Raw genomic sequence first — 54,801 nt, forward strand, 5'->3', positions numbered from 1 at the left:
AAGAGTACGCTGGTCAAGGCGCTGGCGGGGCTGATCGATGCCGATACCGGGCATGTCCGGCTGGGCAACCGCCAGATCGGGCGCATCCCGCCGCGCGAGCGGGCACAGGCGATCGGCTATCTGCCGCAGGACCCGGTGGTGCATTGGAACCTGGCCGTGCGCGATCTGGTCGCACTCGGGCGGCTGCCGCATCGCAGCCCCTTTGCGGGGGCTTCGGACGATGATCGCGCGGCGGTGGAGGCGGCGCTGGCGGCGACGGGCACCGTGCATCTGGCGGAGCGCGGCGCCGATGCGCTGTCGGGGGGCGAGCGCGCGCGGGTGCTGCTGGCGCGGGTGATCGCGGGGGCGCCGCGCTGGCTGCTCGCGGACGAGCCGCTCGCCAGCCTCGACCCCGTCCACCAGCTCGACATGCTGGAGCAGCTCCGCACGCTGGCGGCGCAGGGGACCGGGGTGGTGATCGTCCTCCACGACCTGATCCAGGCCGCGCGCGCCGCCGACGACGTGCTGCTGCTCAATCAAGGCCGCGTCGTCCGCTTCGGCACCGCCGCCGAGGCGCTGGGCCACCAGCCGCTGCGCGAGGCGTTCGGCGTGGAGGTGATGGTGATCGCCGACGAACAGGGCCGCCTCCTCCCCGTACCGATTGGCCGCACCAAGGGCTGACAGCCGGAGCGCGCTGTGGCATTGCGCAATAAAATTACAGCAGGCGAGTCGAGTATCGGGCCGCCGCGGGAGAGCTTTGGATGCGCAGGATCGACCGTCTCATCATTGGCCAATCGGACGACGCCTTCCTCTGGACGATCGGGTGAGGCGCATGCGCCGGCTGATTCTCCTGCTGGTCGCGGCGCTGGCGCTTGCGGTGCCCGCGCAGGCGCAGAAGCGCATCGCGCTGACCTTTGACGATGTGCCGCGCAGCCGGGGCGCGTTCCTGACGCCCGAGGAACGGACGCGGCGGCTGATCGCGACGTTCCGCAAGGCGCGGGTGAAGGTCGCGCTGTTCGTCAATCCGGGCCAGATCGGCGTCGACGACGGCGTCGGCGGGGCCGAGCGGATCGCGCGCTATGTCCGCGCGGGGCATGTCATCGCCAATCACGGCTATAGCCATTTGTCGCTGTCGGCGACGCCGGTGGACGCCTATCTCGCCGATCTCGACCGGGCGGAGGCATGGCTCAAGCCGCAGCCGGGTTATCGCCCCTGGTATCGCTTCCCCTATCTGGACGAGGGCCGGGGCGACAAGGTCAAGCGCGACGCGCTGCGGGCGGCGCTGAAGGCACGGGGCCTGCAGAACGGCTATGTGACGGTCGACGGGTCGGACTGGAACCTGGAGGCGAACACGATCGCCGCGGTGAAGGCCGGCAAGGCGATCGACCGCAAGGCGCTGCGCGACCTCTATGTCGAGACGATGGTCGAGGCCGCCGAATATGGCGACGGGCTCGCGATCAAGGCACTGGGCCGCCAGCCCGCGCAGGTCTTCCTGATGCACGAGACCGATCTGGCGGCGCTCTATATCGGCGACGTGATCCGTGAGCTGCGGCGGCGGGGGTGGCAGGTCGTGTCGCCCGACGAAGCCTATGCCGATCCGCTCCGCGAGGCGATGCCCGACGTGCCCTCGGCACAGGGCACGCTGCTGGAGTCGATCGCGTGGGAAAAGGGGTTACCGGCGCCGCGCTGGTACGCGCGGAATAACGTGAAACTCGCGAATGCGCTGTTTGCGCAGCGCGTGTTGCACGAGGTGGCGGAGTGATGGCCGCCCACCTTCGTCATCCCAGCGAAAGCTGGGATCCATTCGCCTCTCCGGTTGCGAAGGAACCGCAGCGGAGGCCCCAATGGATCCTGACTTTCGTCAGGATGACGGGATTTGGGGGTGTCGCCTCCTACCCCAGCGGCGGGAAACCGAGTCCGATCGCCAAATCCTCCCAGCATGGGTTGTCCTGCTCGATCAGCGCCACCTTCCAGTCGCGACGCCACGCCTTGAGCTGCTTCTCGCGCAGGATCGCCCCGGCCATGTCGCCGCCGGTTTGGTACCAGACGAGTCGCTTCACGCCATGCCGCTTGGTAAACCCGCCCAGCGAGCCGCTGCGATGCTGATGCACACGCGCCATCAGGTCCGCCGTTACGCCGACATACAGTGTGCCGTGGCGCCCGCTCGCGAACATGTACACGCAGGGCAGCTTGTCCATCGTCCCCACACCCCCTCGTCGTTCCAGCGAGAGCTGGGATCCGTTCGCCACTCCGTTTGCGAAAGAACCGCAGCGGAGACCCCAATGGATCCTGACTTTCGTCAGGATGACGGCTTGAGATCAGGCCCGCAATGACCCAGCAATTCGACCTCACCGACGACCAGCGTGCGATCCAGGACATGGCGCGCAAGTTCACCGCCGATGCGATCACGCCGTTTGCCGGCGAATGGGACGAGAAGCATATCTTCCCCCGCGACGCGATCCGGGCGGCGGCGGCGCAGGGGTTTGCGGCGATCTATGTGTCCGAGGAGAGCGGCGGCATCGGGCTTGGACGGCTCGAATCGGCGCTGATCATGGAGGCGATGGCCTATGGCTGTCCGTCGACCAGCGCGTTCATCTCGATCCACAACATGGCCGCGTGGATGATCGACCGGTTCGGGTCGCAGGACCTGAAGGACCGGTATCTGCCCGATCTCGTCGCGATGGACCGCATCGCCAGCTATTGCCTGACCGAGCCGGGCTCGGGCTCCGACGCCGCCGCGCTCAAGACGCGGGCGGTAAGGGACGGCGATCACTATGTGGTGACCGGCACCAAGCAGTTCATCTCCGGCGCGGGCGCGAACGACGTGTACCTCGTCATGGTCCGCACCGGCGAGGAGGGGCCGAAGGGCATTTCGTGCCTGCTCATCGAAAAGGACATGCCCGGCGTCAGCTTCGGCGCGAACGAGCGCAAGCTGGGATGGCATTCGCAGCCGACCGCGCAGGTGATCCTGGAGGAGGTCCGCGTCCCCGTCGCCAATCTGGTCGGCGCCGAGGGCGAGGGATTCCGGATCGCGATGATGGGGCTCGACGGCGGGCGGCTCAATATCGGCGCCTGCTCGCTGGGGGGGGCGCAGCGCTGCCTCGACGAGGCGGTTCGCTACACGCGCGAGCGCAAGCAGTTCGGCAAGGCGATCGCCGATTTCCAGAACACCCAGTTCATGCTGGCCGACATGGCGACCGAGCTGGAGGCGGCGCGCGCATTGCTCTATCTCGCCGCCGCCAAGGTGACCGCGAACGCCCCCGACAAGACCAAATTCGCGGCAATGGCCAAGCGCTTCGCCACCGACACCGGCAGCAGCGTCGTCGACCGCGCGCTCCAGCTCCATGGCGGCTATGGCTATCTGATGGACTATCCGATCGAACGCTTCTGGCGCGATTTGCGGGTGCATTCGATCCTGGAGGGGACGAACCAGGTGATGCGGATGATCATCGGGCGCGAGCTGGTGCGCGAGTGAGCTGGCTTCCTGATCCTCCCCGGCACGGGGAGGGGGACCGCGCCCGCAGGGCGTGGTGGAGGGGGCCATCCACGCGCGGCCCGCTTGCGGCCCTCCCCCTCCACCAGCCTGCGGCTGGTCCCCCTCCCCGTGCCGGGGAGGATCTGATGTCGCGTTTTTGCACACGAAGCCACGAAGCCGCGAAGAAGAAGGGGTGTCTTTCGCCACGCACGCACTGCGGCGAAGCCGCTTTCCTCGCGCTTCGCGCCTTTGTGCCTTTGTGCCTTTGTGTGAGACCCCCTTCTTCTCTGCGCCTCCGCGCCTCTGCGCGAACCCCTAATTTCTGTTTCCCCTCCGCGCCTTTGCGCCTTCGCGTGAGACCCAAATGACCGACGTCCGCATCTCCACCGAAGGCCGGCTCGGCCGCATCCGGCTCAACCGGCCCAGGGCGCTCCACGCGCTCAACACCGCGATGTGCGCGGCGATGCTCGATGCGCTGGAGGCGTGGCGCGCCGATCCGGCGATCGAGGGCGTGATCCTCGACCATGCCGAGGGCCGCGGCTTTTGCGCCGGGGGCGACATTCGCATGATAGGCGAAAGCGGCGCGGGCGACGGGGCGGCGGCGCGCGACTTCTTCCGCATCGAGTACCAGCTCAACCATCGCCTGTTCACCTATGCCAAGCCGATCGTCGCGTTCATGGACGGGGTGACGATGGGCGGCGGCGTCGGCATTTCGCAGCCCGCGCAGCTCCGCATCGCGACCGAGAACACCAAATTCGCGATGCCGGAAACGGGCATCGGGCTGTTCCCCGATGTCGGCGGCGGCTGGTATCTGTCGCGGCTGCCCGGGCATATCGGCGAATATCTCGCGCTGACCGGCGCGCGGCTCGACGGCGGCGAATGCCTCGCGGTGGGGCTGGCGACGCATTTCCTCCCCGCCGAGCGGCTGGACCATGCCAAGATCGCGATCCAGGCCGATCCGGTGTTTGCCGAGGACGCATTGGAGGCCTTTTCCGCCCCCGCGCCCGAGGCCCGCATCCTAAGTCACCGTGCGGAGATCGACCGGCTGTTCGCGGGCGACACGGTGGAGGACATCGTCGCGGCGCTGGCGGCCGATGGCGGCGACTGGGCGATCGCGCAGGCGGCGACGCTCGCGACCAAATCGCCCCAGGCGCTCAAGGTCTCGCTCAAGCTGGTCCGCGACGGGCGCTATATGCCCACCTTCGAGGACGAGATGCGCCAGGAATATGCCGTGGCGACGCGCGTCGTGCAGCGCCCGGACTTCGCAGAGGGCGTGCGGGCGGCTATCGTCGACAAGGACAATGCCCCCCGCTGGCACCCCGCCACGCTGGACGGCGTCACCGATCATGTGATCGACCAGATTTTCGCCCCCCTGCCCGAGGCCGAAGCCTGGGCACCGGCCTGAGGAACTTTAGATGGTGTACGAAACCCTGCTCGTCGAACAACGCGGCGCCGTGACGCTGATCACGCTCAACCGCCCCCAGGCGCTCAATGCGCTCAATTCGCAGGTGCTGGCCGAGCTGATCGCCGCGCTCGAGGCGTATGACGCCGATGAGTCGCAAGGCTGCGCAGTGCTGACCGGCAGCGAAAAGGCCTTTGCGGCGGGGGCGGACATCAAGGAGATGGCGTCGAAGGGCTTTGCCGACATGTATGGCGGCAATTTCTTCGCGGGCTATGACCGGGTGACAGCGACGCGCAAGCCGGTGATCGCCGCGGTATCGGGCTATGCGCTGGGCGGCGGGTGCGAGCTGGCGATGATGTGCGACTTCATCCTGGCGTCGGACACCGCCAAGTTCGGCCAGCCCGAGATCAAGCTCGCGGTCTCCCCCGGCATGGGCGGGTCGCAGCGGCTGGCACGCGCAGTGGGCAAGGCCAAGGCGATGGAAATGTGCCTGACGGGCCGGATGATGGACGCCGACGAGGCCGAACGCGCGGGCCTTGTCAGCCGCATCCTCCCCGCCGCCGAGCTGGTCGACGAAGCGGTGAAGACCGCAGCGCTGATCGCGGGCATGGCGCCGCTCGCGATCAAGGCGAACAAGGAAATGGTCAACGCGGCGTATGAAACGACGCTGGCCCAGGGCGTCCAGTTCGAGCGCCGCCTGTTCCACGCGCTGTTCGGCACCGCGGACCAGAAGGAAGGCATGGCGGCGTTTGTGGAGAAGCGCCCGGGGAACTGGACGGGGAAGTAGGGGGCTTCTGACTCCCCCGCCCGCTTGCGGGAGGGGGCTGGGGGGTGGGCCCCCGCCATCCGCATATGCACCGCTTGCCGGGAGCGAGGGCCCACCCCCGCCCCTCCCGCAAGCGGGAGGGGAGAAGCTAAATGGCACGCATCGCATTCATCGGACTGGGCAATATGGGCGGCGGGATGGCCGCGAACCTGGCGAAGGCGGGGCATGACGTCCGCGCGTTCGACCTGTCGCCCGAAGCGCTCGATCGCGCGAAAAAGGCCGGGTGCCTGCCAATGGCGAGCGCCGCGGAGACCGTCGACGGCGCCGAGGCCATCGTCACCATGCTGCCCGCAGGGAGCCATGTCGAAAGCGTCTATGCCGAGACGGTGTTCGATGCCGCGGAGCCGGGCGCGATCCTGATCGATTGCTCGACGATCGACGTCGATACCGCCCGGCGCGTGGCGGAGGCGGCGCAGGCGCGCGGGCTGAGCGCGGTCGACGCCCCCGTATCGGGCGGGATCGCGGCGGCCACTGCGGGGACGCTCACCTTCATGGTCGGCGGCAGCCAGACCGCGTTCGACCGCGCCGAGCCCTATCTGTCCGACATGGGCAAGACCGTGATCCATGCCGGGGGAAGCGGCGCGGGCCAGGCGGCGAAGATCTGCAACAACATGCTGCTCGGCGCCGAGATGGTCGCGACGTGCGAGGCATTCGTGCTGGCGGAAAAGCTGGGGCTCGACCTCCAGCGCTTCTACGACATCGCCTCGGTCAGCTCGGGCCAGAGCTGGTCGATGACCAGCTATTGCCCGGTCCCCGGCGTCGGGCCCGAGACGCCGGCGGATCGCGACTATCAAGGGGGTTTCGCCGCCCCGCTGATGCTCAAGGACCTGCGGCTGGCGATGGCGGCGGCGGCAAGCGTCGGCGCGAACACCCCGATGGGCGCGCGGGCGGCGGAGCTCTACGAGGCGTTCGTCGCGGGCGAGGGTGCGGGGCTGGACTTTTCGGGCATTATCAAGACGCTGCGGTAAAGCGCTGATCCTCCCCCGGAGGGCAGGGCAATTGCATATACATTGTCGTCACCCTCACCCTTCCGCGCCTCCGGCGCTCCCTCCCTCTCCCAGCGGGAGAGGAGTACCGGGTCGGCCATGCCCCCGGCATGGCCTGAACAGCGCGGGGCGCTGTTCACCCGATACTGGGCCCGCCGCCGAAGGCGGTGGGAAGGGTGAGGGTGACGCGATTCCAGATGCGATTACCCTGCCCTCCGGGGGAGGATTGTACTCCGTTAACGCACTGTTTTCCCTCCCCTGCGCACACTCCCGCCCATGCGCCCCCTGATCCTGCTCCTCGCCCTCGCCACCCCCGCCGCCGCGCAGCAGCAGCGCGCGCCCTTCACGATCGCCGAGACCGGCCAGGGCTTCCAGCATCTCGACGCCGCGGTGACCGCGGTACGCGACGGCACTGCGACCATCCTGATCGCCCCCGGCACCTATCGCGAATGCACCGTCCAGACCGGCGGCAAGATCACCTTTAGGGCAGTGAAACCCGGCACCGCGATCTTCGAGCGCGAAGTGTGCGAGGACAAGGCGGCGTTCGTGCTGCGCGGGCGCGGGTCGGTGGTCGATGGGATCGTGTTCCGGGGCTATGCGGTGCCCGACGGCAATGGCGCGGGCATCCGCATCGAGATGGGCGACCTGACCGTCACCAACGCGATGTTCCTCGACAGCCAGGAAGGCATATTGGGTGGCGGGCACGCGACCGTGCGCCACATCACGATCGACCGCTCGACCTTTTCCGGGCTCGGCCAGTGCGAGACCGAGAATTGCAGCCATGCGCTCTATCTCGCGGTCGACGGGCTGGTCACGATCACCCGCTCGCGCTTCGAACGCGGCACCGGGGGGCATTATGTCAAGCTGCGCGCGCGGCAGGTGGCGATCACCGGCAACAGCTTCGATGACAGCCAGGGGCAGAAGACCAATTACATGATCGACCTGTCCGAAGGCGGCACGGGGATCATCGCCGGAAACACCTTTGTCCAGGGGCGCGGCAAGGAGAACAGCTCGGCGCTGATCGCCGTCGCCGCGGAGGGGCGGACCTATCCCGCGGCGGGGTTGCGGATCGAGGGCAACCGCGCGACGCTGGCCCCCGGCGCACCGGGCAACCCGGCCTTTGTCGCAGACCTGAGCGGCGAGCGGCTGGCACTGGGGGAGAACCAGCTTGGGCCGGGCATCCGCGCGTTCGAGCGGCGGCGGTAGGGCGGTTCTCCTGAAAGCACTGTTCCCCTGCGCAAGCAGGGGTCCAGGATCGCGGGCGGTTCGCTTGAGGCTCTGGACCCCTGCTTTCGCAGGGGAACCGTTTTACTTACACGTCGTCCCCGGCCCCGCGTCCAGATCGAGGCAACGCCCGTCGATCGTCCCCTGCACCGGCACCCCGATCAGCGCCGCCAGCGTCGGGGCGATGTCGACCGTTTCGACCGACAGCGGCTGTTCGAAGCCCGTCATCCCCTTGCGCCAGAACAGCATCGGCACGCGGCGGTCATAGTCCCAGAAGCTGCCATGCGTCGCCACGCTGCCCTTCGGCACCGCGATCGGCGTGATCCGCGGCTGGAGCGCGACTACGAAATCGCCCGACCGGCCCTTGCTGTACGAGGCGTGCGCGCGTTCGAGCATCGTCCAGGTCTCGGGCGGCCCCTTGGGCGCGGGCGCTGCCGCGATCTCGGCGGCGGTGTAGACGCCGTACACCTGCGGGTGCGCGCGATAGAGGCGGATCGCCTCGGCCTGCACCGCGGCGCGCTTGGCCGCAGGCACTGACGGATCGATATAGACGTCGCCGAACGAACCGCCGACCAGCACCGGCCCGGCAATGCCGAGCTTCGCAGCCACCTGCTTGCCGATCGCCGTCGCGTTGAGCGCCGGATCGACGCGCGCGGCCATCGGCGCGGCATGGTCCTGGTTGCGCTCGGGCAAATCGTGCCCGCCATGATCGGCGGTGAGCGCGACGGCGTAATCGACGCCGAACGTGTCGAGCACCGCGAACAGCTTGCCCAGGCTCTGGTCGAGCGACAGCATCTGGAGGCACATCTCGCTGCCCTCGGTACCCAGCGTGTGTCCGACATAGTCGGTGGCGGAGGCGCCGACGATTAGCAGGTCGGTATGCCCGCCCTGCCCCAGTTTCATGTCGCGCGCGAGCCCGGCGCCGAGCGCGAGGATCGCCTCGTCGAACTCGGGCGAGGCGCGGAAGGCGGCGACATTGCCTGCGTCGCGCGCAAAGCGCCCGTCGCCCACGGTGCGCCCGCCGGGGAGCGGGATCGCGCGGGCACGCGCCTTGCAAAAGGCGGGAAGGTCGAGCGGCGGCTGCGCCTCAGCGATGCGTTCGGTGACGCCGGCGTTCATCCGCGTCACCACCGGCGGCGGGGTGCGCCCGGCATAGGAGACGAAGCCCTTGCCGTCCCACCACCAAAGCTCGTCGACCTGATGCCCGCCCATCATCACCGCGGCGCGATCCTTGCCCGCGACCGATACGACGCGCGATGCGGGGTCGGCGGCCTTCATCCATTCGCCGAGCGTCGGCACCTTCAGATGCTTGTCCGACACGGTGTAGCTGCTGGACGTGCTGCCGGGGACGCTCTCGTCCTCGGCGCAATAGACGGTCTTGTCGGCGCGCGGCGCGCTGAAATCGGTCCAGTCGTTCGCGACGATGCCGGTGCGCGCGGGATGGGCGCCGGTGAGGATCGTCGAATGGCCGGGACAGGTCTCGGTCGCGGCGTGGCTCTGGTATCCCGCCGGGAACACCGCCCCCGACATCAGCCGCGCGAACCCGCCGGTGAATTGCGCGCGATATTCGGCAAAGAGATCGGCGGAGAACTGGTCGACCGAGACGACGACGAGCAGCTTGGGCAGCGTGGCCGGCGCGGGCGCGGCGGGGGCCGGCGCTGGGGCATCCTGCGCGACAAGCGGAGCGGCGGCGAACAGCCCCAGCGCGAGGGCGGCGGAACGTAGGACCTTCATGGCGGGCAAGCTCCAGTAGCGACTCCGGGACCCGCCGCAGCGAGCGCGCGCACCTAGCCGCTGCGGCAGGGCGGACGCAATCGGGTATCGGACACACTTCGTCACCCCGGCCTTGTGCCGGGGCCCACCGGGCGGCAGCGGAGACGCTCTAAGCCGCTTGCTTTCACCGTTGCTGCACGGTGGGCCCCGGCACAAGGCCGGGGTGACGGCAAGGGGGTGCGAAACAACGATCCGAGGGAGTGACCTTCCCAACCTACCGTCACCCCGGACTTGTTCCGGGGCCCACCGGGCTGCGGGGGCTGACGCAAGAGCGAGAGGGGATTCCCGTGCGGCTGGGTGGGCCCCGGCACAGGGCCGGGGTGACGAGCAGTGGTAGCGCCGGGAACCCCCTCCGGGATTGCCAACCCGCCGCCACGGTCGCAAGGAACGGGCATGATCCGCTGGCTCGCTGCGCTCCCGATGCTCCTGGTGGCACTCGCCGCCCCCGCCGCCGCGCAGCCGGTGCGCGAGCAGCATGTCCGCATGGCGCTGGTCGCCGAAACCGCCACCCCCGCCCCCGGCGGCGAGGTCACGCTGGCGATCGACGCCACCCCCCAGCCCGGCTGGCACGCTTATTGGGAGAATCCGGGCGATGCGGGCCTCCCCGCCCGCGCCGACTGGACGCTGCCGCCGGGCGTCACCGCCGGGCCGCTACGCTATCCGGTGCCGCAGCGGCTGACGATCGCGGGGCTGATGAACTATGTGTTCGAGGGTCCCTATGCGCTGCTGGTGACGCTCAAGCTGCCCGATGCCGCACCCGGCACCCGGCTGCCGATCGCGCTGACGCTCGATTACCTTGTCTGCACCGATTCGCTGTGCGTCCCCGAAAAGGCGAATCTGACGACCGAGCTGCGCATCGGCACCCCCGGCGCAGAGCGCCGCGCGGACTTTGATCGCTGGCGCACCGCGCTGCCCCGCCCGCTCGATGCCGCGGCGGCGTTCCAGGTCGAGGGCGGGCGCGTGCGGATCGCGGTGCCCTATCCCGCCGACGCGCCGCTCGCCGACGCCTATTTCTACCCCCGCACGCAGGGCGCGATCGACTATGCCGCGCCGCAGAGCGTGAGCCGCGACGGCGACCGGATCGTGATCGAGACCGCCGCCAAGGACAATCCCGCCGCGATCGAGGGGATGCTCGCGATCGGCAAGCAGGGCCTCGACCTGCGCGCAGTCCCCGGCGCCGTCCCCCCGCCCGCCGCGCCGCAATCGTTGTGGCTGGCGACGCTGGTCGCGTTCCTCGGCGCGGTGCTGGGCGGGCTGATCCTCAACATCATGCCGTGCGTCTTCCCGATCCTGAGCCTCAAGGCGCTGAGCCTTGCCAAGGCCAATCACGCCGAGGGCAATCCGCGCGGCGAGGCGCTGGCCTATACCGCGGGCGTGGTGCTGGTGTGCCTCGCGCTCGGCGCGATCTTGCTCGCGGTGCGCGCGGGCGGGGCCAGCGTCGGCTGGGCGTTCCAGCTCCAGGACCCGCGCGTGATTCTGATCCTGTTGCTGCTGGTCGTGGCGATCGCCTTCAACCTGGCCGGGCTGTTCGAAGTCGGCGCGCCGCGCTTCGTCAATCGCGCGGCGGCGAAGGGCGCCGGCGGGGCCTTCGCCACCGGCGCGCTGGCGGCGTTCGTCGCGACGCCGTGCGCGGGGCCGTTCATGGCATCGGCGCTGGGCGCGGCGCTGATCCTGCCCTGGGGCGCGGCGATGGCGGTGTTCGGCGGGCTGGGGCTCGGCATCGCGCTGCCCTTCCTGCTGCTCGGCTTCGTCCCCGCATTTCGCCGCGTGCTGCCCAAGCCCGGCGCGTGGATGGCGACGCTGCGCCGGATCCTGTCGATCCCGATGTTCCTGACCGCGCTCGCGCTCGCCTGGGTGCTGGGCAAGCAGGCCGGAGTCGATGGCATGGCGATCGGGCTGGGCGCGGCGCTGCTCGCGACGCTGGGGCTGTGGTGGGCCGGGCGGCGCCAGTTGCGCGGGGTCAGCCATGCATGGCTGCCCGCGCTGCCGCTGTTCCTCGCCGCGATCGCCGCCGCCGCCTGGGTCCACCCCGCCCCCGCCGGCGCCGCATCGGCGAGCGTAGCGGGCGCCGAACCCTTCAGCGAGGCGCGGCTGGCCGAACTCACCGCGCAGGGCCGCCCGGTCTTCGCCTATTTCACCGCCGACTGGTGCCTGACGTGCAAGGTCAACGAGAAGGGCGCGATCGAGACCGCCCCCGTCACCCGCGCGCTGGCGCAGGGCAAGGTCGCGGTGCTGGTCGGCGACTGGACCAAGGGCGATCCCGCGCTGGGCCGCTTCATCGAACGCCACAACCGCGCGGGCGTGCCGCTGTATCTGTGGTACAAGCCGGGCGAGGCGGCGCCGCGCGTGCTGCCGCAGATACTGACGCAGCAGGCGCTGATCGATCTGGCGAAGGGCGGGTAGCAGTCCATCCTTCTTTCCCGTCATGCTGAACTTGGTTTAGCATCCATGGTGCCACAAGCTGCGGAGACGCAAACTGAGGGTTGGATGCTGAAACAAGTTCAGCGACTGTCTTTGGCGTCAAGCGGCGAGCCATGGGGATTTGCTCCTCAGGATGGCGTTTGCGAAGGTGAGCAGGCGGCGGGCGAGGGCGATCAGGGCGACCTTTTTGGGTTTTCCGCTGGCGATGAGGCGCTGATAGAGCGCCTGGAGCACGGGATTGTAGCGACTGGCGACGAGTGCGGCCATGAAGAGGGCCGAGCGGACGGTGGGGCGTCCTCCGCCGATCATGGCCTTTCCGCGCCATTGGCCGGACTGGCGGGTCCAGGGCGCGACGCCGGCGAGCGCGCTGATCTGGCGGCGTCCGAGCTGGCCGAGTTCGGGCAGTTCGGCAAGCAGCGTGCGGGCGGTGGTCGGGCCGACGCCTGGGATCGAGGTCAGCAGCGCCTCCTGATCGCGCCACAAGGGCGAGCCCCGCACGGCCTCGTCGATCGTCCGTTCAAGGTCGGACAGTTCCTTTTGCAGCGCAGCCAGCAGGCGCTCGATGCTTTTGCGCAGCGGCAGAAGCGTTGCGCGCCGCAGCCGCTGGCGCTCGCTCACCATCATCGCGATGATCTGCCGGCGCCGCGCCACCAGGTCGGCCAGCGCGCGCGTCTCGGTATCCGCCAGTGCGCGCGGCGGCGGGCGCGTTGCCTCGACAAAGCGCGCAATCACCGCGGCATCGATCGGGTCGGTCTTGGCGCGCTTGCCCAATGCGCGCGCAAAATGGCGGATCTGCGCGGGATTGATCACCGCCACCGGCAAGCCTGCTGCCCCCAGCGCGGCAGCCACCACCGTCTCATAGCCCCCGGTCGCCTCCAGCCCGATGCACAACGGGGCCGATACGCCCAGTCGCGCGACCAGCGCCTCCAGACCCTCGGCATCGCGCCCGACCGTCCAGGCCTCGCCCGCGGGCGAGACATGGACGTCCAGGCGATCCTTCGAAACATCGATACCCACATACGTCATGGTCATCGTCTCCCGGGCTTGCGCAATCGGGCTTGCCTTGCAGAGGCCCAAGCGACTGTTCGGGTTCAATGACCTTACAGCGGGCTGTTCACGCTGAACTACGGGCTCTGCAACCCTTGCATGATTCGAACTTCCCGCCGAAGCCGCACCGCATTCTTCATGCAATGCTGCAGTTGGCAAGTTACAAGCATGACGGCCAAGAATAGGGGGCCAGCCGCCCATTAGCCAGGAGGCTGCCAACAAAATCCCCCCCTTGTGCGCCGCAATAAAGCGTTGCAGCATGGAACCCGCCGGGTCCTCCGGCGCTTGGGAGCCTTGATGGGATCTGACGGGGCGTTCGACGAAATCTGGGGAGAAGGCGGGCCGGATGCGCCGCGCTCCGAATTCGCGGCTTTGGCGCAATGGGTCGCCGATACGCCGGCATCCGAGCTGCAACGCCGCCAGCAATCGGCCGAGGCCGCGTTCCGGCAATTGGGCATCACCTTCGCGGTCTATGGCGACAGCGACGCGGCGGAGCGGATCATTCCGTTCGACATCGTGCCCCGCGTCTTCCTGCAACGCGAATGGGAAAAGCTGAGCGAGGGGTTGGTCCAGCGAGTCGAGGCGATCAACGCCTTTCTCGAGGACATTTATGGCGAACGCCGCATCCTTGCCGAAGGGATCATCCCGCCCGAGCTGATCTACAACAACGAACAATTCCGCCCCGAAGTCGCCGGCATCCGCCCGCCGCACGGGGTGTGGGCGCATATCTGCGGGATCGACCTGGTCCGCACCGGCCCCGACGAATTCTTCGTGCTCGAGGACAATGCCCGCACCCCCTCCGGCGTTTCGTACATGCTGGAGAATCGCGAGGCGATGATCCGGCTATGCCCCGAGCTGTTCCGCGATTTCCACGTCGCGCCGGTCGACAGCTATCCCGACATGCTGCTCGCGACGATGCGGTCGGTGGCGCCGGGCAATAATCCCAAGCCGATGTGCGTCGTGCTGACGCCGGGGCATTTCAATTCGGCCTATTACGAGCATAGCTTCCTCGCCGATTCGATGGGCGTCGAGCTGGTCGAGGCGGCGGACCTTGTGGTCGATGACGACATCGTCTGGGTCCAGACGATCGCGGGCCGCGTTAAGGTCGACGTGATCTATCGCCGGATCGACGACGAGTATCTCGACCCCCTCACCTTCCGCCCCGATTCGCTGCTCGGCGTGCCGGGCCTGATCGCCGCCTATCGCGCGGGCAATGTCGCGCTGATCAACGCGCCGGGCAACGGCATCGCCGACGACAAGGCGATCTATAGCTATATGCCCGAAATCGTCCGCTTCTATTCGGGCGGCGAGGCGAAGCTGCCCAATGTCGAGACCTTCCGCTGCCGCGAGCCCGACGCGCTTCGCTATGTGCTCGATCATTTGCCCGAGCTGGTGGTCAAGCTGGTCGATGGGTCGGGGGGCTACGGGATGCTGGTCGGCCCGACCGCGAGCAAGGGCCAGATCGAGGATTTCCGCGCCGCGCTGATCGCCGAGCCGCATCGCTATATCGCGCAGCCGACGCTGGCGCTGTCGACCGTGCCGACGCTCACCGACAATGGCCTCGCGCCGCGCCATGTCGATTTCCGCCCGTTCGTGCTGACCGGCAGCGACGGGGTGCGCGTGGTGCCCGGCGGGCTGACGCGCGTCGCGCTGCGCGAGGGGTCGCTGGTGGTCAATTCCAGCCAGGGCGGCGGGACCAAGGACAGTTTCGTGCTGATGGACGCCAATGGCGGGGCGATGCAGTCTCAGTTTGCGGCACAGTTCCAGTCGCAGCGGCAGGGGGGCTGATCCGATGCTGATGCTCTCACGCACCGCCTCTGCGCTCTACTGGCTTGGCCGCTATCTGGAACGCGCCGATTTTATCGCGCGGCTGGTCGAGGCGACAGTGCGGCTCGATGCGCTGTCGGCGCGGCCTGCGGGCGAGGCGGCGTGGGTCAGCGCGCTCACCGTCAGCTATACCGATGAGGGGTTCGCCGCGACCGGGCTGGCCACCAACCAGGCCAATGTCGCGCGCTATCTGACGCTCGACGCGACCAATCCCGGCTCGATCGTCTCGTGCCTCGAAAAGGCGCGCAACAACGCCCGCGCCGTCCGCACCGCGCTGACCCGCGAATCCTGGACCGCGATCAACCGGGCGTGGTGGCTCTTCCAGAACCGCGCCTCGACCGGCGGCGCGACCCAGACGCTGAGCCTCGTCGAGCAGGTCAAGGGCGAGACGCGCGGCTTCGAAGGCGCGATTCACCGGATGATGCGCAACGAGGCGACCTTGCTCATCCAACTCGGCGCCGCGGTGGAGCGTGCCGACAACACCGCGCGGCTGGTCGATGTGAAATACCATCTGCTGCTGCCCGCGGGCGAGAGCGTCGGCGGCGTGGTCGATCGCGACCAGTGGACGACGATCCTCCAGACCGTCTCCGCGGTCACCGCCTATCGCTGGCTCTACAGCGAGGGGCTCCAGCCCGCGAACGTCATCGACCTGCTGATCAGCCGCTTCGAACTGCCGCGCAGCCTGGCGGCGTGTGTCGAGGAGACGGTGGGGCTGCTCAGCCAGCTTGCCAAGCGCACCGGGTTGCAGGGCGAGGCCGATCGCATGGCGCGCACCCGGATGGCGCGGATGCAGAAGACCAAGACGCAGGACGTGATCGTCAGCGGGCTGCACGAATATCTGGAGGCGTTCATCGAGGAGAATGCCATGCTCGACGCGGCCATCGCCCGGCAGTTCCGGTTCATCTGATGCGGATCGCGATCGACCACCGCACCCGCTATCGCTTCACCGAGCCACAGGCGCGGATCGTCCAGCTTATGCGGCTGACCCCCAACGACACGCAGGACCAGACCGTGGTGAGCTGGATGGTCGGGGTGGATTGCGACGCGCGGCTGCGCGACGGCGTCGACGGGTTCGGCAATGCGATCACGATGCTGTATGCCGAGGGGCCGATCGACGCGATCGACGTGACGGTGACCGGCGAAGTGCTGACCAACGACAGCAGCGGGATCGTGCGCGGCGCGCCCGAGCCGCTGCCGCCGATGCTGTACCTGCGCCCGACACCGCGCACGATGCCGGGCGCGGCGCTGATCGCCTTCGCGGCGGACAGCGCCGGGGCGACCGACGATATGCTGGAGCGTGTCCACCGGCTCAACGCGGCGCTGCACGCCCGCTTCCCCTGCCTGCCCGATGCGCCCGATACGGGCACGTCGGCGGCCGAGGCCTTTGCCGGCGAGGCGGCGACGTCGCGCGACGTGGCGCAGATGTTCATCGCCGGTGCGCGCAGCCTGTCGGTCCCCGCCCGCTATGTCTCGGGCTATCAGATCGACGACGGCGCGCACATCGCGCCGCATGCCTGGGCCGAGGCCTATGTCGATCGGATCGGCTGGATCGGGTTCGATCCGGTCACCGGCCTGTCCCCCGATGCGGGCTATGTCCGCGTCGCGGTGGGGCTCGATGCGGCGGGCGCGGCGTCGATCGCGGGGACGCGGATCGGCTATGGCGAGGAGGAACTCGACGTCGACCTGCATGTCGACCGGCTGGGCGGCGAGGAATAGCCTCCGCTCAGCGGCACACGCATTTGCAGCAAGCGGGCTTCGGCCGCGGCTTGTGGCGCACCGGCGCGCGGCGGATCACCCGGCGGGGGCGGCGCGGACATAGGAGGTGGTCGTCACTTCCTCGACGATTTCCTCGGTCACGACCGTCGTGGTGACGACCGGCGCCGGGGTGATGATCACCGTGGTCGCGGCGCCGGCGGCATAGCCATAGCCGCCGCCATAATAGCTGCCGCCCTGCACCTGATACCCGCCGCCCTGATAGCCGCCGCACGCCTGGACGCACGGCGCGGGATAGACCTGCTGCACCACGCGGAGCGCAGGCGCCACCGGCGGGGCATATGTGTCCGGATACGGCGCGGGATAGGGGATCGGCGCGTCATAGCCATCGGACTGCGCGTAATAGGCATTGGGATCGACCGGCTGGATCGGCTGCGGCTGCACATAGCCGGCCCCGGCATAGCTCTCGGAACTGCTCTGCGCCGACGCATAGCCCCCGCTCCAGCCGATGCCGCCGATCGTGTCCCACACCTGCCCGCGTCCGTCGACGAGGACGGCATCGTCATAATAGCGCACCCAGAAATAGCCCTGGGGCGGCGCGCCCAGCCCATAGCGCAGATAATCGGGCACGCGGAAATCGGGGCGCATCCAATAGCCGGGCAGCGCCGCGCCGCGCCCCAGCCGGCGATAGGCGTTCCACCCGCCCGGTGCGCGCGTGCCGCCGTCCCAGCGCCCGTTGACCGGCGTCCCCCAACGCTGCGGATCGGGGCGCAGGTCGCGCGGCGCGGTCCGATGCGGCATCACGACCCAGCGCCCGTCCTGCCACACGCGCTGCGCCGCAGCCGGCGTCGCGGCGGCAGTGCCTGCCAGCGCTGCGGCTGCGATCAAAAACATCCGGTTCATAGGCTCGCTCCCTCGCGCCGGGTTGCCCCGGCACGCTCTCCACGATGCGGTACCGTTTCCGCCGCGCGCCGGAAATCGCGAGAACTGCTTAATATTGTCCCGATCCGGGTCAGCCGTTCATTGCTGGACAAGCCGCGGCGCGAGGATGCGCATCAGCACCTCGCACCCCGCCGCATCCCCCGCGTCGAAGCGCGCAGGGACCGGGCTGTCGAGATCGAGCACCCCGAGCAGCGCACCCTGATGGACGATCGGCACCACCAGTTCAGAGCGGCTGGCCGCGTCGCAGGCGATGTGGCCCGCAAAGGCGTGGACGTCCTCGACGAGCTGCGTCTCGCGCGTCGCCGCCGCCGCGCCACACACGCCCTTGCCGAACGGAATGCGGATGCACGCCGCCTTGCCCTGGAACGGGCCGAGCACCAGCTCCTCGTTCACGTTGCGATAGAAGCCCGACCAGTTGAGATCGGGCAGATATTGCCCGATCAGCGCGGAGACGTTCGCCATATTGGCAATGGCATCGGGTTCGTCGCGAGTCAGCGAATCGAGCGCGGCGGCGAGGTCGCGATAGAGTTCGGTCTTGGACTCGGCGGTGATGGTGAAATCATACATGGGCGCGATGTAGGGGGTCGGGGGGTGAATGGGGAGAGGGAGCGCGCCTTCCGCTATCCGTCACCCCGGGCTTGACCCGGGGCCCCGCTTCTTCTCGCCCGGCAGAAAAGAAGCGGGGCCCCGGGTCAAGCCCGGGGTGACGAGTGGGTAGTCAATCCACCGAAACCTTCCCCCGCCCCGCCTTCACGACGCTGCGCCCCTTTTTCTCGTCCACCCGGCGCGCCTTGGCGCCCTTGCTCACCTTGGTCTTCACCCGCCGCGCCTGGCGTTCCAGCGCCTTTTCGATCAGCTCAACCACGCGCTCGCGCGCATCGCTGCGGTTCGCGTCCTGGGTGCGGAATTTGCGCGCGGTGATGACCAGCTCGCCGCCCGCAGTCAGCTTGGTCCCCGCCAGCACCTTGAGCTGCGCATAGGCATAGGGCGGGAGCCCCAGCCGGAACACGTCGACGCGAAGCTGCACCGCGGTCGCGACCTTGTTGACATTCTGCCCGCCCGGCCCGGATGCGGCGAGGAACTTCTCCTCGACGATCGCATCCTCGGGCAGCTCAGCCACGCCCGAACCCCAGATTGTGGAAGCGCACCGGCAACGGCGCCTCGCCGTGCACGTCGTCCTTGCCCTCGCGCGGGATGGTCAGTTCGGCGGCGTGGAGCATCACCGCGGGGCCGCCGCTGCCGTATACCGGGTCACCGACGATCGGCAGCCCCAGTCCCTCGGCGGCATGGACGCGGATCTGGTGGGTGCGCCCCGTCTCGGGGAAAAAGGCGATCAGCGCGCGATCGCGCTGCGTCTCGACCAGCTCCCACCGGGTGCGGGCGGGCTTGCCTTTGGGGTCGCCGACCATCCGCCAGCCCGCTTCCTCGGTCGAAACCTTGCTCAGCGGCAAGTCGATCATGCCGCCCTGCTCCGCCGGAATCCCGTCCAGCACTGCGACATAGCGCTTGAACACGGTCCCCGCCTCGAACGCCTGGCCGAAGCGCTTATGCGCCTTGGGATTGCGCGCGAGCAACAGGCAGCCGCTGGTGTCGCGGTCCAGCCGGTGGACCGGCTGGGGCAGCCGCTGGAAGCCGAAGGTGAGCTGGTCGAGCAAATCCTCCAGGCTTTGCGAGCGGTCGCGCGGGCGATCGACGGGCAGCCCGGCGGGCTTGTCGATCACGATCGCTTCGCCGTCGATGAAGAGGATACGGTCCTTGAACATTGCCGCCCTATACAGCCCATCGCCCCAAACGCGATACGGCGCCGCCGTCCGGGGACGACGACGCCGTATCGGGCAAAGGGGGGCGCCGCCGCCCGGGAGGGGACAAAGGCAGCGGCGCCGCGGGGCGGTCCATGGGGGAGCGGACGGCCCCGGTTCGATCAGCCGACCAGCTTATTCGCCAGATCGGCGACGCGGCGACCCTGGTAGCGCGCGCCGTCCAGCTCGACGGCGCTCGGCATCCGGCTGCCGTCGCCATCGGCGATGGTGGTCGCGCCATAGGGCGATCCGCCCTTGACCTCGTCGACGCCCATCTGGCCCGCATAGCCATAATCGAGCCCGACGATCGTCATGCCGAAATGGAGCAGGTTGGTCAGGATCGAGAACAAGGTCGTCTCCTGCCCGCCATGCTGCGAGGCAGTGGAAGTGAACGCCGCGCCGACTTTGCCGGTCAGCTTGCCCTGGAACCACAGACCGCCGGCCTTGTCCCAGAACGCCGCCATCTGGCTCGGCATCCGCCCGAAGCGGGTGGGGGCGCCGACGATGATGCCGTCGTAATTGGCGAGTTCGTTGACGTCGTCGAGCAGCGCATGGCTCTCATCGGCGACGAAGCCTGCGGCGGCGGCGACTTCGGCGGGCGCGGTCTCGGCGACGCGGCGCACATCGACGGTCGCGCCGGTGCTGCGTGCGCCTTCGGCAACGGCATCGGCCATCTTCGCGAGGTGGCCATAGGACGAGTAATAGAGGACGAGGATCTTGGACATCGGTGGTTCCTTCTGAAAAGCTAGCGGGAAGAAAACGGGGAGGAAGCCCGTCGACTCCCCCCGTTCGTGGATCAGTCGGCGTCGACCAGGACGATCTCGGCGTCTTCCAGCGCAGTGATCGTGTAGGTTTCGCCACCCGACAATGCTGCGCCGTCACGGGCGTCGACGCGATCACCATTGAGTGTGATCGAACCAGCCGCAGGGACTAGATAGGCATGCCGTCCGGCGCCCACGCTGTGCTCGACGCTCTCGCCGGCCTTGAGCGTCGCGCCCAGTACGCGGGCATCGGCGCGGATCGGCAATGCCTCGCTATCCTCGGCAAAGCCCGATGCCAGCGTGACGAAGCGGCCCGAACGATCGCCCTTGGGAAACGGCTTGGCGCCCCAGCTCGGCTGGCCGCCGCGTTCGCGCGGGAGGATCCAGATCTGGAAGATCCGAGTCATTTCCGGCTCCAGATTATATTCCGAATGGCGCACGCCATTGCCTGCGCTCATCACCTGGACGTCGCCCGCCACGGTGCGGCCCTTGTTGCCCATCGAATCCTGGTGCGTGATCGCGCCCTGGCGGACATAGGTGATGATCTCCATGTCCTGATGCGGGTGCGGCGGGAAGCCGCTGTTCGCGGCGATCTCGTCGTCGTTCCACACGCGGATCGCGCCCCAGCCCATCCGGGCGGGATCGTAATAATTGGCGAAGCTGAAATGATGCTTCGCGTTGAGCCAGCCATGGTTGGCACCGCCCAGGCTTTCGAAACTGCGTTTGTCGATCATGTCTGATCTCCTGTTTGTCTGTTGGGGCCAAGATAGGCGCTGCGATTGCTGCGTAAATGGAAACGTTGGAAACCGATCGTTTCCATGTTAGGCAGCAGCCGGGCCATTGGAGATGGACATGAAGCTCCCCGATTTCGAAGCCTGGGCGATCTTCGCCAGCGTGGTCGAACATCGCTCGTTCAGCGGCGCTGCGGCTGCGCTCGCGGTATCCAAGGCGACGGTGTCGAAGGCGATCACCCGGCTGGAAACCAAGCTCGGCACCTCGCTGTTCCACCGCACCTCGCGCCGGCTGACGCTCACCGACAGCGGGCGCGCGCTGGCCGAACACGCCCAGCGCATCCTGTCCGAAGGCGAGGCGGCGGAGGAGGCGGCGTTCGAATCCGCGACCGCGCCGGTCGGGCTCGTGCGGCTGGCGGCGCCGCTGACCTTCGGCATCCGCCACCTCGCCCCGACGCTCGCCGAGTTCCTGGTCGCGCATCCGGGCATCCGCATCGACCTGCGGCTGTCCGATGCCTTTGTCGACATTGTCGGCGAGGGCATCGACGTCGCGATCCGCATCGCCGAACTGCCCGACAGTTCGCTGCGCGCGCGCCGGCTGGGGCCGGTGACCGGGCATGTCGTCGGCGCGCCGGGCTATTTCGATCGGGCGGGCCGCCCGCGCCACCCCGCCGACCTCGCCCGCCATGCCTGCTTCGTCTATACCAACACCGCGACACCGGACCTGTGGCGCTTTCGCCGCGCGGGGGGCGAAGAGGCGGCGGTGCGGATCGATGGGCCGATGCGCACCGACAATGGCGACGCGATGATCCCCGCGCTGCTCGCCGGGCTGGGGGTGGCGCGGCTCCCCGGCTTTCTGGTCGATGATCTCGTCGCCGCCGGACGGCTCGAAATCGTGCTCGGCGAATGGTCGGGCGGGTCGATCGGGCTGCATTTGCTGACCCCGCCGGGAACGCTGCGGCCCGCGCGGGTCGAGGCGCTGATCGATTTTCTGTCCGATCGTTTGAAGCGGATGTGCGACGCTCCCGGATAATCGTCTATAAAAGGATTGAACTTGGTAACCAGTCCCGTTTTCGGTCCGGTAATTGCGTCGGCGACTCGTGGACTTGGGCCGGTTAGGAACAAATTAACCTTTTGCCTTCAGACGTGCTTAGGTTAATAAATCGCTCAGGGCACGCCCATCGCACGGACGGCGCCATCGCAGGGGCAAGGGGAATACACGATGCGCGTGCTGCTGATCGAGGACGAGCCGAGCACTGCCAAGGCAATCGATCTGATGCTCTCGGCAGAGGGCTTCAACGTCTATACGACCGACCTCGGCGAAGAGGGCTTGGACCTTGCCAAGCTGTACGATTACGACATCATCCTGCTCGACCTGAACCTGCCCGACATGCACGGCTATGACGTGCTGAAAAAGGTCCGCGTCGCCCGCGTGCAGACGCCGGTGCTGATCCTGTCGGGCATCAACGAAATGGATTCGAAGGTGCGCAGCTTCGGCTTCGGCGCCGACGACTATGTGACCAAGCCGTTCCACCGCGAGGAACTGATCGCGCGCATCCACGCCGTCGTCCGCCGGTCGAAGGGCCATTCGCAGTCGGTGATCCGCACCGGCAAGCTGGCGGTGAACCTCGACGCCAAGACCGTCGAAGTCGATGGCGCGCGCGTCCACCTGACCGGCAAGGAATATGCGATGCTGGAGCTGTTGTCGCTCCGCAAGGGCACGACGCTGACCAAGGAAATGTTCCTCAACCACCTCTATGGCGGGATGGACGAGCCCGAACTGAAGATCATCGACGTCTTCATCTGCAAGCTGCGCAAGAAGCTCAGCATGGCGACCGATGGCGAGAATTATATCGAGACCGTCTGGGGCCGCGGCTATGTGCTGCGCGAGCTGGAAGGCGTCGAAGAGGTGATTACGCAGGTCGCGTAACGGAATTGCCAGCGGGGGCTGCGAAAAAGGCCGCGGTATCCGGAAGGGATGCCGCGGCCTTTTTCGTGCGTGTCCTCGCGTGGACGGTTACTGGTAGCCGCCTTCTTCCTCGCGATGCTCGGCGGCGTCTTCCTGCGCCTCCTCCAGCGCCTGCGTGTCCTCGGTCGGGGCTTCGTCTTCGGGGGTCGGATCGTGGATCATCGTCGCTCTCCTCTACCCGGCATCAACGAAGCGCGTGCGCCAAGGCTCCCGCTATTTCCGCTGCCACGCCCGGTTGCCGCCGACCCAGGTCTCCAGCACCTTGGTCGCGCGCAGGTCGCTGGGCGTGGCGAGCAGCGGGTCGCGGTCGAGGATCAGGAAATCGGCCTGGAGCCCCGGTGCCAGCCGCCCGATCTTGCCCTCGGCGAACGCGGCATAGGCGGCGCCGGTGGTGAACGCGGCCCAGCCCTGTTCGCGCGTCAGCACCTCTTCGGGGCGCCACCCGCCGAACGGCTGGCCCTCGGCATCCATCCGCGTGAACGAAGTCGCCCAGCCCGCCCAGGGATCGGGGCTCTCGACCGGATAGTCCGATCCGAACGCCAGCTTCGCGCCGTTCTGGAGCATCGATCGCCAGGCATAGGCGCCCTTCAGCCGATCCGGCCCCAGCCGCGCCTCGGCCATCATGCGGTCGCTGGTCTGGTGGACCGGCTGCATCGACGCGATCGTCCCGAACTTGCCAAAGCGCGGCAGGTCCTTGGGATCGACGATCTGGGCATGTTCGATCCGCCAGCGGCGATCGTCCTTATACGTGTCCGACAGCACTTCGATCGCGTCGAGCACCTGTTGGTTCGCGCGGTCGCCGATCGCGTGGACCGCGATCTGGAACCCGTCCATCGACCCGCGGATCATCAGGTTGAGCAGTTGGTCGTCGCTCAGGAAGCCCAGCCCCTTCTGCCCCGGCGCATCGGCATAATCGGCCTTGAGCCACGCCCCGCGCGATCCCAGCGCGCCGTCGGCGTACAGCTTGATCCCGCCCAGCTTCAGCCTGTCGCCGTACAGCCACGGCGTCGGCCCCTGCCCGGCGATCGTCAGCGCGGCATCGACGCCGCCGGCATAGCCGAGGATGCGCACCTTGAGCAGGTCGAGATCGCCCATCCGGCGATAGGTCAGCCAATCCTCGACGCTGGTCCCCATATCGGCAGTCGCGGTGATGCCCAGCGACAACAGCCGCTCCTGCGCCGCGAGGAACGCCGAGTTGCGCTCGCGCGGAGTGGCGTGCGGGATGACCTTGGTCAGCAGCGCCATCGCGCCGTCGACGAGCACGCCGGTCGGCTTGCCGGCCTTGTCGCGCTCGATCCGCCCGCCCGCCGGGTCCTTGGTCGCCGCGGTAATCCCCGCCAGCGCCAGCGCGCGGCTGTTCGCCCAGCCGGCATGGCCATCGACGCGCTCGAGCCACACCGGGCGCTCGCCCTCGGCGCCGTCCAATTCGGCTGCGGTGGGAAAGCGGCCCAGCTGCCACTTCTCCTGGTTCCATCCGCCGCCCAGCACCCACTTTGTCGGGTTGCTCGCGGCATAGTCGCGGATCTTGCCCAGCGCCGCATCGAGCGAGGTCGTCGCGGACAGATCGAGCATCAGCAATTGCTGCCCCAGCCCCATGAAATGGCCATGGCCGTCGATCATCCCGGGCACGAGCGTCTTGCCGCCCATGTCCATCTTCCACTCGACCTTCTTCGGCCGCTTCTGCCCGCTGTTGAGCAGCGCGGTGATCCGCCCGTCGCGCGCGAACAGGATGCCGGTGAAGCGCACCACCTGCCCGTTTTCGTCGAGCGTCATGCCGTTGACGTTATCGACCAGCCCGTCCGCCAGCGCGGGCGGAGTCAGCAAAAGCGCGGCCAGCGCGAAGAACGGGGCCAGCAGGCGGGCGAAGCGGTGCAATATGGGCATAGCCCCATGCGATAGGGCCTGTTCCCCCGCGACGCCAGATAGTCTAGGCGGGGGCGCATCATGGCCACCAAAGCAGTTCCGGCGCAGACGCCGCTTCCCGTATCGATCGACGACATCCGGACCGCGCACGGACGCATCGCGGACTCGATCGTGCGGACGCCGACCCTGCTCAGCCGGACGCTGTCGAACCTCACCGGCGCGACGGTGTATCTGAAGTTCGAGAATCTCCAGTTCACCGCAGCGTATAAGGAACGCGGCGCACTCAACACGCTGCTCCAGCTCGACGATGCGGCGCGCGCCAAGGGCGTGATCGCGGCCTCCGCCGGCAATCATGCCCAGGGGCTCGCCTATCACGCGACGCGGCTCGGCATCCCCAGCACGATCGTGATGCCCAAGAGCACCCCCACGATCAAGATCACCCAGACCGAGGGCCACGGCGCCACCGTGATCCTGCACGGCGAGACCTATGACGCCGCCTATGCCCATTCGCGCGAGCTGGAGGCGGAGAAGGGCTATACTTTCGTCCATCCGTTCGACGATGTCCGCGTGATCGCGGGCCAGGGCACCGCCGCGCTGGAAATGCTCGAGGATGTGCCCGCGATCGATACGTTGGTCATCCCGATCGGCGGCGGCGGGCTGATCTCGGGCAGCGGCGTGGTCGCGCGCTCCGAAGGGCGCACTGTCGATGTGATCGGCGTCCAGGCCGAGCTTTACCCGTCGATGTATAATCGCATCCACCACACCGACATGCCGTGCGCCGGCGACACGCTGGCCGAGGGGATCGCCGTAAAGCAGCCCGGCGGCATCACGTCGAAGATGGTCGAGGCGCTGGTCGACGACATCGTGCTGGTCAGCGAACGGCGGCTGGAGGAATCGGTCAGCCTGCTGCTCCAGATCGAAAAGACCGTAGTCGAGGGTGCCGGCGCCGCCGGCCTCGCCGCGCTGCTGACCGAGCCCGAGCGCTTCCGCGGCAAGACCGTCGGCACGATCCTGTGCGGCGGCAATATCGACACGCGGCTGCTCGCCAATGTGCTACTGCGCGACCTTGCGCGCGGGGGGCGGCTCGCGCGGCTGCGCATCCGGTTGCAGGACCGGCCCGGCGCGCTGTTCAACGTCGCCAAGATCTTCCAGGAACAGGGCGTCAACATCCTGGAGCTGTACCACCAGCGGATCTTCACGACGCTCCCCGCCAAGGGGCTGACGCTGGACGTGGAGTGCGAGACGCGCGGCCGCGACCATCTCGACCGGCTGATGACTGCGCTGCGCCGCGCGCAATATGAAGTGAGCCCCGTCGAACTGGCGTGAGCGCGTGTTTGGAAATGCGCTGAGGCGCATTTCGCGGCGCCGGCCCGCTCCCCCGCCCGGCCACCCAACGGCAGTATTCTAAGGGTGGCCGGGCGGGGGAGCGGGCCGGCACCGCCTTGAAATTCGCTCTTTCGCGAATTTTCAAACAGACTCTGAACCGCGCCCCGCGCGGTTATCGGGACGAAGCGAATCGCACGTGCGGCGAAACGAGTCGCCGCAGGATTCACACGAGTCATCGCCTCCGGTATAGCCCTTAGGATAACTGGGACATCCCGCATCCGCCACGTCGCGACGGGTGTGCGCCTATGGTTAATTTCGCGCGCTCGCGTCTCATCGCGACACGGCGAAACCCGCGGTTTTCCGCACCTCTGGCGCTACTGAAATCGTTAACTCTCTTTCATGGTAAAGCCGCTTTTCATCACGAAGTATCGGCTTCATAGTCATTGCCGAAGGCCCGTTGGCAGGGCCTGAGCAAGGGGCACATCCGCGGTGACTGCACTATCCCGTTTTCCACGGTTTTTCGTGACGAGCCCGAACCCCTGCCCCTATCTCCCGGGGCGCCAGGAGCGGAAGATCTTCACCGAGCTGTCGGGGCAGCATGCCGGTGAGTTGAACGACGCGCTGGGCCGCATCGGGTTCCGCCGCAGCCAGTCGGTCGCCTATCGCCCCAGCTGCGCGGGGTGCAATGCCTGCGTCTCGGTGCGCGTCGTCGCCGGCCAGTTCCGCCCCAATGCGTCGCAGCGCAAGCTGATGAAGCGGCATGCCGATCTCGAAGTCACCGCCTGCAAGCCCTGGGCGACCGAGGAGCAGTTTTCGCTGCTCCACCGCTATCTGAAGGCGCGGCACCCCGGCGGCGGCATGGCGGCGATGGACGAGGGCGATTATGCCGACATGGTCGAGCAATCGCCGGTCGATTCCTTCGTCATCGAATATCGCGAGCCGTCGGTGGACGGGCGTCGCGGGCGGCTGGTCGGTGCATGCATCACCGATCAACAGGGCGACGGGCTCTCGATGATCTACAGCTTCTTCCTCGCCGACGACGAAAGCCGTCCGGGGCTCGGCACCTACATCATCCTCGATCACCTCGCGCGCGCGCATGCCGCCGGGCTGCCCTATGTCTATCTCGGCTATTGGGTGAAGGGGTCGGAGCGGATGGCGTACAAGACCCGCTACCGCCCGATGGAAATGCTGGGGCCGAACGGATGGTCGGTGCTGGAGGACGAGAACGAGGCGGTCGCGATGCCCGCCGCGGTCCAGCACGCGCTGGCTTGAGTGTGGTTTTCAGCGCCGCGGGTGGCAATGGCCCAGTTGACCTTTAGGTGGTCGGACATGCGCTCGATCCGATTGCGCTGCTTGTAGAGCGCAGCACGTTGTGCGGGTTCGATTGCCCACGATCCTATCCGATGCCAAAACACCATCATGAAGAATATCCAGATCATCGACGGTGCTGTGAACGCCACCTTCAGCGTGTTTCAGGCGACCAATGAGGAGTTTGCCGCCGTCTTTCCAGATGGGCGCGACATCGAGTTGATCGAAGACCTGATCGAGCGGCTTGGAGAACAAGTCGCAGGCTCCGTGCTTACGCCCCTCTGGGAACGCCCAATCCTGAAGCGCGACGCGCTCGGCATTCACGGCACGCTGTTCTACGACAATGAGGATCGACGCGACCACATCCCGTCGTCAAAGCGCGAAGTCGATTGGGACAGCAGAGCAGTCAACCAAGCTCAGCGAGATATGTTCGCCAAGCATCGATAATTGTCCAACGGCCTGGACCAGATTCGGGTGAGATCAGCTTGATCCTACCCCTTTACCGTTCGCCCTGAGCTTGTCGAAGCCTGTCCAGAGCGACGCCGCAGGCGGCGTCGAGGGGGGGGGGCAATGAGACTCACCGTGCTTCGACAAGCTCAGCACGAACGGTTCTATTTATCGTCATCATGTTCTAGCCGCGGCTGCGGAAAGATATTACTCAACTCAGCCGATCAATCGCCGCAATATCCAGCGATCCCGGAATGATCATCACCGGCACCCGCAACGTCCCCGCATCGGCGCCGGTGAAATGCGTGACCAGCGCCCCCGGCGGGCCGCTCGCCGCCGCGCCCAGCACCAGCGCCGCGATCTCGTCATTCGCGGCGATCATCGTGCGGACCACTTTCGCGCCGTCGCCCTGCTGGACGGTGATCGACGGGCTGATCCCCGATTCGGTGAACAACGTCCCCGCCGCGCGGGTCACCAGCGCCTCGGCCCGCTCGCGCGCTTCTTCCTCCAGCGTCGCCATCACCCCGCCCCATTGGACGAACTCCATCTGGGGGACCAGCGCGAGGATCTCGACATTGCCGCCGGTCTTTACAGCGCGCCGCGCCGCGAAACGCAGTGCGATTTCCGCCTCGGGACTTTCGTCGATCACGACCAGATAGGTACGCATGGTTGCTTTCCTCGCCTGACGCACTGGTGCCGCGCGATTGCACCAGACGCAAGCCCAAGGGGTTGACCCTAGGGAAAGGCACGGCAATGGAGAACCATCCTCTCTTTCCCGGACCAGCGACAGGAATTTGCATGTCGATCGAAATCAAAATGCCCGCGCTTTCCCCCACGATGGAAGAGGGCACCCTCGCCAAGTGGCTGGTAAAGGAGGGCGACGTCGTGAAGTCCGGCGACCTGCTCGCCGAGATCGAGACCGACAAGGCGACGATGGAATTCGAAGCCGTCGATGAAGGCACGGTCGGCAAGATCCTGGTCGCCGAGGGCACCGACAATGTGAAGGTCGGCACCGTCATCGCCACCATCCTGGGCGAAGGCGAGGACGCATCGTCCCCCGCCCCGGCTGCGCCGGAAGCGAAGGCCGAGGCTGCCCCCACCCCCGCTCCCGCCGCGAAGGCAGAGCCCGCGCCCGCACCGGCACCCACGCCTGCCCCCGCCCCGGCTGCCGCCAGCGGCGACCGCGTAAAGGCCAGCCCGCTCGCCAAGCGCATCGCCGCCGAGAAGGGCGTCGACCTGTCGAGCGTCAGCGGCTCCGGCCCCAATGGCCGCATCGTCAAGGCCGATCTGGAGGGCGCGAAGGCCGCTGCCCCCGCCCCGGCGGCAACGCCCGCGCCTGCGGCATCCGCCCCGCCCCCGCCGCATCGGCACCCGAGCACAAGGCCGTCTGGTTCGACGACAGCATCCCGCACGAGTCGGAAAAGCTGTCCAACATCCGCAAGACGATCGCGCGCCGCCTGACCGAGTCGAAGCAGACCGTCCCGCACATCTACCTGACGGTCGATATCCGCCTCGATGCGCTGCTCAAGCTGCGCGGCGACCTCAACAAGGCGCTCGAATCGCGCGGCGTGAAGCTCTCGGTCAACGATCTGCTGATCAAGGCGCTGGGCGTCGCGCTGATCCAGACGCCGAAGTGCAACGTCACCTACACCGGCGACAATCTGATCAAATATAGCCGCGCTGACGTGTCGGTCGCGGTCTCGACCCCCACCGGGCTGATCACCCCGATCGTCCGCGATGCCGCGAACAAGAGCCCCTCGGCGATCTCCGCCGAGATGAAGGACCTTGCGGGCCGCGCGCGCGACGGCAAGCTCCAGCCGGTCGAATATCAGGGCGGCACCGCCAGCCTGTCGAACATGGGCATGTACGGGATCAAGCAGTTCGAAGCGGTAATCAATCCGCCCCAGGGCATGATCATGGCGATCGGCGCGGGCGAGAAGCGTCCGTACATCGTCGACGACGCGCTCGGCGTGGCGACGGTGATGAGCGCCACCGGCAGCTTCGATCACCGTGCGATCGACGGCGCGGACGGTGCCGAGTTGATGAAGCTGTTCAAGCAGCTGATCGAATCGCCGATGGGCATGATCGCTTGAGCGGGCGGGTCTGATGCGCGTGCTGATCGAGACGCTGCATGTGGCCGCCGGGCTGATCGCGGCGGCTATCGTCGCGTCGCTCGCGGCATGGTCCTATCCGCGGGCGATGGACGATATCTGGCTGGTGGCGGTGGTGGCGATGGTCGCGGTGGTGGCGATGGGCGTCGGGCCGCTGCGCCGCGCCTATGCGATCGACCGCGCGCGGCTGGAGCGCGGCAATCATGGCTGATACCCCTCCCAGCGGCCAGCCCGCGATCCGCGTGACGACGATGCCCGCCGACGCCAACCCCTATGGCGACATTTTCGGCGGCTGGCTGATGAGCCAGATGGACATGGCCGCGGGGCTGACGGCAGCACGCTATGCCAAGGGCCGCGCCGTGACGATCGCAGTCGAGGGCATGAAGTTCCACGCCCCCGTCGCGGTCGGCGACGAAGTCACCGTCTATGCCGACATGGTCAAGGTCGGCCGCACGTCGATGACGATCGACGTCCAGGCCTGGCGCCGCGGCCGCCACACCGAGGAAAGCTGCCTCGTCACGCAAGCGCAGTTCGTGTTCGTCGCGATCGACAAGGACCGCAAGCCGCGGGCGGTGGTAGAGTCTTGAACGATGCCCCTTCTTCCCCCTCCCCCATTTCGGGGGAGGGAGGGACCCGCCGCGCAGCGGTGGGAGGGAGAGGGCGCGCGCTCGCCAGAGCGCGCGAAATGCGAACCAACCCGACCGAAGCCGAACGCGCTTTGTGGCAGGCACTGCGCAGCAAACGACTGTCCGGCTCGAAATGGAAGCGCCAGCAACCGCTCGGCAACTACATCGTCGATTTTGTGTGCTTCGATGCCCGCCTGATCGTCGAAGCCGATGGCTCACAGCACATCGGAAGTGCCTATGACAGCGAACGGGATGCGTGGCTGAAAGCCAATGATTTCCAGGTGCTGCGTTTTTACAACAACGACGTCCTTGCCAATATCGAAAGCGTACTCACTTCCATCCTGAACGCGGTCAATGGAAGCGATACCGGCATCGAGCCGGCATCGCTTCCGACCCCTCTCCCCAGCCCTCCCCCGCAAGGGGGGAGGGAGCAGAAGGCTGTGTAATTCAATGGCTGAATCCTACGACCTCATCGTCCTCGGCTCCGGCCCCGGCGGCTATGTCGCCGCGATCCGCGCGAGCCAGCTTGGGCTGAAGACCGCGATTGTCGAGCGCGAGCTGCTGGGCGGCATCTGCCTCAACTGGGGCTGCATCCCGACCAAGGCGCTGCTGCGCTCGGCGGAGATCTTCCACTATATGCAGCACGCCAAGGATTATGGCCTGGCCGCGGAGAAGATCAGCGCCGACATCGACGCGGTGGTCAAGCGCTCGCGCGGCGTCGCGAAGCAGCTCAACCAGGGCGTCACGCACCTGATGAAGAAGAACAAGATCGCGGTCCATATGGGCACCGGCGTCCTGACCGGCAAAGGCGCGCTGACCGTGACCGCGGCGGACGGCAAGAAGACCGAGCTGACCGCGAAGAACATCATCGTCGCGACCGGCGCGCGCGCGCGCGATCTTCCCGGCCTCCCCGCGGACGGCAAGCGCGTCTGGACCTATCGCCACGCAATGACCCCGCCCGAACTGCCGGGCAAGCTGCTGGTGATCGGATCGGGCGCGATCGGCATCGAATTTGCCAGCTTCTACAATGACATGGGCTCCGAGGTCACCGTCGTTGAGATGATGGACCGCATCGTCCCGGTCGAGGACGCCGACATCTCCGCCCACCTCGAAAAGGCGCTGAAGAAGCAGGGCATGTCCATCCTCACAAGCGCGAAGATCGACAAGATCGCCGCGACCGACACGGGCGTGACCGCGACGATCGTGGACAAGGCGGGCAAGGCGACGACCAGCGCGTTCAGCCACGTCATCGTCGCGATCGGCATCGTCCCCAACACCGCCGACATCGGGCTCAAAGAGCTTGGCGTCGCGATGGACGATCGTGGCTTCCTCAAGACCGACGGCGCGTGCAAGACCAATGTCGAGGGCCTCTGGGCGATCGGCGACATCACCGCCCCGCCCTGGCTCGCGCACAAGGCCAGCCATGAAGGCGTGATCGCCGCCGAGGCGATTGCGGGCGGCCATCCGCACGCAATGGACCCACGCAACATCCCCGGCTGCACCTATTGCCACCCCCAAATCGCCAGCGTCGGCCTGACCGAGGCGAAGGCGCGCGAAGCGGGCTATGAGCTGAAGGTCGGCACCTTCCCCTTCATCGGCAACGGCAAGGCAATCGCGCTGGGCGAGGCCGACGGCTTCGTGAAGACGGTGTTCGACGCCAAGACCGGCGAGCTGCTCGGCGCGCACATGATCGGCGCCGAAGTGACCGAGCTGATCCAGGGCTATACTGTCGGCAAGACGCTGGAGACGACCGAGGCCGAGCTGATGGAAACGGTGTTCCCGCACCCGACGATCAGCGAAACGATGCACGAAGCGGTCCTCGCCGCCTACGGCCGCGCGCTCCACATCTGAGCGCGCGTCAGGGCCGCGTAAGCACCGCCGCAACCACTGCAATCCGATCGACCCCGGCATAGGCCGGGCGCTCCAGCTCCTCGCCAAACACGTCGGGGTCGATCTCGCGATAGCGCAGCGACAGCCCCTGCGCCTCCGCCAGCGCCTCTAGCGCGCCGCGCAGCCGGTCCTCGCCGCCCACAATCGCGCTGCCGGTGTACAGGATCACCCGCCCACCCGGCGCCAGCCGCGCCGCCGCCATCCGGGCCATGTCGAGCGACACCTGCCCGCCCAGCATCCCGCCACCGCTGCGATAGGTCCGGTCGGCGTCGTCGATGATGTAGGGCGGGTTGGCGAGCGCGACGTCGATCGGCTCTTCGATCGCGGACAGGTCGGCGCCCTCTACGCCGCGAATCGCCACCCCCGCCGCCCGCGCATTGATTCGCGCCAGCCGCAGCGCCTGCGGGTTCACATCGGTCATCGCGACTCGCGCCCCCTCTGCCATTCCCGCCGCGACGATCGCCCCGACGCCGGAGCCGGTGCCGATATCGACGATCGCCGCGCCAGACCGCGGCATCATGCACGCCAGCTCGGCTTCGATCAGGTCGGCGAAGCGATAGCTGTCGGGCCCGAAGAACACCGAATCCTCGGCATCGGTCGGATAGGCCGAGTGGAGGTACAGCCGCCCCTTCAGCGACGACACGCGAAACCGGCTGCGCACCAGCCCGCCGGCTGCGGGCTCGAGTGCGTCGGCGGCGGCAAGCGTGTCGAGCAGCGCGGGCTCCAGTATCGCGGGATCGAATGCCCGGCTCCACCCCAGCACGTCCTCGATGGTCCGCGCGCTCTCCCGACCCGCTTGGCCCAGCACGCGCGCATGCGTCGCGGGGGTCGGCGTGACGAACGCATAACCCCGCGCACGGAGCATCTCGATCAGGCGGAGCAGCGTATCGTCAGGGTTGGGCATGGCGCGGGCAAAGCGACAAAATTCCAACAAAGTCAAAGGACTTCACGCCATCAACGCGCGCGCCGCGGACATTAAAAACCCCGCCGGTCCAATGGACCGGCGGGGTTTGTGGTGGGCGTGGCAAGGATTGAACTTGCGACCCCTGCGATGTCAACGAAGCAGGTAGTTCGGTTTTCTGCCGTTTTCCCGCCCACGGTCAAGAAGCCGGTGGCGCAATAAACGTCAGAAAACCGTCGCTGCTTTTGGCCTGCACCGGAGCCACACCGGACAGTCCTGAGCGCCCCCGCCCTGCGCTGAATAGCGCCTTCAACCTGCACCAGCCGCCGCCTGAGCATGCGATTCAGGCGACGGCTTCGTGCGTCCAGAATTCTCCCAGGGCGGGGAACACAAAGTGTCGCATACGGAAAACCAGAAACCGCGCTCAACGCGGTCCTTCGCAGAGATCGCAAGCGGGATCGTCGACAAGGTCAGCAAGCGGAAGTCACGTGCCGATGGCACGGGCGATCCCGTCCGCGCGCTCAGCTACGATGTCGACGATCGCCGCGCCCAACCCTGGGTGCGCTTGGGCGACGGCACGCGCCGGCAGAAGCATGTCTACGTCGATAGCCTGCGCCTGGCGCTCAAGGAGCTGCGGGCGAAACAGCGCGAGGAAGGGTATCGGGGCTGGGACCGGCTGCAGGGCAACGACCTGCTCGTGTACGACGCGCTGCTCGATCGGATGAACGCCGCCACCGGCAAGCTGTACCCGGAACTCGCGACGATTGCCGAAGACGCGGGCCTCTCAAAGCAAACCGTGATCGACGCGCTCAAGCGCATCCGCGCGCACGGGTTCATCGCCTGGGTTCGACGCAGCAGGCGGAAGCCCGAATGCGAGGGCCAGGCGGGCCCCCAGCGCGCGCAGACGTCAAACGCCTATTACGTCGATTTCGCGGCGCTCAGGCGCAAGGCGAAGCGCGCCTGGCTGCGCGTCCGCGCCTTGATCGGACGCCGCCTGAAGGGGCTGGCAAAGGCCGTCACGACGATCGGCGAAGATGTCCTGCTCCCCAAGGACGCAGAACTGGCCGACGCAATCGCCTCGCTCGGAAAAGCCGTGGAGCGCGAGTCAAGAAATCCGGCTCTACCCCAGAGAAGGGGTTAAAGAGATGAGGAATTCGCTGCGCGAATGCGCTGATTAGATTCTTCCCCGCCATCCGATCGGCAGAATAGCCCAGGAAGTCCTCCCCCACGACTTCCCGGACGGGGCGGCTGTGGCCGCCCCGGGTGCTCTCCAGTGGGGAAGGGAGCAAGGTCCGGGCCAGATCGCGGGCGGCATCGCCCGCTGCAACTGTCGACTTGGACGCCGCCACGCGGCATGGTCCGCGCATGTGCAACGAGCACCGCAGCCTGATCTCGATCGACGAGATCGACAACGTCTTCCGGGAAGTCCGCATTCCGCTGCGGTTTCCCGAGGGCCGGCCCAACCTTCCCGCGCGCGAAAGCATCAAGATCACCGATCGCCACGCGATCGTCCGCGCCGCCGCCGGAGGCGATCCTGCCGCCGAGCTGGTGGTGCGCCGCTGGAGCTGGCCCGGCCCGACCGGCAAGCCGGTCTATAATTTCCGGTCAGAAGGACGCGCGCTCGATTCCGGGCGCTGCCTGATCATTGCCGACGGCTTCTACGAATTCACCGACCCGCCACCGGTCGAAGGCGCGCCGAAGCGCCGCCCCAAGAGCAAATGGCTGTTCACGATGCGCGCCGAGCCCTGGTTCGCGATCGCCGGCATCTGGCGGGCGCACCCGGAGGTGGGCGAGGCGTACACGATGCTGACGATGGCGCCTGGTCCGGACGTCGCGCCCTATCACAGCCGCCAGATCGTGGTGCTCGGCCGCGCGGACTGGGGCCGTTGGCTCGATCCGGCGACCCCCAGCACCGACGTGCTTCAGCCCGCGCCGGCGGGCACGCTCGATGTCGTGCAGATCCGCTAGGCCGCGATAACCAGCTCGGCCCAGCGCTCGAAGATCCAGCGCCGGCGCTGCAACTGCTGCGCGCGGTTGTACGCCGCCTCCACCTTGTTGCGCGGCGCGTGGCCGAGCGCCTGGTCGATCACATCGCGCTCGACCGGGAAGTGCTCGTTCAGGATGGTCGAGAACGACGCCCGCCAACCGTGCGGCACGTGCTGGCCGCTAAATCCCGCGCGGTCGATCAGATCGCCGATCGCCGATTCGCCGATCGGGAGTTGCCCGCTGCGGCCGGTGAAGATGAGGCCCTGGCACGGCATCCCCTGCCCCGCGCCCGGAAATCCCGCCGCGGCGCGCAGCAGCGTGATCGCCGCCGGCACCAGCGGCACCAGGTGGTCGAACGCAGCCTCGCCCTTCTTCGCCCGGGTGAGCTTCATCCGCGCCGCTGGCACCCGCCACACCGGCGCGTCGCCATCGATGTCCTCGATCTCCTCCCAGCGCGCACCGCGCAGCGCCTCAAGGCGAACCGCGGTAAGCGCCAGGAACAGGTGCGCGGTCTTGATCAACGGGCCGGCCCGCGCTCCCGAGCAGGCCGCGATCAGCGCGTGCAGCTGCTCGAGCTCGAGCAGCGCCGGCTGCCGGCGCGGCGGCGGCCGCAGCGCGAGGTCGTCGGCCAGGTCGGCGGCGGGATTCTCGGCCACCATTTTCTTCCGCCGGGCATAGGCGAATATCCCGGCAGCGCGCTGGCGCAGACGGCGCGCGGTCTCGATCGCGCCGCGCGCCTCGACGCGCTGGATGAGCTCGAGGAGCTGCTGCGCGTCGATCGCGCCGATCGGCGTCGCGCCGATCGCGGGGAACAGGTCGCGCTCCAGGCTGGCGAGCACGTCGGCGGCATGGACGGTCGACCAACGCGGCGCGCGCAGCGCATGCCAGTCGCGGGCCACCGATTCGAACGTCGCCGGCGCCGCGACTGGCGCGGAGGCGCCCGCGCGCGGATCCTCGCCGCGATCGAGCCGCATCCGCGCCGCGTCGCACCGCGTCCGCGCCTCGGCGAGCGACAGCTCCGGCCAGGTGCCGAAGCTCAGCAACTGCTCGCGCCCGTCCAGGCGGAACTTCATACGCCACGATTTTCGCCCGTTGGGCGCGACGAACAGGTGCAGCCCGCGCTCGTCGAAGATCTTGTAGGCGCGCGACCGCGCACCGGCGGCTTTCACCGCGGCGTTGGTGAGCATAGAACCTCTGTCACAGAGAAGGAGAATGCGAGCGATGTCGAAGCTGGACGAAGCGGTCGCAGCAGCGATCGACGAGCTGCACCGGCAGGCTGAAGTCACCGGATGCACCACCGAGGACAATGGTGAGCTCGCGCAGGTAGACGGCAGCTTCAAGGTTCGGCCGCTGGTGCGGGCCATCCTCGCCTCGGTCCGAGATCCGAGCGAGGATATGCGTTACATGGGCTGCTTAAATCACCCGCCCGCCGATGCTGCCGGGATATGGCGGGCGATGATCGACCAGTTGCTTAACGAAGATCGGGTATGAGACCCGAACTCAGCGGCGCGATTCCACTGTCACCCCGGCGGACAACCCCTCCGCCTTGCTCGCAGCGGAAACGGCAGAATATCGCGGTTCCGGCGCGCGCGCTTCGCGCGCCGTACCCCTACCGATACCCCCAGAGTTTCAGCCCTGGATGACCAACTCCGACACGCGCTTTCCCCCGCAGGTTGCGGCGGTCGCCACGGAGTACGTCGTCTCGACATCGTCGATCGAAAAGCGTGCGAAGGCGGCGCGGATTTCCGGCGTATCGTTGATCGACAGGATGAACCTCCCGCGGATGCCCGCCAGCTGGTCGGCCAGGCGGGCGAAGTCCTCCGGTCCGAACACACCAGCGCCGTAGTCGCTCTCGCACCCGGCATAGGGCGGATCGAGATAGAACAGCGTCCCGGGCCCGTCATAGCGGCGAATGAAGTCGGCATAGGGCAGCTGCTCGATCGTCACCCCGCTAATGCGCTCGTGGATTTCCGCGAGGACCGGCTCCAGCTTGGTGACGTCGAACCGCGCCGGCGATCGGGCGCCCACGCCGAAGGTTCGACCGGAGACTTTGCCGCCGAACGCGAGGCGCTGGAGATAGAGGAAGCGGGCCGCGCGCTGCAGGTCCGTCAGCCGCTCACTCGGGATCGCGAGCAGCCGCTGGAACTCCGCACGGCTCGCCACGCGCCACCGCAGCATGTCGATGAAATAGGCATAGTGCTCCTGGAGCACGCGGAAGAAGGTGGTGACGTCGCCGTTGATGTCGTTGATCGCCTCGGCCGCCGCCGCCGATCGCCGGCGCAGGAAAACCCCGCCCATGCCCACGAACGGCTCGGCATAGGTGCGATGGGGGATCGTCTCGATCAGGCTGACGAGGCGCGACGCCAAATTGCGCTTGCCGCCCAGATAGCCGGCTGCGGGTCGAACCGCGATGGATACTGCCATATTGTGCTCTGTCCTTGTGGAAAGGCACGTCGGCTACGCCGTGCGGGATTGCCGCTGATCGATGCGATCGACGGGTTCTGCTCCCGGGGCGGGAACACAGAATTTAATGTGGGTCAGGAGAGCTCACGCGCGGCCAAGCGCCCGAGAGCCGGGCGGTTAGCCGCGCGTGAACCCCAGGGGAAACGCGCCCTGCGTATTTCCCGAAGGTCTTACATTCCGCAGGCCACCCGACATAAGTCGGCGCCCTGGGAGTTCGATACCGCGGCCGCGGGCCAACCTTACGGCTAAGTCGGGTCGGCGGCGCGACTATGCCACGCCCCGGCGCCCACCGTCCACAGCTTCGGCATTTATCCGGGTTGCCCGAATCGTTCTCATTGTGTTCTCACTGCCCGCATGGGCGCGAACGCGAAATATGAGACGCTGAGCGACATTGTTCGCAAAGGGTTGAACCTCGGCGTCCAGTGCGGGTGCGGCAACGTCGCTGTGATCGACGCCGCGCGCATGGAGCGCTGGTACATGTGCCACATGTGGGACAAGCGCCTGCACATGCTGCGCGACCACCTGTATTGCCTGCGCTGCGGCGGTCGACCGCGCGAGATCCGGCTGCGGCCTTCCGGCCAGGTGCCGACCGCACCCAATCGCTTCCCCGTGACCGAGGAGCAATGGGTGCGCGTTATCCGGGGACTGCGGAGCTAGGCCTTGCGCTTGCCGATCGCGGCGATCGCCGCGTTGAGCAATGCGACGCCGGCGGCCTTCAACGCGTCTTTCAGCAGCGCGCCGAGCGGGAGCTTGATCTTCATGGGCCTTTTCCTTTCGTGGTGAAATTCAGGCGCGCCCGGTGCGCATCATCGCCTCCAGGCGCCGCGCGCGATCGCCGACCTGGCGGTGCCAGGCGCTGGCCTCCATGCCGAGCGCGGCATCCTCGAAACGACGCGACGCGATCGCGGCGAGCGTGTTCATGAACGCCCGCAGACCTTCGCCCTTGGCGCCGGGCTTCGGCGGGAATCCGATGCCCAGGTTGAAGCACATGTTGAGCAGCACCCGCTGGCGAACATCGTCCAGCCCGCGCCACCAGGGCAGCTTCGCGTCCAGGTCGCGCTCGCACGCATCGATGTCGGAATCGAGCAGCACCATCGCCTGGTCGCGGGTGATGCCCTTCGCGATCGCGCTGGCGGTGGTGATGCCCAATGCCTTCGACTCGGACGGGCGGATCTTGACGTCGTCCAGGTTGCGGCCGACGCCGATCGTGCGCTTGCCGGCGCTGCAACGATAGACGCGGAGCTTCAGCCCCTCGTCGCGGATCAACTCCTGGCGAAGCTTCGCGCGGTCATAGGTCATGGCTTGCTCCTCGGCTTGCGGCGTGGTGCCGATTTGCGCGGGGCCCGACGCACCAGGCCGAGCGCGGCGGCGCATGCCCGCTCGAGCTCGCACGCCGCGGCGCCGAGCAGTTCCGCGCCATCGATCGGTCGTGCGGTCATGGGACCAGCTTCTCGATGATGGTCTTGAGCGCGGCGAGCGACGCGGCCAGCGCCTTGTCCGCCTCGAGCCGGGCAAGGTCGAAGGTCATCCGCTCCTTGCCGGTCGTGCGTCGGTCCCAGATGAGATAGCCGATGATCAGCCCGGTCGCGCCGAACTGGCCGGCCAGCTGGGCGATGATGTTGGTTTCCATGGTTGTCCTTCCGGGCACAAAAAAGCCCGCTCGAGGCGGGTCGGATCGGCAAAAAAATGGAGAACGATAAGCTGAACGCCATCCGGGCGCGTCTAACAGGATGGTTTCCCTACCGGCGCGTCCGGTCCGGCATGGCTATCAAATGCTCAGCCCCTTGGTAGCCACCAGAGCTTTTGCCCATGCGTAAGCCTGCGTCCGCTCGGAAACCGACAACACCCGCGACCAGGCGGCGGCCAGCGCTATATCCCCAGGGCCCGTCTGGTTCGCGCCCCAGTGGCCGATCGTAAAGGCGGCCCCAGTGGGGGCGCGGGCGTAGGGTGTATTGTAGTTAGCGGTACCCGATGTGCCTGCCCCCATGTCGTACAACGTAGGATCGTCGGCAGTGCTAGAAGAAACCCCCGTCTGGAACGCCGTGCCGATCAGGCAAGCCCATCCATTGGGGTTCGCTACAAGAGACGCGGTAGATGTCCCCGTCGCGCCCCCGTCCTGCGTCGCGCGCATGGTCAGGCGCGTTTGACTGCTCGACGATGTGAGAATGCCAAGGAGGTTGTTCGACCCGACATAGCAGAATCGAGCGCTGTCGGCACTCTTGTCTCCGGTGTCGCGGCCCACAACGAGCATCGTGACGTCCCCCGCCACGTCGATCACGCCCGTTTGCAGATAACTCGTGCCCGACCGCAACGACAGGTACCCGCTGGCGGCAGTGGGGGAGCCGATCGAGATTGCGCTGGGTTTTCCCTCCGCCCAGTTCCGCAGCGCGGTATCGACGCCATCGGTTAGGAGATGCAGAAATTCCAGGTCCGACCCGAGCGTGCCGGGCATGACGAGCTTTGCCGCATTGGGCAGAATCACCGCGGCGCCGGTTGTGATTTCGAGTCCAGGTGTTGGCATTTGTAGGTCTCCTATCAGGCGATACAGGCGATTGCGGTGGCGAGCGCTTCTGCATGCTGTTCGCGCGCAGCTGCGCCAGGATGGGTGATGTCGGAGATTGTGGTGGTGGTGACGCCGTCCGCGCCCGTAGTGCCAGATGTCAAAGACCAGCCAGCCTCACCGCTCTGATGCGCCCAGGTCGAACAAAGGTGTAGGTTAGCATCACCCGCCGCGCGACGTGTGGTCACGATATCGACAATGGCCGACAGGATCGGCTGCCATTCGAGCCACTCGGTATCGCCCGCCGACGACGCGGGATGGTTGGTCGCCCACAGAATAATACTCGCCGCAGGCAGCACGCGGCGAATTTCGTCGAGCAAATAGCCATATCCCGACTTCACCTGCGCGAGACTCGCCGCCGCTCCCAACTCGGTCTTGTCGTTCATGGCGATGTTGACGACCACCAGATCCGGGTCTGTCAGGCTGAAGCGATCCAGGTAGAAGCGAAGATCAAATCGGTAATTGACGCCCGAAATCGTTACGATCGGCGTCTGAGCACCAGCGGAGGTGTTCGGGTTGAGGAACGGCTGATAGCCTCGTTTGTCCGTCTTGTTGGCGGCCTGATAGGTGGCCTCCTGACCGACCGCCAGCACACCCAGGGGCACATCGTTGTCCAATGACGTGCCCAAATAGTCGGAAAACGCCCAGCCCTCGCGCCCCTCGCCCAGGGGGCCGCCAGTAGCGCTGGAACTGTTGGAGTTCGACCCAACTATCGTGCCGATCCACTGGGGCGCAAAACCCCATGCCGTCAGTAGCGCATTGATGTTGTAGCCGGTCTGGCGGTTGGTAATGCTATCGCCGATCAAGAGTATTTTTGGCGCTGGCGATCCGGACACCGGCACAGCCTTGACCGAAACGGTGAGAGTCTTTGTCAGACGTGGGTTACGGTCGCCCAACTTGCGGACCGACAACGTGGCACTCGTGCCGAGCCGGGCGGGATCAAGCATGATTGCTCCATCCCGGGCCGAGGCCGCAAAGGGCTGCGCGGGTGCCCCTTTCGACGACGCGATCGTGACCTTGGCGGTCTCGACATCAGTGCGGGTCGTAAGAATATTCTCGACGTAGAGCGGTGTGGGGCGATCGCTCACCAGGTACAATTGCGTCCCGATGACCGGTGTGACGGACGGGGCTGTGTAGACGGGCTCATTGGCTGCCGCATTGATGGCCACATTGCCATCCAGACCGATTTGCAGCGCCACGAAGCCGAGCGGGTTCACGACGCGGAAAAGAGCGTCGTCAATGGCCTTCACTGGTGCTCCGACCAGCCCCAATGCGCCACCTTCATACGACAAGATCGATCTGCCCAAGGTGGAAAGATCAAATCCCCCATTGGTCGTTCCACGCCACGTACCGCCGGGAAGCACCAGCGCGCCGTCTGCTGCTACTTCGAACCCGACGAAGCCCAGCGCATTGCGTATCGACAGCATCGCGTCCGACTGGCCGGGGGCATTGAGAGATACGCCGCCCGCCCGAAACCCTCTCGCATATAGTTCCGCGAACACAAAACCGAGCGCCGTCTTGAACAAGACAAGTGGTTCTTCAGACGTTGCCGTGACGTTGGTCTTATGGACCACATCGGCCACTGCCGCCGCCGTTGTCTCCACCTCGACCGCCTTGACTTCCGTAAACATCCGATGCTCTTCAGCTTCGCTTGCCTTCGTTGAGGCAATATCCGCCGCACGGGTGGCAGCCGCGACCAGCGGCGCGACAAGTTCGGCTCCCTCCGCCTCGACGGTCGGGCGCACATTTTGCGAATAGACGGTTGCGCCATTGCCTGGCTTGATGATGACTGCGGGCATTACAGGGTGACGCCCGCGCTGACGATCGCACGGCCCCGCAGGCGTCGGCGCTTGGCGTCCGCAACCTTGGTAACATGCATATCGTAGAACATCGGGACGTCGCCCCCCGGCTCGGCTGCAAACGGAAGCGCCTCGATCGTCTCCTCGTCGATCTGGAGTTGGACGTGGGAGGTCGGAACACCCTCGCTCCAGGTGACGGTGCAGGAGATTCCCTCGTTCCCCGCCGCTGCGTTCTCGAGGGAAATGGGCGCCGGCCCGGTCGAGTCCTTCTGGAAGCGAAGCTGCATCTTGAAGGCCGCTCCGGTAAAATCCTCGGCGTAGAAATCGATCGTATCGGGGACAAAGGGCGTCCCGCGCTCGATCGGCGGCAGGTCCCAGACGGCTGCGGTCATGTGCGACTCCCGGCTTTGTTTCAGAGTTGCGCGGCGGCAAGCACCGCGCGCTTGGCGGCGGCGGTCTCTGCGGCCCGTATTTGCGTGGTCACGACCTGGAGCGCGGCCTCGATCGCGGCAATCGCCGCGTCCGCCGCCGCAACCCCGGATGCGAAGCGCGTGATCGCGTCATCGATGACGCCCTCCCCGCGCGCGCTGGCTTCGGCCCAGGCGAAGGGAAACGCGCTCGCGATATCCTCCGCCGACATCGCGGCGGCCTCCCCCAGGCGCCATGCTGCGACCTCGCCGCGCTTGGCTGCATAGATCTCGGCCTTGCCCTGCGTCAGATAGGCCGCGACCGCCGCAGCGGCGCGCTGACGCACCGCATCGAGCAGCAGCGCCTCGACCTTCTCTGGATCGTCCACCCAACGCCGCGCCGCAGCGTCCCAGCTCTGCACCGCCGGATCGCCGCGCGCGGCGAGCGCAGTCGCAGTATGGACCCCGCTTTCCCAGGCGAAGCCGTGGAAGCGCGGATGCGTCGGGCTATCGAACTGGCGGACCAACTCGCCCGTCTCGGCGATGGTGATTGCCCAGACGGTCATGGCTGCCGCACCGTGATCGTGCCGGCGATGGTCTCGCCGGTCGAAGTGCCCGCATACTTCCGCAGAAGAAAACCAACCTCATAAGCCGCGCCTGCAGTCAGGCCGGTGGCAGTGCGATCGAGCGAAATCGAACCATAGCCCGGCGAACTGAAGAGGCCGGTGGCAGTCGGGCCGAGGGCCTCCGTGCCAAGGTCGCTCCAAGCGCCGCCCGAACCTGCCGAACGAAACGCGGCCTTCGCAGCGGGGCGGAAGCTGCGCGGGCCGCTGGTCGCCTCGACATAATACTCGCCGAACAGAAGCGCTCGAATCTCCCCCGACGCGCTTGCAGCGACAGTCAGGACCGGCGTATCGGGCGATGATCCGTAGCTGCTCCCCGTGACGAAGGCGTCGTAGTCGGTCGAAAGCGCACTGCTTGTAGCGGGCGGCGTCGCATCCCGAGGTCGCACGATCTGGATACGTAGCGGCGCCAGGTCGGCACCCCCGACGGACACCAGCACATCCACGAAACCCTCGGTATCGGCGACGCTGATCGTGATCGCACCGGAGGCATAGCTGGCGGTGATCGCGTCCGACGAGGGCGTGAGCGTCACCGACGCCGAGCCCGTGACGGTGGCGGGGCCTTGCGTCACGCTCAGCCCGACCAGGCGGGGCAGCGCCCCGGCCTTGGTCACGCCGGCCGAGTCCGCCGACACCGAAACCACGCTGGTGGTCAGCGCCGCGACGATCGCGTCGGCACCCTTGATCAGCGACCAGCTATAGTCCGCGGGGTTGGTCGAGTCCGCGAGAGTGTTGTCGCTGTAGACGCCGATATAGGTCCGCCCGGTCGGGTCGGAGAGGTGAAATCCAACCGACCCGTCGACGGCGTTGGAATAGGCGAAGTGGACGAAGCCATCGGCACCGGGAATGCCGTTTGCACCGTCCGCGCCCTTGATCAGCGACCAGGTGTAATCACCGGGAGTCGTGCTGTCGGCGACGACATTATCGACGAGCACACCGATATGCGTTCGCCCGCCGGGCGCGCCGATGGTGAAATCGACGCTGCCGTCTGCCGCATTCGCATAGGCCACGTGGAAGTATTGGCTGACGCCGTCCGCGCCCGGCGGTCCCGGCAGCCCGTCCGTGCCGTCCAGCCCGTCTGATCCGCGGATCAGCGACCAGCTATAGTCCGCAGGATTGGTCGAATCCGCGAGAATATTATCGCTGTAAACGCCGATATAGCCCCGCCCCACCGGATCGGAGAGGTGGAAGTCCGCCGAGCCGTCTGCTGCGTTGGAATAGGCGAAATGGACATAGCCGTTCGCGCCTGGTGTCCCGTTCGCGCCATCCGCGCCCTTGATCAGCGACCAGGTGTAATCGCCGGGGATGGTGCTGTCGGCGACGACATTGTCGACGAGCACTCCGATATACGTTCGCGATCCGGCCCCGCCGATCGTGAAATCGACGCTGCCGTCTGCCGCATTCGAATAGGCGACGTGGAAATAAGGGCTGACGCCATCCGCGCCCGGCGGTCCCGGAAGCCCGTTGGTGCCGTCCAGCCCGTCGCGCCCGGGTCGCCCGGTGATCGCGGCGCGATAGTCGGCGATCGCGCCGTTCGCATCGACCCAGGCGGTGCGGTACGCCGCTGGATCGATGCCGCTGTGATGCTCGGTATCGTCCCAAGCCGGATCGAGCGTTGCGAGATAGGCAGTCAGCGCCGCGACCTTCGTCGCCGCCACGCCGCGCGCCGGCGTGATGTCGGATGGCGAGCCCAGCGCGACATAGCGCGCATCGAGCGCCATGCGCTCTGCGAGCAACGCCTGATAGGCGATGATGACCTGTGGCTTTTCGCCCCGGCTGAGCACGCCGTCGGACGCGACCAGCTCGATCGCATCGTCGATGTCGCCGATCGCGCGGATCAGCGGGTTGTTGCGGTTGTCATAGACGGTCGGCGGCGCCGCCTGGACCGTGGCCACGTCGCCGCTGTCCCATTGATAGATCAGCGCGCTCTCTTCGCGCAGCACCACCTGGCACGGGTTGGAGCGCGGATCGATCTCGACCACGCGGAACAGCTTCCGCACGAAACTGAGCGGTGCGAAGGTGAACGGGACGACGTCGCCGACGCGATACTTCCACGCCGTCATGTCGAATGGCGCCGAGAACAGTCCGCCGAACTGCTTCCTCTGCAGGGTCTGGCTGGCGCAGCGATAAGCCTGGCTCGGGCTTTCGACGAAGCCCAGGTCGAACGGCAGCGGTCGGTCGATCCCGTCCACGCTGGCGATCGCCGGCGTCGGATAGTCGATCAGCTGGTACAGCGAGGCGTCCGAGGGATCGACATATTTGCCGCGCACCGTGTTCGGCACCTGGTCGGGCGCCGGATACGGGTCCCAGGTGAACGCCCCCACGACATCGTCGTCGTTGAGCCCGTCGTCGGTCGCGGCCGACGCCAGGTCGTTGTGCGCGATCGCAATCCCGATCTTCCCGCCATCGTCGGTCAACCGCGCGCAACAACCCGCGCACATCATGTCCAGGCGGGTGCGCGGATTGTCGCCTTCAGAAAGCACCCCGGCGCCGCGAAAGCGCGGCTCGGTGCCGCCCGCCGATCGCGCGACCGCCTCGTCCGCAAGATTGGCGGCGACGAGGAACGACGGCAGGTCGATCTTGCGCACCGGCAGGCCCGACCCGACCGCCAGCTTCCACTGCCCCGTCACCGGGTTCTGCATTCGCCAGCCGAGCAGTTCGCGCAGGATCTGGAGCGGCAAATTCTCGCCGATCTCGGCGCCGTCATCGGTGACATAGCGCCAGGTCGACTGGTCGTCGGCGCGCATCGGCCCGGAGCCGCCAGGCACGGTGCTGTCCCGGCGCGGATCGTAGAGCGGGCTGCCCTTGCCCACGATCGTGACCCGGCTCGGCAGGCCGCTGGAAAACGGGCTTTCCGCCTTCTTCGAATTGCCCGTGACCTTGAATTCGAGATGCGCATAGGCGCACCCAGTCAGGCGGTGCGCGCTGTTCCATGTCCCCGCGGGGGAGACGCTGACAATGGTGCCCGGCGCCCCTTCGGTGACGATCTGGCGGACCCAGAAATAGCCTGCATATTTGCCCTGCGTCCCGCCGGTCGCGGTCCAGGCGAGCTCGTCGTTGAACCAGATTGCATCGACGCTGGTGATGCGGTGGCTGGCCAGCGCCACGATCCAGGCGCAGCGCTCCTGGTCGGTGCCGAACCATTCCTCATATCGGATGTCGACGGGCATCGCCGTCGATCCCATCACCGACTTGCGGTACGCCCGCGGATCGATGCTGGCGGTCAGACGATCCGTCTGCGACGCCGGAACCTGCGGCGACTTTTCGAGCAGGCTGCCCGCGGCGATCAGCGCGGTCGAAGCAAGGAACAGCGTGCTGGCTGAGACACCGAGGAAGCCGGTGACCATCGTCGCAGCGCCCGCCAGCCCGACGCCGGCGGTGCCGATCGCGATCGCGGCACCCACGCCCGTCGCGATCAGCGCCGCCCCGGCGACGACCAGGCCAACGGTTTTGAGTGCCTTTGCCATCGATCAGCCCGCGAACGGCACGCGCCAGGCGATGGGATCGACCCAGCGCGCACGATCGATCCGGACCAGCCCCTCGCGCGCGCCCTCGCTGCCCACCGCGACCAGGAACCGGCCCAGGCAGATACCGAGCAGCCCCGACGACATCACGATGTCGCCGCGCTGCGCCAGCCCCGCCCCGATCCGCGCGAACTTGGCATCGACCGACGCTTCCAGCGTGCCGGCACCGATGCGGCGCAGCGCGCGCACGGAGCCCCGCGCGGTCCGGTAGCGGCCCCGATATTCGGCCATCGCGTCGACGCCGGTCATCGCCTCGACGGCGCCGAAGGTGAAAGCGCAGCAATCATGGCGCCCCCATTCGAAAGGGCGCGCGCGAAGGGGTTCGAGATACGCGGCAAGCCGCGCCTCCCAGTCGGGCAGTCGTTGCATGGGGGTCAGCTCCGCTGGGAGGCGCCGTTGGCGATGGCGATCGCCAGCTCCGCGCTGAGATCGCCCGGGTCGAAGCTCGCCTGGTCGAGATAGGTTCGGCCGGAAGCCTGCGTGAAAAAGCCGAGATAGGTTTCGACCTCGAGCCGGACGATCTGGCCATCCTGGTCGCCGCTGATCTTCGGCACGCTCATGTATCCGGTGTAGTAGCTCCAGGCGGCGCCGATCGGCGCCAGCGTGGCGGGATCGCGCATCATCTTCCACAGCCGCGCGTCGCGGCCCTGGAAGTTCGCGCGATCGCCGAGTTCGGTCATCGTCAAATCGTCGATGCCGGCAAGTCCCGACAGGGTCAGCGTGACGGTGTCCGTGCCCGTTTCCTTCGCCTTCACCGGGCCGACATCGACGATACGGGAGTCGACCGCGCTGAAGGTGTGGCCGTCCAAGTCCGGGTCGCCCGTCCCGGCAAAGGTGACCGGATAGGGGGAATCGGTGACGCGGATCGGCCCCTCGAGCAGATCGAGGAACACGAAATTGCATTCGCGGCGCACGTCGGCGCCGATCGCCGCCCGCGCCGCGCTATCGGGACGCGAGGCCATCAGAACGACTCCTCACAGGCGAAGGAAATCGAGTAGCGCTGGTTCTTGCCGGCGATCCATTTCCCGTCGTCGGTCGCCAGCGACATCACGCCGAACGGGCGCCGCGTCTCGATCGCGGCGCCATCGATCGACGGCACCCGCAGATACGCGACAAAATTAAGCACCGCGCGTCCGGTGGCGTCGGCAATCGCGGGCTCGGTGAGCTCGAGCAGCTGGTCGGCGACGGTGACCAGGCACCCCTCGCCGAGGCGGAGCCGGGGATACCAGCCCCGCGTGGCCAAGCTGAAGCCCTGCTGCCCCGATCCGTCAACGACCACCGACTGCGCGATCGCGTGCTGGTCGTTCTCGACCGCGATCAGGCGAAAGCTGTTCGCACGCCCGTTCAGCTTCCCGAAAAAGGCGCGCCAGGGCCGCACATTGGCCTCGCCGCGGATCTCGGGCAGTTCCACCGAGGCGGTCCAGCGCGGCGCCTTCGACAGGATTGTCACGCGCCGGCGGCTCGTGATCTCCGATCGATTGACCTGGGTCGGCTGCGGCAAATTCCATTCGACCTTCGCCGGGATCGGCGCCGCGGGCATCGTGATCATCGTCATCCGAAGCCCCCCGGCAGTTCGGGCCGGTTCAACGCGCGCGTCGTCCGCGCCTGCGCGCCGGCCATGATCGGCTCGGCGGCGGCATAGACGGTACGCGCGCTGACCTGTTCCATCGTCGTTTCGAACAGCGGCGACGGATTGACGGTCAGGTTCGCATCCACGGCGATCCGCTCATTGCGCGGGCGCAGATCGTTCGCGGCGCTGCGCCAGTCGGCGATGCGCGGGACAAAGCCCGCCGGCGCGACGAGCCCACCGGTGGCGAGGCCGGGGATGCGCCCCTTGTTCATGGCATCGATCAGCGGCCAGTACCGCCGCGTCGCCTCCGCCGTGACGATCGATTCGCCGTTGGAGACGAACAGCGGATCGCGCCCGTCGATCAGCGCGAAGATGCTGTCCGACGTGCCCGTGCCCGGGCCGGTGATCCGGCCACCGCCCGCCTTGCGCTCAACCCGACCGCCGCCCGCGAGACCGAGCCCGCTAAGCCCCAGCGCGTCGCTGCTCCCGGTGACACCCGACAGCCATCCGCTGCCGCTCGCCCCGGAGAACAGTCCGATCGCCCACAGGATGCCCTTCTTCAGCTCGATCTTGGCTAGATCGGCCAGCACGCTCGAGGCAAACTCGCCGAACGCACCCTTCAGCTTGAGCAGGTTCTGGATCTCGCGCGCGCCCGCTTCCTCCAGCGCCCCGAACCCGCGCACCGCCACGCCCTCAAGCGCTTCGTTCATGTCGGCGGTGTCGGCCACGAGGCGGCGTCGATAGGCGTCGAGCGGGCCTTCGGTGCTCTGGATCACCTGTTCGCGCCGATACGGTGCCTCGGCATCAATCTGCTTCAGGTCGCGCCGCCCCTCGCGACGGACATAGGGGTCGTCGCTGGCGATCTTGCGCCGCGCCGCGTCGCGCGCCTGCTGTTCCTCGATCGCGAGCAGCTGCAGCGCGACCCGCTGCCGTTCCTCCTGCGTCGTGGCCAGGCTGCCCTGCAAGTCGAGAAGTCGCGCCTGGTTGTCGAGCTCGGCACGATCGCGGGCAAGTCGGCGATCGAGCAACGCCTGCTGTTCGCGCACGAGCCGCTGTTCCTCGGCGCGCTCGATCGCGGTTTGCTGCAGCACCAGCGTATCCGCGGCGATCGTCTTCAGCTTCGTCGCCTCGGCGCCGGTCAGCTTGTTCGCGGCGACTTGCTGCTCGATATCCCGGTCGCGCTGTTCCTTCGCCGACCGCACGCGCTCGAGCTGGACATCGGCCTGCTCCTCGACGCCCTCGGTCAGCGCAAGCTGGGCCCGATATTGCGCATCCTGCGCCTGCTGGAGCTGTCCTTCATACGCCCGCTGGCGATTGGCCTCGGCCTCAGCTGCTTGTTCGCGGCGCTGGTCAATCGATTCCTGACTGCGCGGCTGCTTGGCGAAGGCGACATGAAAATGGTCGCTGTGATCCTTGTCGCCGGGCCCGAGCAGTTCCTTGATCGAAACGCCCTGGCTTTCGAGATAGGCGCGGATCTCCTGCTTGGTGGTCGACGCCATCCCGCCCGCGGGCACGAAGTCCAGCGCCTGGTTTCGGTAATGGTATGAATTCTTGGCGTGCTTTCCGCCGGTGGTCGAGGTGACGGTTCCGCCGAACTCGTCCTTCAGCAGCGTACCGACTGCGGCGGGCGTGAGGTTGCCGGCGCGCTGGGCGCGTTCGTCCGCGCGCGCCGCCGCCTGCTTCTTCTGCTCCCCCTCGATCGCCGCCTTCTCTGCGATCTCATATGCGGCGAGCGTCGCGCCCAAGCTGGCGCGCAGCTTCGCGTCCGATGTCGCAGCGTGCTCTGCCTGCTCCCGTAGGAGCTTGTAGCGCTGGCGGATTGCCTCGAGCGGATCTGCGGCGGCCTTGGCGAAATCCTTGGCGGCATCGATCTCCAGATTGGCGATCGACGTGTTCAGCGTCGCGATCGACGCATCCTGCTCCTTCAGCTTCGGAGTCAGGTAATCCTGCTGGCCACGGGCGTACAGAGATTCCGGATCGCTGGAGCCCGACGCTGCGCGCGCGCGGTCGAGGTCCGCCTTGATCTGTTCGCGGGTCGCAAGCGCGTCCTTCAACCGCGCGCGGGCACTCTCCAGCGCCAATTTGGTCGACAACTCGTCCTTTTTGCGGGCGTCGTCCTTGGTCTGGTTGAACTCCTTCAGCGCCTTGTTCGCCGCCTCGGTTCCGAACTTCTCCTTTGACAGGGCATCGATCAGGCTGAGCGTGCGCCCCTCGAGCGCCTTGCTGGCCTCGTCCCCTTCCCACAGCTTGCTGACGAACGGGGTGAGCACTACGAGCGCGGCTGTCACCAGCTGGCCCCACGGACCGCCGATGACTCCCAGGACGCCCTTCGCGCCCCCCGCCATCATCCCCAGCGCCTGCGTCACCTGCGAAATCTGTTGCGCGAAAATGACTTGGACCGGCGTGCCGGCGGCGATGCCGACGGCGAAGTCGTTTGCCTGGAACGTCAGCTGTTGCAGGCCGGCCCGGGCCTGTCCGCTCAACTCGCGGGTGCGGCGCAGCGCCGTGCCGTTCGCCCCCAGCTTGCTCTCGACCAGCTCAAGCGTGGTGGCCTGCTGGCGCATCGCGATCGCGATGTCCTCGGCTTCCTTGGCGGCGACCGTCGCGGCGGCGGCATATTGGACCAGCGCGGCATTCTCGCCGCCCTGGGCGATCGCCGCCGCCTTCGCCGCGTCCGCGACCTGGCGGATCGCTGCGGCCGAGATCTCGGCAGCCTGTGCCGTCTCGCGCGCCGAATTGGCGTTGAGCACGGCTAGGGCCCCCTGACCGCTGCCGGCGCTGAGCACGTCCTGCGCGTTGCGGCGGATCTCGCGAAACGCGCCGTCATAGCTGGCGGTGAGCGCCCTCGCGCTTTGCGCAGCACCAGCGCCGCCCAGATCGGCCAGTGCCTTTTCGACCGCCTCGAGCTGCTGCACCGCGTCGCCGCGAAATTCGGTGAGCGCTGATCGCCCGGCCTTCATCACCGCCTTCAGCGGTTCGACCGTGCCCGATACCTGCAGGAACAGATCGCGGCGGTTACTGCCCCCGGCCATCGGCACCTCCACGCAAAAAGGCCCGCCAGGTCAGCGCTTGTTCGCTTCCTGACGGGCCTCGATCATCGCCCACAGTTCATGCGGCGTTGCCGCCCAGAACTGGGCAGCGGACCAGCCAAAGGCATCCATCGCGATGCCCATCAATCGCCGGTAGGGGAAAGTCAGCTCTCCGCCGTCTCCGCTACCGGCTTCCGTTCCCCCGACGCGGTGCGGCCCCCGGACGCGGCATCGATCAGGAGCAACGTCAACCGCGCCATGACGTGCGGTATGCCGGCCTCATAGATCAGCTCGGCGACACGATCGGGATGCACCCGCGCGGCGACCGCATCGCCCTCGGCTGCGCCGGCGCGGATGAAATGCGCCGCGATCGTGCCGAGCTGGTCCATGTTGAGCTGGCCGAGGTTGCCCATGCGGCTCATTTCGACCAGCGAAAGCCCCAGCGTCTTCTCGATCGCCTTGACCGCGTGAAAACCGGGCCGGAGGACATAGGTCTTCCGTCCCAGCTTGAGCGTGTCCTCGCCGACCACCTCATTCGCCTCGACGAGCGGATCGTCGAGATCGTCGTCGCCGTTCATGCGCTCGCCGCCAGATTATCGACGATCGGCGTCGCACAGGCGACCATGTCGAACGACCAGGTCACCGGGCCGTCCTTCGAGCCGGTCATCTTGACGTTGCCCACGCCGACCTGCCCGTGGAAGCGCACGATCGCGCCCTTCATCAGCTTCACCATGCCCTTCCGGGTCGTCGATTTCGAGATCTCGAGCACGCGCTCGAGCCCGTCGTCGGGAAGCTTGGTGATGCCGTTCGCGCTGATCGTGATCTTGCGCGGGCCATAGCTCATCGCGGCGATGTCCGCGTCGTCCTTCGAGCTTTCGTCCTGCTCGCTCGACGAGGCCGAATAGTCCCAGCTCTGCTCGCCCGCGATCGGGAGGAAATCCTCGACCGTCTCGCCGTCGCCGACGTGGATCCGCGACTCCTTGCCATATTCCGTTGCCATGTTCGCTCCTTTTCCGGCTCAGGCCGGTTCTGCGGTGACTTCAAATTCCAGGATGCCGGCATGCGTGACGCCGTCGCGCGCCGGCGGGCTCGACGATGCGCCGGCGAAGTCGATCGAGCCGAAGTCGACGCCGGCAATCGCCGGCCGCGCGCCCTCCAGCGCCTCGCGCGCAAGGTGCATCAGCGCGTGCAGCTCCGATCGCTGGCGCCCGCGATAGACCACGACGATCTGCACCGTGATCCGCTCGAGCTGCTCGTCCTTCCCGCCCAGGCTTTCGCTATCGATGTCGCCGAGCAGCACGAAGCGGCGTTCGGCGGTGTCGGTCGGCTCGATCTGCCGGGGATTGGTGGCGACCTCTGCAATCGCCGGGTCGATCGCGGCATCGAGCAGGGCAAACACCCCGTCCGACGCGGCGGAAATCAGGTCGATCGTCACTGGCCGCCTCCCGTGCGGGTAAGCACCTGGGCCCAGAATTCGGAGAGATGCTGCTCCGCGACGTCCTGGAGCATCGGCTGCTCGACGAACGGACGTCCGGCCATGGCCGGGACCCTCATCTTGTAGGGCGTGCCCATGAAGGTCCCCGCGTTCGGGCTCGATGCCGGCCGGCGGCGCTTCTGCGCACCCTGAAACACCGTGCGACGGGTATCGCCGTTCTTGTTGTTGCCCTTGATCTTGCGGTTCGGCTTCTTGATGCGCCGGGTGACGTTCACGGTCTGCGCAGCACGGCCCTTTTCGACGATGACCCCGTAAAACGGGCCGCCGGCACGCGCCTTCCGGGCGCGCCCGTTTGATTTCGACGCCGAGTTTCCGCCCCGCATAAGGCCTATGCGCACTTTCAGCCGCTCGAGCAGGACCTGCAGCGACAGCGCGGCATCCAGCGCACCGGTGTCCTTCGCGACGTCCCGGTGCTGCGCCGCCAGTATCTCGCGCCCGATAATGCCGAGTTCGACGGCCATTTCATCGCGAGCGGCGGCGGGGACGGAGTCGAAATACGAAAGAGCGCCATCGAGCCCATCGACCCGCGATTGCCGCCCCGCCATCAACCCGCCTTCAGCGCCGCGGCGGTGCTGGCCATGATGACGAGCTGCTCGCGCTTCCCATCCGGGTCGACGGCCGAGGTGATATTGAGCGTCACCGCGCCATGCCGCACCTGGTCCTTGACCAGAATGCCGGCCCGCCACCGAATACGGATGCGATAGACCGAGACGCCCTCCAGCACCTGATCCATCACGGACTCGCGCCCGTCGAGCCCGATGACCTCCGCCCAGGGCAAGGCGATCACCGGCCAGCTGGTCGTCCAGCCACCCTTGCCATCCTTCGTTTCGGTCGGGCGACGGATCTCGATCCGGTGGCGGAGATCCTCGGCGCGAAGCGGTGTCATGCGATGATCAGCCGCTCCAGCTCGAGCAGATCGGCGGCGACCTTGAGAGCAGACTCCGAAGCGCCGTCGAACCAGGCGCCAATCATTAGCCGGGCGGCGTGGACCAGAGCGGCGGGCATGGTGTCCGGAAAATCGAATCCCGCTTCCGCGTCGACGCGCACCGCTCCTTGAGCAGAGGCCACCTGCGGCCAGCTTTTGCCGATCGCCGGCACCAGTCTTGTAACGCCTTCGAACGGCACGACGCGGAAGTCCGCCGGCGACACGGTCTGCTCGTCGCCGACGGCATCGAGGAAGCGGATCGCCACCGTTTCGGCGGCGATCGGCGCCAGCGAGAGCACCAGCTCGGGCGCGAACGACGCGAAGGCAAACGATACCGCGCGGCGGGTAGGTACCAAACGGGTCGTCCGCTCGATCGCGCGCTCTGCGGCGGCGATCAGCCGGACGATCTCGTCGTCGCGGTCGTCGGTATCGACCTTCAGATGCTGCTTCGCATCTTCGAGCGTGAGTATAGCCACCGCGCTCTCCCGAAAAGAGGGCCGACCGGGCTGTGGCCCGGTCGGGATAGGCTCAGACGATGCCTTCGATCGTGGCGCCGCTGCGGACTACGCTCGCCGCGATCGCGGTGCCGGTTCCATGCGTACCGCTGAAGTCGGCTTGCAGCTTCGCGAAGGGCTTGCCGCCGATATAGCCGAGCTTCTGAATCGTGGCCGCGGCATGCGCCGCAGTAAGTGCGCGAACGATGCCGTTGGTAACGGTCGCCGGCGCCAGCGCATCCTTCAGCACGTCGGAATCGGTGACGGGCGTGAAAGTGGTGCCGTCATCGCTGTGCGTCAGCACGAACTCGATCTTGTTCGCCGTGCTGAAGGTGATTCCGCCTGCTCCGAGGTGCAGCAACAGCGTCGCGGAACGGAAATCGCGCAAATCGATGATGGCGGGCGTGGTGTCGGCCGCGTACACCGCCGGCGGGATCGCCTCGACGGGGAACAGGCGCGACGCGGAATCGCGTTCGGGGGTCATGGTCTATCTCCTGGAATAGGGGGAGCGCAGCGACGGCGCTCCCCGAAAGAAGGATCCGGCGCGGATCAGCCGAACTTGAGGGCCTTCAGCGCTTC

At 67.3% G+C, this 54,801-nt stretch carries 59 protein-coding genes and 1 pseudogene (2 of these 60 running past the window's edge); 25 read left to right on the forward strand and 35 right to left on the reverse strand.

Annotation, left to right across the window (positions count from 1 at the left end):
- On the forward strand, nt 1-660 hold the 3' portion of the coding sequence (locus TS85_RS15450) for an ABC transporter ATP-binding protein (protein ID WP_044333418.1). It extends 120 nt beyond the left edge of the window; only the last 660 of its 780 coding nucleotides appear in the window; its start codon lies off the left edge, out of view; its stop codon occupies nt 658-660.
- Between the two features lie 151 nt (nt 661-811).
- The gene (locus TS85_RS15455) at nt 812-1,741 is read left to right on the forward strand and encodes a polysaccharide deacetylase family protein (protein ID WP_044333420.1); all 930 of its coding nucleotides are present in this window, start codon (nt 812-814) and stop codon (nt 1,739-1,741) included.
- A 130-nt stretch (nt 1,742-1,871) separates the two neighbouring features.
- Here the strand turns inward: TS85_RS15455 and TS85_RS15460 are convergent, their stop codons facing one another.
- Nucleotides 1,872-2,177, reverse strand: coding sequence for a GIY-YIG nuclease family protein (locus TS85_RS15460; protein WP_044333422.1), 306 nt, complete (start codon nt 2,175-2,177; stop codon nt 1,872-1,874).
- 131 nt (nt 2,178-2,308) lie between these two features.
- On the opposite strand from TS85_RS15460, the gene TS85_RS15465 reads away from it, so the two are divergent.
- The 5 genes from TS85_RS15465 (at nt 2,309) to TS85_RS15485 (ending at nt 7,874) form a co-directional block, all read left to right on the forward strand.
- Nucleotides 2,309-3,454 carry an acyl-CoA dehydrogenase family protein gene (locus TS85_RS15465; RefSeq protein ID WP_044333424.1) on the forward strand — a complete coding sequence of 382 codons (1,146 nt, stop codon included), beginning with the start codon at nt 2,309-2,311 and terminating at the stop codon, nt 3,452-3,454.
- 364 nt (nt 3,455-3,818) lie between these two features.
- Nucleotides 3,819-4,859: an enoyl-CoA hydratase/isomerase family protein gene (locus TS85_RS15470; protein ID WP_044333426.1), complete on the forward strand. Its 1,041-nt coding sequence runs from the start codon at nt 3,819-3,821 to the stop codon at nt 4,857-4,859.
- A 10-nt stretch (nt 4,860-4,869) separates the two neighbouring features.
- Complete coding sequence (locus TS85_RS15475) at nt 4,870-5,643, forward strand: enoyl-CoA hydratase (protein WP_044333428.1); 774 nt, start codon at nt 4,870-4,872, stop codon at nt 5,641-5,643.
- Between the two features lie 131 nt (nt 5,644-5,774).
- A complete protein-coding gene (gene mmsB / locus TS85_RS15480; RefSeq protein WP_044333429.1) occupies nt 5,775-6,650 on the forward strand; it encodes a 3-hydroxyisobutyrate dehydrogenase in 876 nt (291 codons plus the stop codon).
- A gap of 294 nt (nt 6,651-6,944) precedes the next feature.
- Nucleotides 6,945-7,874, forward strand: a complete 930-nt coding sequence (locus TS85_RS15485) for a polysaccharide lyase domain-containing protein (RefSeq protein ID WP_044333431.1) — start codon at nt 6,945-6,947, stop codon at nt 7,872-7,874.
- Between the two features lie 102 nt (nt 7,875-7,976).
- Here the strand turns inward: TS85_RS15485 and TS85_RS15490 are convergent, their stop codons facing one another.
- Nucleotides 7,977-9,626 (reverse strand): alkaline phosphatase family protein, encoded by a 1,650-nt coding sequence (locus TS85_RS15490; RefSeq protein WP_044333433.1) that lies wholly within the window; start codon nt 9,624-9,626, stop codon nt 7,977-7,979.
- A gap of 432 nt (nt 9,627-10,058) precedes the next feature.
- Here TS85_RS15490 and TS85_RS15495 point away from each other — a divergent pair, with 432 nt between their 5' ends.
- On the forward strand, nt 10,059-12,068 hold the full coding sequence (locus tag TS85_RS15495) for a protein-disulfide reductase DsbD family protein (protein ID WP_044333435.1): 2,010 nt from the start codon (nt 10,059-10,061) through the stop codon (nt 12,066-12,068).
- A 117-nt stretch (nt 12,069-12,185) separates the two neighbouring features.
- On the opposite strand, the gene TS85_RS15500 is transcribed toward TS85_RS15495, so the two are convergent.
- Complete coding sequence (locus TS85_RS15500; RefSeq protein ID WP_044329758.1) at nt 12,186-13,118, reverse strand: IS110 family RNA-guided transposase; 933 nt, start codon at nt 13,116-13,118, stop codon at nt 12,186-12,188.
- 312 nt (nt 13,119-13,430) lie between these two features.
- On the opposite strand from TS85_RS15500, the gene TS85_RS15505 reads away from it, so the two are divergent.
- Genes TS85_RS15505 through TS85_RS15515 form a run of 3 tightly spaced genes read left to right on the forward strand, consistent with a single transcriptional unit; the run spans nt 13,431 to nt 16,676 of the window.
- Nucleotides 13,431-14,921 (forward strand): circularly permuted type 2 ATP-grasp protein, encoded by a 1,491-nt coding sequence (locus TS85_RS15505; RefSeq protein ID WP_044333438.1) that lies wholly within the window; start codon nt 13,431-13,433, stop codon nt 14,919-14,921.
- A 10-nt stretch (nt 14,922-14,931) separates the two neighbouring features.
- The gene (locus TS85_RS15510; RefSeq protein WP_173426280.1) at nt 14,932-15,867 is read left to right on the forward strand and encodes an alpha-E domain-containing protein; all 936 of its coding nucleotides are present in this window, start codon (nt 14,932-14,934) and stop codon (nt 15,865-15,867) included.
- On the forward strand, nt 15,867-16,676 hold the full coding sequence (locus TS85_RS15515) for a transglutaminase family protein (RefSeq protein ID WP_044333442.1): 810 nt from the start codon (nt 15,867-15,869) through the stop codon (nt 16,674-16,676). Before TS85_RS15510 ends, TS85_RS15515 begins: the two co-directional genes overlap by 1 nt.
- Nucleotides 16,677-16,751: 75 nt before the next feature.
- Here the strand turns inward: TS85_RS15515 and TS85_RS24205 are convergent, their stop codons facing one another.
- The 6 genes from TS85_RS24205 to TS85_RS15545 form a co-directional block, all read right to left on the reverse strand.
- The gene (locus TS85_RS24205) at nt 16,752-17,576 is read right to left on the reverse strand and encodes an RcnB family protein (protein WP_052507956.1); all 825 of its coding nucleotides are present in this window, start codon (nt 17,574-17,576) and stop codon (nt 16,752-16,754) included.
- A gap of 117 nt (nt 17,577-17,693) precedes the next feature.
- Entirely contained in the window at nt 17,694-18,182 is a 489-nt protein-coding gene (locus tag TS85_RS15525) for a GAF domain-containing protein (RefSeq protein ID WP_044333445.1), read from the reverse strand.
- A gap of 151 nt (nt 18,183-18,333) precedes the next feature.
- On the reverse strand, nt 18,334-18,735 hold the full coding sequence (arfB, locus tag TS85_RS15530; protein ID WP_044333446.1) for an alternative ribosome rescue aminoacyl-tRNA hydrolase ArfB: 402 nt from the start codon (nt 18,733-18,735) through the stop codon (nt 18,334-18,336).
- Nucleotides 18,728-19,378 (reverse strand): RluA family pseudouridine synthase, encoded by a 651-nt coding sequence (locus TS85_RS15535; protein ID WP_044333448.1) that lies wholly within the window; start codon nt 19,376-19,378, stop codon nt 18,728-18,730. The genes arfB and TS85_RS15535 overlap by 8 nt, the downstream gene beginning before the upstream one ends.
- Before the next feature lie 158 nt (nt 19,379-19,536).
- Entirely contained in the window at nt 19,537-20,139 is a 603-nt protein-coding gene (wrbA, locus tag TS85_RS15540) for an NAD(P)H:quinone oxidoreductase (protein ID WP_044333450.1), read from the reverse strand.
- Between the two features lie 71 nt (nt 20,140-20,210).
- Nucleotides 20,211-20,909, reverse strand: coding sequence for a pirin family protein (locus TS85_RS15545; protein WP_044333452.1), 699 nt, complete (start codon nt 20,907-20,909; stop codon nt 20,211-20,213).
- Between the two features lie 118 nt (nt 20,910-21,027).
- On the opposite strand from TS85_RS15545, the gene TS85_RS15550 reads away from it, so the two are divergent.
- A complete protein-coding gene (locus TS85_RS15550; RefSeq protein WP_044336408.1) occupies nt 21,028-21,939 on the forward strand; it encodes a LysR family transcriptional regulator in 912 nt (303 codons plus the stop codon).
- Nucleotides 21,940-22,128: 189 nt separating this feature from the next.
- Entirely contained in the window at nt 22,129-22,836 is a 708-nt protein-coding gene (gene ctrA, locus TS85_RS15555; protein WP_044333454.1) for a response regulator transcription factor CtrA, read from the forward strand.
- A gap of 252 nt (nt 22,837-23,088) precedes the next feature.
- On the opposite strand, the gene TS85_RS15560 is transcribed toward ctrA, so the two are convergent.
- Nucleotides 23,089-24,759 carry an amidohydrolase gene (locus tag TS85_RS15560; protein WP_044333455.1) on the reverse strand — a complete coding sequence of 557 codons (1,671 nt, stop codon included), beginning with the start codon at nt 24,757-24,759 and terminating at the stop codon, nt 23,089-23,091.
- A gap of 60 nt (nt 24,760-24,819) precedes the next feature.
- On the opposite strand from TS85_RS15560, the gene TS85_RS15565 reads away from it, so the two are divergent.
- The 3 genes from TS85_RS15565 (at nt 24,820) to TS85_RS15575 (ending at nt 27,819) form a co-directional block, all read left to right on the forward strand.
- Nucleotides 24,820-26,064 carry a threonine ammonia-lyase gene (locus TS85_RS15565; protein ID WP_044333456.1) on the forward strand — a complete coding sequence of 415 codons (1,245 nt, stop codon included), beginning with the start codon at nt 24,820-24,822 and terminating at the stop codon, nt 26,062-26,064.
- Nucleotides 26,065-26,553: 489 nt separating this feature from the next.
- The gene (locus TS85_RS15570; RefSeq protein ID WP_044333458.1) at nt 26,554-27,336 is read left to right on the forward strand and encodes an arginyltransferase; all 783 of its coding nucleotides are present in this window, start codon (nt 26,554-26,556) and stop codon (nt 27,334-27,336) included.
- A gap of 147 nt (nt 27,337-27,483) precedes the next feature.
- Nucleotides 27,484-27,819: a hypothetical protein gene (locus tag TS85_RS15575; protein WP_044333460.1), complete on the forward strand. Its 336-nt coding sequence runs from the start codon at nt 27,484-27,486 to the stop codon at nt 27,817-27,819.
- Between the two features lie 211 nt (nt 27,820-28,030).
- Here TS85_RS15575 and TS85_RS15580 read toward each other — a convergent pair whose 3' ends face one another.
- On the reverse strand, nt 28,031-28,486 hold the full coding sequence (locus TS85_RS15580) for a universal stress protein (protein ID WP_044333461.1): 456 nt from the start codon (nt 28,484-28,486) through the stop codon (nt 28,031-28,033).
- 131 nt (nt 28,487-28,617) lie between these two features.
- On the opposite strand from TS85_RS15580, the pseudogene TS85_RS24210 reads away from it, so the two are divergent.
- The 5 genes and pseudogenes from TS85_RS24210 (at nt 28,618) to lpdA (ending at nt 32,407) form a co-directional block, all read left to right on the forward strand.
- Nucleotides 28,618-29,912: pseudogene (locus tag TS85_RS24210) on the forward strand (pyruvate dehydrogenase complex dihydrolipoamide acetyltransferase).
- A 13-nt stretch (nt 29,913-29,925) separates the two neighbouring features.
- Nucleotides 29,926-30,141, forward strand: a complete 216-nt coding sequence (locus tag TS85_RS15595; protein WP_044333468.1) for a hypothetical protein — start codon at nt 29,926-29,928, stop codon at nt 30,139-30,141.
- The gene (locus TS85_RS15600; protein ID WP_044333470.1) at nt 30,134-30,517 is read left to right on the forward strand and encodes an acyl-CoA thioesterase; all 384 of its coding nucleotides are present in this window, start codon (nt 30,134-30,136) and stop codon (nt 30,515-30,517) included. The genes TS85_RS15595 and TS85_RS15600 overlap by 8 nt, the downstream gene beginning before the upstream one ends.
- A 59-nt stretch (nt 30,518-30,576) precedes the next feature.
- Complete coding sequence (locus tag TS85_RS15605) at nt 30,577-31,002, forward strand: endonuclease domain-containing protein (protein WP_227698802.1); 426 nt, start codon at nt 30,577-30,579, stop codon at nt 31,000-31,002.
- 4 nt (nt 31,003-31,006) lie between these two features.
- Nucleotides 31,007-32,407, forward strand: a complete 1,401-nt coding sequence (gene lpdA / locus TS85_RS15610; protein WP_044333474.1) for a dihydrolipoyl dehydrogenase — start codon at nt 31,007-31,009, stop codon at nt 32,405-32,407.
- 7 nt (nt 32,408-32,414) lie between these two features.
- Here lpdA and TS85_RS15615 read toward each other — a convergent pair whose 3' ends face one another.
- On the reverse strand, nt 32,415-33,350 hold the full coding sequence (locus TS85_RS15615) for a methyltransferase (RefSeq protein ID WP_044333476.1): 936 nt from the start codon (nt 33,348-33,350) through the stop codon (nt 32,415-32,417).
- Nucleotides 33,351-33,705: 355 nt separating this feature from the next.
- On the opposite strand from TS85_RS15615, the gene TS85_RS24215 reads away from it, so the two are divergent.
- Entirely contained in the window at nt 33,706-34,488 is a 783-nt protein-coding gene (locus TS85_RS24215; protein WP_077228648.1) for a helix-turn-helix domain-containing protein, read from the forward strand.
- A gap of 224 nt (nt 34,489-34,712) precedes the next feature.
- The gene (locus TS85_RS15625) at nt 34,713-35,315 is read left to right on the forward strand and encodes an SOS response-associated peptidase family protein (RefSeq protein ID WP_044336412.1); all 603 of its coding nucleotides are present in this window, start codon (nt 34,713-34,715) and stop codon (nt 35,313-35,315) included.
- On the opposite strand, the gene TS85_RS15630 is transcribed toward TS85_RS15625, so the two are convergent.
- Nucleotides 35,312-36,520, reverse strand: a complete 1,209-nt coding sequence (locus TS85_RS15630; protein ID WP_044333478.1) for a tyrosine-type recombinase/integrase — start codon at nt 36,518-36,520, stop codon at nt 35,312-35,314. The genes TS85_RS15625 and TS85_RS15630 overlap by 4 nt on opposite strands.
- A 34-nt stretch (nt 36,521-36,554) precedes the next feature.
- On the opposite strand from TS85_RS15630, the gene TS85_RS15635 reads away from it, so the two are divergent.
- The gene (locus TS85_RS15635; RefSeq protein WP_044333480.1) at nt 36,555-36,824 is read left to right on the forward strand and encodes a hypothetical protein; all 270 of its coding nucleotides are present in this window, start codon (nt 36,555-36,557) and stop codon (nt 36,822-36,824) included.
- Nucleotides 36,825-36,962: 138 nt separating this feature from the next.
- Here the strand turns inward: TS85_RS15635 and TS85_RS15640 are convergent, their stop codons facing one another.
- Nucleotides 36,963-37,757 (reverse strand): DNA adenine methylase, encoded by a 795-nt coding sequence (locus TS85_RS15640; protein ID WP_044333482.1) that lies wholly within the window; start codon nt 37,755-37,757, stop codon nt 36,963-36,965.
- A 393-nt stretch (nt 37,758-38,150) separates the two neighbouring features.
- Between TS85_RS15640 and TS85_RS15645 the strand changes: the two genes are divergently transcribed.
- Complete coding sequence (locus TS85_RS15645; RefSeq protein WP_044333484.1) at nt 38,151-38,453, forward strand: hypothetical protein; 303 nt, start codon at nt 38,151-38,153, stop codon at nt 38,451-38,453.
- 129 nt (nt 38,454-38,582) lie between these two features.
- On the opposite strand, the gene TS85_RS15650 is transcribed toward TS85_RS15645, so the two are convergent.
- The 21 genes from TS85_RS15650 to TS85_RS15740 form a co-directional block, all read right to left on the reverse strand.
- A complete protein-coding gene (locus tag TS85_RS15650; protein WP_044333486.1) occupies nt 38,583-39,095 on the reverse strand; it encodes a glycoside hydrolase family protein in 513 nt (170 codons plus the stop codon).
- The gene (locus tag TS85_RS25475) at nt 39,092-39,235 is read right to left on the reverse strand and encodes a hypothetical protein (protein ID WP_155006439.1); all 144 of its coding nucleotides are present in this window, start codon (nt 39,233-39,235) and stop codon (nt 39,092-39,094) included. Before TS85_RS25475 ends, TS85_RS15650 begins: the two co-directional genes overlap by 4 nt.
- Nucleotides 39,232-39,426, reverse strand: a complete 195-nt coding sequence (locus TS85_RS15655) for a hypothetical protein (RefSeq protein ID WP_044333488.1) — start codon at nt 39,424-39,426, stop codon at nt 39,232-39,234. Before TS85_RS15655 ends, TS85_RS25475 begins: the two co-directional genes overlap by 4 nt.
- Nucleotides 39,427-39,564: 138 nt before the next feature.
- Complete coding sequence (locus tag TS85_RS15660) at nt 39,565-40,317, reverse strand: hypothetical protein (RefSeq protein WP_044333489.1); 753 nt, start codon at nt 40,315-40,317, stop codon at nt 39,565-39,567.
- Between the two features lie 14 nt (nt 40,318-40,331).
- On the reverse strand, nt 40,332-42,155 hold the full coding sequence (locus tag TS85_RS15665; RefSeq protein ID WP_044333491.1) for an SGNH/GDSL hydrolase family protein: 1,824 nt from the start codon (nt 42,153-42,155) through the stop codon (nt 40,332-40,334).
- Complete coding sequence (locus TS85_RS15670) at nt 42,155-42,547, reverse strand: hypothetical protein (protein WP_044333493.1); 393 nt, start codon at nt 42,545-42,547, stop codon at nt 42,155-42,157. Before TS85_RS15670 ends, TS85_RS15665 begins: the two co-directional genes overlap by 1 nt.
- Nucleotides 42,548-42,567: 20 nt before the next feature.
- On the reverse strand, nt 42,568-43,128 hold the full coding sequence (locus tag TS85_RS15675; RefSeq protein ID WP_044333495.1) for a hypothetical protein: 561 nt from the start codon (nt 43,126-43,128) through the stop codon (nt 42,568-42,570).
- Nucleotides 43,125-46,652 carry a hypothetical protein gene (locus tag TS85_RS15680; RefSeq protein WP_044333497.1) on the reverse strand — a complete coding sequence of 1,176 codons (3,528 nt, stop codon included), beginning with the start codon at nt 46,650-46,652 and terminating at the stop codon, nt 43,125-43,127. The genes TS85_RS15675 and TS85_RS15680 overlap by 4 nt, the downstream gene beginning before the upstream one ends.
- 3 nt (nt 46,653-46,655) lie before the next feature.
- On the reverse strand, nt 46,656-47,078 hold the full coding sequence (locus TS85_RS15685; RefSeq protein WP_044333498.1) for a DUF6950 family protein: 423 nt from the start codon (nt 47,076-47,078) through the stop codon (nt 46,656-46,658).
- Between the two features lie 5 nt (nt 47,079-47,083).
- On the reverse strand, nt 47,084-47,671 hold the full coding sequence (locus TS85_RS15690) for a hypothetical protein (RefSeq protein WP_044333500.1): 588 nt from the start codon (nt 47,669-47,671) through the stop codon (nt 47,084-47,086).
- Nucleotides 47,671-48,264, reverse strand: coding sequence for a hypothetical protein (locus TS85_RS15695; RefSeq protein ID WP_044333501.1), 594 nt, complete (start codon nt 48,262-48,264; stop codon nt 47,671-47,673). Before TS85_RS15695 ends, TS85_RS15690 begins: the two co-directional genes overlap by 1 nt.
- Entirely contained in the window at nt 48,261-51,311 is a 3,051-nt protein-coding gene (locus TS85_RS15700; RefSeq protein WP_044333503.1) for a hypothetical protein, read from the reverse strand. The genes TS85_RS15695 and TS85_RS15700 overlap by 4 nt, the downstream gene beginning before the upstream one ends.
- A 30-nt stretch (nt 51,312-51,341) precedes the next feature.
- Nucleotides 51,342-51,476: a phage tail assembly chaperone gene (locus tag TS85_RS24780; RefSeq protein WP_265102115.1), complete on the reverse strand. Its 135-nt coding sequence runs from the start codon at nt 51,474-51,476 to the stop codon at nt 51,342-51,344.
- Nucleotides 51,473-51,886 carry a hypothetical protein gene (locus tag TS85_RS15705; RefSeq protein WP_044333505.1) on the reverse strand — a complete coding sequence of 138 codons (414 nt, stop codon included), beginning with the start codon at nt 51,884-51,886 and terminating at the stop codon, nt 51,473-51,475. The genes TS85_RS24780 and TS85_RS15705 overlap by 4 nt, the downstream gene beginning before the upstream one ends.
- Entirely contained in the window at nt 51,883-52,308 is a 426-nt protein-coding gene (locus tag TS85_RS15710; RefSeq protein WP_044333507.1) for a phage tail tube protein, read from the reverse strand. The genes TS85_RS15705 and TS85_RS15710 overlap by 4 nt, the downstream gene beginning before the upstream one ends.
- A gap of 18 nt (nt 52,309-52,326) precedes the next feature.
- On the reverse strand, nt 52,327-52,743 hold the full coding sequence (gp17, locus tag TS85_RS25785) for a tail completion protein gp17 (RefSeq protein WP_044333509.1): 417 nt from the start codon (nt 52,741-52,743) through the stop codon (nt 52,327-52,329).
- On the reverse strand, nt 52,740-53,348 hold the full coding sequence (locus TS85_RS25790) for a hypothetical protein (protein ID WP_044333510.1): 609 nt from the start codon (nt 53,346-53,348) through the stop codon (nt 52,740-52,742). Before TS85_RS25790 ends, gp17 begins: the two co-directional genes overlap by 4 nt.
- A complete protein-coding gene (locus TS85_RS15725) occupies nt 53,348-53,689 on the reverse strand; it encodes a phage head closure protein (RefSeq protein ID WP_044333511.1) in 342 nt (113 codons plus the stop codon). The genes TS85_RS25790 and TS85_RS15725 overlap by 1 nt, the downstream gene beginning before the upstream one ends.
- On the reverse strand, nt 53,686-54,204 hold the full coding sequence (locus TS85_RS15730; RefSeq protein ID WP_044333512.1) for a head-tail connector protein: 519 nt from the start codon (nt 54,202-54,204) through the stop codon (nt 53,686-53,688). Before TS85_RS15730 ends, TS85_RS15725 begins: the two co-directional genes overlap by 4 nt.
- Nucleotides 54,205-54,256: 52 nt before the next feature.
- Nucleotides 54,257-54,706: a hypothetical protein gene (locus tag TS85_RS15735; RefSeq protein WP_052507958.1), complete on the reverse strand. Its 450-nt coding sequence runs from the start codon at nt 54,704-54,706 to the stop codon at nt 54,257-54,259.
- Between the two features lie 65 nt (nt 54,707-54,771).
- Nucleotides 54,772-54,801: the 3' portion of a phage major capsid protein gene (locus TS85_RS15740; RefSeq protein ID WP_077228652.1), read on the reverse strand. 1,338 nt of this gene lie beyond the right edge of the window; 30 of the gene's 1,368 nt are visible here — the last part of the coding sequence; the start codon falls outside the window, past its right edge; the stop codon is at nt 54,772-54,774.

Origin of the sequence: Sphingomonas hengshuiensis, from assembly GCF_000935025.1 — a bacterium.
Taxonomy (GTDB): domain Bacteria; phylum Pseudomonadota; class Alphaproteobacteria; order Sphingomonadales; family Sphingomonadaceae; genus Sphingomonas; species Sphingomonas hengshuiensis.

Bases quoted from the DNA above. Each gene is read 5' to 3' on its own strand.
- TS85_RS15580 (WP_044333461.1), bottom strand. From the start codon at position 28,486: ATGCGTACCTATCTGGTCGTGATCGACGAAAGTCCCGAGGCGGAAATC.
- TS85_RS15465 (WP_044333424.1), top strand. From the start codon at position 2,309: ATGACCCAGCAATTCGACCTCACCGACGACCAGCGTGCGATCCAGGAC.
- ctrA (WP_044333454.1), top strand. From the start codon at position 22,129: ATGCGCGTGCTGCTGATCGAGGACGAGCCGAGCACTGCCAAGGCAATC.
- TS85_RS24205 (WP_052507956.1), bottom strand. From the start codon at position 17,576: ATGAACCGGATGTTTTTGATCGCAGCCGCAGCGCTGGCAGGCACTGCC.
- TS85_RS15510 (WP_173426280.1), top strand. From the start codon at position 14,932: ATGCTCTCACGCACCGCCTCTGCGCTCTACTGGCTTGGCCGCTATCTG.
- wrbA (WP_044333450.1), bottom strand. From the start codon at position 20,139: ATGTCCAAGATCCTCGTCCTCTATTACTCGTCCTATGGCCACCTCGCG.
- TS85_RS15545 (WP_044333452.1), bottom strand. From the start codon at position 20,909: ATGATCGACAAACGCAGTTTCGAAAGCCTGGGCGGTGCCAACCATGGC.
- TS85_RS15685 (WP_044333498.1), bottom strand. From the start codon at position 47,078: ATGCAACGACTGCCCGACTGGGAGGCGCGGCTTGCCGCGTATCTCGAA.
- TS85_RS15550 (WP_044336408.1), top strand. From the start codon at position 21,028: ATGAAGCTCCCCGATTTCGAAGCCTGGGCGATCTTCGCCAGCGTGGTC.
- TS85_RS15670 (WP_044333493.1), bottom strand. From the start codon at position 42,547: ATGACCGCAGCCGTCTGGGACCTGCCGCCGATCGAGCGCGGGACGCCC.
- TS85_RS15690 (WP_044333500.1), bottom strand. From the start codon at position 47,671: ATGGCCTCGCGTCCCGATAGCGCGGCGCGGGCGGCGATCGGCGCCGAC.
- TS85_RS15655 (WP_044333488.1), bottom strand. From the start codon at position 39,426: ATGGAAACCAACATCATCGCCCAGCTGGCCGGCCAGTTCGGCGCGACC.
- TS85_RS15575 (WP_044333460.1), top strand. From the start codon at position 27,484: ATGAAGAATATCCAGATCATCGACGGTGCTGTGAACGCCACCTTCAGC.
- TS85_RS15495 (WP_044333435.1), top strand. From the start codon at position 10,059: ATGATCCGCTGGCTCGCTGCGCTCCCGATGCTCCTGGTGGCACTCGCC.
- TS85_RS15625 (WP_044336412.1), top strand. From the start codon at position 34,713: ATGTGCAACGAGCACCGCAGCCTGATCTCGATCGACGAGATCGACAAC.
- TS85_RS15635 (WP_044333480.1), top strand. From the start codon at position 36,555: ATGTCGAAGCTGGACGAAGCGGTCGCAGCAGCGATCGACGAGCTGCAC.
- TS85_RS15505 (WP_044333438.1), top strand. From the start codon at position 13,431: ATGGGATCTGACGGGGCGTTCGACGAAATCTGGGGAGAAGGCGGGCCG.
- lpdA (WP_044333474.1), top strand. From the start codon at position 31,007: ATGGCTGAATCCTACGACCTCATCGTCCTCGGCTCCGGCCCCGGCGGC.
- TS85_RS15705 (WP_044333505.1), bottom strand. From the start codon at position 51,886: ATGAACGGCGACGACGATCTCGACGATCCGCTCGTCGAGGCGAATGAG.
- TS85_RS15665 (WP_044333491.1), bottom strand. From the start codon at position 42,155: ATGCCCGCAGTCATCATCAAGCCAGGCAATGGCGCAACCGTCTATTCG.
- TS85_RS15475 (WP_044333428.1), top strand. From the start codon at position 4,870: ATGGTGTACGAAACCCTGCTCGTCGAACAACGCGGCGCCGTGACGCTG.
- TS85_RS15535 (WP_044333448.1), bottom strand. From the start codon at position 19,378: ATGTTCAAGGACCGTATCCTCTTCATCGACGGCGAAGCGATCGTGATC.
- TS85_RS15485 (WP_044333431.1), top strand. From the start codon at position 6,945: ATGCGCCCCCTGATCCTGCTCCTCGCCCTCGCCACCCCCGCCGCCGCG.
- TS85_RS15630 (WP_044333478.1), bottom strand. From the start codon at position 36,520: ATGCTCACCAACGCCGCGGTGAAAGCCGCCGGTGCGCGGTCGCGCGCC.
- TS85_RS15645 (WP_044333484.1), top strand. From the start codon at position 38,151: ATGGGCGCGAACGCGAAATATGAGACGCTGAGCGACATTGTTCGCAAA.
- TS85_RS15455 (WP_044333420.1), top strand. From the start codon at position 812: ATGCGCCGGCTGATTCTCCTGCTGGTCGCGGCGCTGGCGCTTGCGGTG.
- TS85_RS15615 (WP_044333476.1), bottom strand. From the start codon at position 33,350: ATGCCCAACCCTGACGATACGCTGCTCCGCCTGATCGAGATGCTCCGT.
- TS85_RS15490 (WP_044333433.1), bottom strand. From the start codon at position 9,626: ATGAAGGTCCTACGTTCCGCCGCCCTCGCGCTGGGGCTGTTCGCCGCC.
- TS85_RS15515 (WP_044333442.1), top strand. From the start codon at position 15,867: ATGCGGATCGCGATCGACCACCGCACCCGCTATCGCTTCACCGAGCCA.
- TS85_RS15725 (WP_044333511.1), bottom strand. From the start codon at position 53,689: ATGACACCGCTTCGCGCCGAGGATCTCCGCCACCGGATCGAGATCCGT.
- TS85_RS15660 (WP_044333489.1), bottom strand. From the start codon at position 40,317: ATGCCAACACCTGGACTCGAAATCACAACCGGCGCCGCGGTGATTCTG.
- TS85_RS15470 (WP_044333426.1), top strand. From the start codon at position 3,819: ATGACCGACGTCCGCATCTCCACCGAAGGCCGGCTCGGCCGCATCCGG.
- TS85_RS15525 (WP_044333445.1), bottom strand. From the start codon at position 18,182: ATGTATGATTTCACCATCACCGCCGAGTCCAAGACCGAACTCTATCGC.
- TS85_RS25475 (WP_155006439.1), bottom strand. From the start codon at position 39,235: ATGACCGCACGACCGATCGATGGCGCGGAACTGCTCGGCGCCGCGGCG.
- TS85_RS25790 (WP_044333510.1), bottom strand. From the start codon at position 53,348: ATGGCGGGGCGGCAATCGCGGGTCGATGGGCTCGATGGCGCTCTTTCG.
- TS85_RS15640 (WP_044333482.1), bottom strand. From the start codon at position 37,757: ATGGCAGTATCCATCGCGGTTCGACCCGCAGCCGGCTATCTGGGCGGC.
- mmsB (WP_044333429.1), top strand. From the start codon at position 5,775: ATGGCACGCATCGCATTCATCGGACTGGGCAATATGGGCGGCGGGATG.
- TS85_RS15695 (WP_044333501.1), bottom strand. From the start codon at position 48,264: ATGACGATGATCACGATGCCCGCGGCGCCGATCCCGGCGAAGGTCGAA.
- TS85_RS15680 (WP_044333497.1), bottom strand. From the start codon at position 46,652: ATGGCAAAGGCACTCAAAACCGTTGGCCTGGTCGTCGCCGGGGCGGCG.
- TS85_RS15710 (WP_044333507.1), bottom strand. From the start codon at position 52,308: ATGGCAACGGAATATGGCAAGGAGTCGCGGATCCACGTCGGCGACGGC.
- TS85_RS15675 (WP_044333495.1), bottom strand. From the start codon at position 43,128: ATGACCGTCTGGGCAATCACCATCGCCGAGACGGGCGAGTTGGTCCGC.
- TS85_RS15560 (WP_044333455.1), bottom strand. From the start codon at position 24,759: ATGCCCATATTGCACCGCTTCGCCCGCCTGCTGGCCCCGTTCTTCGCG.
- TS85_RS15500 (WP_044329758.1), bottom strand. From the start codon at position 13,118: ATGACCATGACGTATGTGGGTATCGATGTTTCGAAGGATCGCCTGGAC.
- TS85_RS15700 (WP_044333503.1), bottom strand. From the start codon at position 51,311: ATGGCCGGGGGCAGTAACCGCCGCGATCTGTTCCTGCAGGTATCGGGC.
- TS85_RS15735 (WP_052507958.1), bottom strand. From the start codon at position 54,706: ATGACCCCCGAACGCGATTCCGCGTCGCGCCTGTTCCCCGTCGAGGCG.
- TS85_RS15595 (WP_044333468.1), top strand. From the start codon at position 29,926: ATGCGCGTGCTGATCGAGACGCTGCATGTGGCCGCCGGGCTGATCGCG.
- TS85_RS15600 (WP_044333470.1), top strand. From the start codon at position 30,134: ATGGCTGATACCCCTCCCAGCGGCCAGCCCGCGATCCGCGTGACGACG.
- TS85_RS15565 (WP_044333456.1), top strand. From the start codon at position 24,820: ATGGCCACCAAAGCAGTTCCGGCGCAGACGCCGCTTCCCGTATCGATC.
- TS85_RS15460 (WP_044333422.1), bottom strand. From the start codon at position 2,177: ATGGACAAGCTGCCCTGCGTGTACATGTTCGCGAGCGGGCGCCACGGC.
- TS85_RS15650 (WP_044333486.1), bottom strand. From the start codon at position 39,095: ATGACCTATGACCGCGCGAAGCTTCGCCAGGAGTTGATCCGCGACGAG.